The organism is Rathayibacter tanaceti, assembly GCF_001634385.1.
Classification (GTDB): Bacteria; Actinomycetota; Actinomycetes; order Actinomycetales; family Microbacteriaceae; genus Rathayibacter; species Rathayibacter tanaceti.
This window is the reverse complement of record NZ_LIIN01000008.1, coordinates 1-41,181: the sequence shown is the minus strand read 5'-3', so window position 1 is coordinate 41,181 and position 41,181 is coordinate 1. Positions and strand designations below refer to the sequence as shown.

Here is a 41,181-nt window from a genome sequence, read left to right as displayed (position 1 = left end):
TCGGCGGTCGCCGCGTTCGTCGCGTAGGCGCCTCCCGCGCCGACCAGGACGACCGCGAGCACCGCGCCCGCGATGGCCGTGCGGCGCCGTCGCCGACGGACCGGCACTGCAGTGCCCGACAGGTCGAGCGCATCGTCGGGCCTGCTCGGGGAAGTCACCCCGTCATCGTAGGGGCGGGACCCCCGCCCTCCGGCCGATCACGCCCGCCTCAGCCGCTCCTGAGGCTGATGACGCCGGGAGCGGGCGCGAACCGGCCTTCCGAGCGACGCGCGAGCGCGTTCCGCGACCGTTCGGGCGCGGAACCGGGTGGGTCAGTGGGTCAGCGCCCAGAGCGCAACGGCGCCGGCCGAGGCCACGTTCAGCGAGTCGACGCCGTGCAGCATCGGGATCGTCACCACCGTATCGGAGGCGTCCACCGCCGCCCTGCTCAGCCCGTCGCCCTCCGCGCCGAGCACGATCGCCACCCGCTCAGGGCGTCCCGCGGCGAACTCGTCGAGCGGTACCGCCTCGGGCGCCAGGGCGAGCGCCGCGACTGAGAAGCCCGCGGCGAGCAGCGACTCCCTGGCGGGCCCCCACTCCGGCGTCCGCGTCCACGGCACCTGGAGCACCGTTCCCATGCTGACCCGGACGCTGCGACGGTAGAGCGGATCCGCGCAGCGCGGCGTCACCAGCACCGCGTCGGCGCCCATCCCGGCAGCCGCGCGGAACACCGCGCCGACGTTCGTGTGGTCCACCAGGTTTTCGAGGATCACGACCAGCCGGGCGTCCTCCAGGAGCTCGGCCATCGGCCGCAGCGGCGGGCGGTGCATCGAGGCGAGGGCGCCGCGGTGCAGGTGGAACCCGGTGAGTTCCTCGATCAGCGGATCCGGCCCGACGAAGACCGGCGCCTCGGGGAAGCGCTCGAGCACCGCTGCCGCCTCGGGGAGCCTTTTCTCCTGCACCAGAACCGAGCGCGGGCGATGGCCGGCGTCGAGCGCTCGCCTGATCACTTTCGCCGACTCCGCGATGTAGAGCCCGCCCTCCGGCTCCAGCACCCGACGCAGCGCCACATCGGTGAGGCGGTGGTAGTCCGCGAGGAGGGGGTGGTCGAGGTCCGTGATGTGCACGATCGGCATCCCGGCAATCTAGGGCACGCCGCGGACTAAACTCGGCGGAGGACCGCTCGGACGGTCCTCGAAGGAGGCGCGGATGGAGTCGAGTCCGACACCGGTCGCCGAGGGCCACGAGGCCCTGGCGATCGAGCAGGCCGTCGAACTCCTCCGCGGGCGCCGCATCGCCGCCGTCACCGGCGCGGGCATGAGCACCGACTCGGGCATCCCCGACTACCGCGGAGCGGGTGCGCCGGTCCGCAGCCCGATGACCTACTCGCAGTTCGTCGCCGACCCCGACTACCGCCGCCGCTACTGGGCCGGCAGCCAGCTCGGCTGGCGCCGCTTCACCAGCACGGTCCCCAACGACGGCCATCGCGCGCTGGCCCGCCTCGAGGAGCGCGGACTGCTCACCGGGGTCGTCACGCAGAACGTCGACGGCCTGCACGTGCGGGCCGGATCCCGTCGCGTCGTCGACCTGCACGGCTCCGCCGACCGTGTGCGCTGCATGACGTGCGGCCAGTACTTCGCCCGCGACGCGGTCGCCGAGCGGATCGAGGAGCTGAACCCCTGGCTCGACGACCCGGGTGTCTCCTCCCTCAACCCGGACGGCGACGCCGAGGTGCACGACGTCTCGGCGATGACGGTGCCCGAGTGCACGGTCTGCGGCGGGATCCTCAAGCCCGACATCGTCTTCTTCGGCGAGTTCATCCCCACCGAGCGGTTCCAGGAGCTCGCGCCATCGTCGCCGGCGCCGACGCGCTGCTCGTCGCCGGCTCCTCGCTGGTCGTCAACTCCGGTATCCGCTTCCTCGAGATCGCTCGACGGGCGCGGATGCCGATCGTGATCGTCAACCGCGGCACCACCAAGGGCGACTCGCGCGCGACGATCAAGATCGACGGCGGTACGAGCGAAGTACTCCGCGACCTCACCGAGCGCCTGCCCGCCCTGCGGTCCGCGGCCCTCTGATCCGGCTCCCGACCTCCCGAGAGGCCCCTGTGACCCAGCTCACCCTCGTCCGACACGGCCAGACCGAATGGAACGCCGCGCGCCGCATCCAGGGGCGGAGCGACATCCCGCTCAACGCGGTCGGCCGCGCGCAGGCCCGCGCCGCCGCCCGCCTCCTGGGCGAACGGAGCTGGGACGCGTGGTGGCGAGCCCGCTGCAGCGCGCCTACGACACGGGCGCCATCATCGCCGACTCTCTGGGCCTGGAGGCGCCGCTGGCGGTGCCCGGTCTGGCCGAGCGCTCCTACGGCGAGGCCGAGGGGATGACCGGCCCGGAGCTGAGCGAGCGGTTCCCGAGCGGCATCGAGGGAGGCCCCATCCCCGGATGCGAGACCCGCGCCGAGGTCGTCGCGCGGGCGACGGCGGCACTGCTCGAGGTCGCGGAGCGGTTCCCGGGTGCCTCCCTGGTGGTCGCGACCCACGGCGCCGTGATCGGCAGCCTGATCCGCACGCTCAGCAGCGATGAGCTGCCGCCGCACGGCATGTCGGTCGGAAACGGCTCACGGCACGACTTCGCGATCGTCGACGGTGCGCTGCGCGTGGTCGGCATCGACGACTCCGGCGACGTGGTGGTCGCCGACGTCGACCTCGACGACGTCGTCAGCCCTGCGGCCGGAGCCCGATCCGTCGGTTCAGCGCCCGTCCGCTGAGCGCTCGCCCAGGTCGGTGAGCAGCTCGAAGAGCACCCGGGCGGAGTCGCGCCACGAGAACGCCGCTGCGCGCTCGCGGGCGCGGGCCGACTGCGCGCGCCACACGGCGCCGTCCTCGAGCGAGCGCACGCCGTCGGCGATCGCCTTCGCGCTCGACGGATCGACGTAGACCGCCGCCTCCTGCGCGATCTCGCGGAAGATCGGGATGTCGCTGACGACCACCGGCGTTCCGAGGGCCATCGCCTCGACCAGCGGGATCCCGAAGCCCTCGTCGCGACTCGCGGTGACGAGCGCGGTCGCGCGCGCCAGCACGGCCCGGTACTCGGCGTCCGGCGCGCCCTGGTGGAACACGAGCTCGGCGGTGGGGGCGAGAGCACGGAGCGTCTCGACCGTCTCGTCACCGGCCCGGCTCATCAGGTGCAGCTCGTAGTCGGGCAGGAGGCGCATCGCCCGCGCGAGCGACTCGACGTTCTTGTACGGCATGAACGAGCCCATGTAGACCAGCGAGCGGGCGTCGGAGCGGTCCGGCAGGGAGGCGGCGAGTGCGACGCTCGCCTCGTCCGGCTCGGTCGTCGCGTTCGGCACGACCACCACGCGCCGCGTGGTCAGGCGGTTCGCGCGGAGGAGCTCGCGGGTGGTCTCCGAGACCGTGACGACCGCATCAGCGCGCTGGAGGAGCCTCCGCTGCGGCCACCAGGCGAGGTGGTAGAGGCGCCAGAGCCCGCGTATGGGCGCCGGCAGGTCGCGCGGGGGCGTGCGGTGACGGTAGTAGATGAGGTCGTGGACCGTGAGCACCAGCCGGTAACGGCGTCCGAGCGAGCCCATGGTCTGCATCGGCGAGAACACCACGTCGGGTCGCAGCCGGTTCACGAGCAGCGCGACGAAGGGCTCGAACGGGCTCGTCGGCCCGGTCACACGCTCCCACGGCAGCGAGGGCAGCATCGCGAGCTGGCGGCGGTCGCTGATCAGCATCGTCACGTCGTGCAGCAGCGCGAGCTCGCGCACCAGCTCGGCGGTGTAGCGGCTGATGCCGTCGTGGCGCTCGAGCCGGGTGTACCGGCAGTCGACGACGATCCTCATCGGTCGATCCCCCCTTCGAGGACGCTGCGCAGCACCGAGGCGGCCTCGTCCGGTGTCTCGTAGTGGATCAGGTGGCCGACTCCGTCGATCACGTGCAGGCGGGCGTGTGGCAGCCGCTCGAGCAGGCGGTACTGCGCCGAGAGCGGAGTGATGTCGTCCTGCGCCGCCGCGATCAGCAGCGTCGGCACGCTAATGCGAGCCGCGTACTCGCCGACGTCGTGCGAGACCGACGCGCGGAACGCCTCCAGCACGGTGTCGCGCGAGGCGAAGGCGCTGAAGTAGCGGTCGTGCTGGTCGTGCACGAAGCGGCGCAGCGCCGGATCCTTCGTCTTCACCATCGCCAGGCTCATCACCCGGACGATCAGGGGGTCGCTCAGGAGGCGGTGGCCGAGGCGGCGGGGCAGCACCGCGCCGAGGCGGTAGTAGAGCACGGCGAGCCTCGTCAGAACGCCGCGAGGCCCCGCCAAAGCCGGAGCGCCGATGGGGTTCACCAGCACCAGGAGGGGCGTCGGCAGTCCGCCGGCGACCGCGCCCGCCGCGACGATGGAGCCGAAGGAGTGGCCGAGCACGACCGCCGTGCCGCGCAGCCCGAGCGCGTCCAGGAATTCGCCGAGCCAGGCCGCGTAGCCGTCGACGTCGTGCGCGTGGGCCGTCATCGGCGCAGAGGCCCCGAAGCCGGGAAGGTCCGGGGCGACGACCCGTGCGTCTGCTCCCCCGGCCAGCAGCCGGGCGATCACCGGCTCGAGCCCGTGGTGCTCGCCCCGGAACCCGTGCACGAGCACGAGCACCGTCGCAGCCTCCGGAGAGCCGTAGGTCCAGTAGGCGGTGGCCGATCCGGCGACGTCCACCGAGGCCTCCCGCACGGGGAGGCGGCCGAGATCGGCGGCGTAGGGGGAAGCTGAGGTCATCGCAGTTCCCATCGTAGGGAAAGCCTGTCGAACTTCTCGCCGCAACGCCTTGCGTGGCCGCGATCCGAGCCGGGAGCATGAGCAGGCGCTCGCTTCGGGGCGCACCGCCCGCCCGTCTCCCCCGACGGTCATCCGCTCAGCGTCTCCTCCGACGGTCATCCGCTCAGGGTCATCCGCTCAGGGGTCATCCGCTCAGGCAGCAGCAGAAGGAGCACCGTGAGCTTCACGTCGCCGATCCAACTCCCCGGTCTCGCCCTCGACCCCCAGTGGTACCGCCGCGCGGTGTTCTACGAGGTGATGATCCGGTCGTACTACGACTCCAACGGAGACGGCGCTGGCGACATCAACGGGCTCGCGTCCAAGCTCGACTACCTGCAGTGGCTCGGCATCGACGCGCTCTGGCTCCCTCCGTTCTACATGTCCCCGCTGCGCGACGGCGGCTACGACGTCTCGGACTTCACTGCGATCCTCCCCGAGTTCGGCACCATGGAGGACTTCCGCGACCTGGTGCGCAAGGCGCACGAGCGCAACATGCGCATCGTGATGGACTTCCCGCTCAACCACACCAGCGACCAGCACGAGTGGTTCCAGCAGTCGCGCTCGGACCCCGAGGGCCCTACGGCGACTTCTACGTCTGGAACGACACCGACGACAAGTGGCCGGACATCCGCATCATCTTCGTCGACACCGAGGACTCCAACTGGGCCTTCGACGCCGAGCGCCGCCAGTTCTACTTCCACCGTTTCTTCTCGCACCAGCCCGACCTGAACTTCGAGAACCCGGCGGTCCACGAGGCGATCCACGACGTCGTCAGGTTCTGGCTCGACCTGGGCGTCGACGGGATCAGGCTCGACGCGATCCCCTACCTGTACGAGTCCGACGAGGGCAATGGCGAGGGTGAGCCGCCGACCCACGACTTCATCAAGAACCTGAGGCAGATGGTCGATCGCGACTACCCCGGCCGCATCCTCATCGCGGAGGCGAACCAGTGGCCGCGCGAGGTCGCCGCGTTCTTCGGCACCGAGGAGGAGCCGGAGTGCCACATGGCCTTCGACTTCCCGGTCATGCCGCGGATCTTCTACTCCCTCCGCGCCCAGACAGCCAACGAGCTGAAGAAGGTGCTCTCCGAGACCTTCGACATCCCGAGCGGAGCCGCATGGGGGGTCTTCCTCCGCAACCACGACGAGTTGACGCTCGAGATGGTCTCGGAGGAGTACCGCCAGGCGATGTACGGCTGGTACGCCTACGACCCGCGGATGCGCTCCAACATCGGCATCCGGCGCCGTCTCGCGCCGCTGCTCGACAACTCCCGCGCCGAGCTCGAGCTCATCAATGCGCTCCTATTCTCCCTCGCCGGCAGCCCGTTCCTCTACTACGGCGACGAGATCGGCATGGGCGACAACATCTGGCTCAACGACCGCGACGCCTCCCGGACCCCGATGCAGTGGACCCCGGACCGCAACGCCGGCTTCTCCGCCGCCGACCCGGGCAAGCTCGTGCAGCCGATCGTGCAGTCGCTCGTCTACCACTACAACCAGGTCAACGTGGAGGCGCAGCTCGCGCAGTCGCGCTCCCTGCTGCACTGGATGCGGAACGTCCTGCACGTGCGGCGAGGGCACCCCGCGTTCGGTCTCGGCTCGATGCGCGTGCTCGAGACCGACCACGAGTCGGTTCTCGCCTTCGTGCGTGACTACGCCGGATCCGGCAGCGAAATGGGCGATCAGCCCGAGGAGGTGCTCTGCGTCTTCAGCTTCAACCACAATCCGGTCTCGGTGACGATCACCGATCCCGAGAATCCGGGCTCGAGGCTCACCGATCTCTTCGGCGGCGGACGCTTCCCCGGCTTCACCGACGAGGGTGCGCTGACGATGACGCTCGGCACCCAGGGCTTCTATTGGCTGCACGTCGCCAAGGCCCCCGTGGCCCGCTGAGCCCTCCGCCTCAGAGGATGTCGGAGGCCCCGCCTATGCTGTCGGCGTGAGCAGCACCGCAGCGACCGAGCCCACCCTGTTCGACGACGCCGATCTCGAGGTCCCGAGCGAGCGCGCCCCCGAAGCGGGCGCACGCTGGTTCGATCACCTCGCCGTCTTCGATCTCGAGACGACCGGGATCGACGTCCGCACCAGCCGCATCGTGACAGCGCACGTCGGCGTGCTCGACACCGCCGGTCAGCCGGTCGAGGGAACGACCTGGCTGGCCGATCCGGGCGTCGAGATCCCCGAGGGCGCCAGCGCCGTCCACGGGATCAGCACCGAGCACGCCCGGGAGCACGGCCGGCCGGCCGGCGAGGTCGTCGCCGAGGTCTCGGAGGCGCTGCGCTCCCTCCTGGCCCGCGGCGTCCCCGTCGTCGTCTACAACGCCCCGTACGATCTCTCGCTCCTGGCCCACGAAGCCCGCCGCTGGGGCGTGCCGGTCCTGCTCGATCCGAGCCCGGTGATCGATCCCCTCGTGATCGACAAGGCGGTCGACCGCTATCGCAAGGGCAAGCGCACGCTGACGCTCGCCGCCGAGCACTACGGAGTCGCCCTCACCGAGGCGCACGACGCCGGCGCCGACGCCGTCGCGGCCGGCCGCGTCGCCCAGGCACTCGGCCGCGCCTTCGCCGACGAGCTCGGTGTCGATGCTGAGGCGCTGCATGCGCTGCAGATCGACTGGTGCCGCACCCAGGCCGAGTCGTTCCAGGAGTACATGCGCCGGGTGCGAGACAACTCCTTCGTCGCCGATGGATCCTGGCCCGTCCGGCACTGAGCCGACGCGCCGGCGAGAGTGCCTAGGTGAGCGTCCGCCCCTCCCGCAGCAGCACCAGGTACTCCTCGATCCGCCGCGCACGAGTCTCCGCCCGCTTGAGCTGAGAGAGCCGGAAGAGGAACGCGAACCGCTTCTGACCGCCGACCGTCGCGAAAAACGCCTGGGCTGCCGGATCCGCGTCGAGCGCTGCCTGGAAGTCGTCGGGCACCTCGGCGTCCCGCTGCCGGTACGCCGCGTCCCAGCGACCATCGGCCCGCGCCCGCTCGACCTCTGCGAGCCCGGCGGGCAGCATCCGCCCCTCCGCGATCAATCGGGCGACGTGGTCGCGGTTGACCTTCGACCACGGGCTCGCTCGGCGCCGCGGCGTGAAGGCCTGGAGCTTGAACTGCTCATCGAAGGCTCCCGCCTGCCCGTCGATCCAACCGTGGCAGAGCGCGACGTCCAGCGCCTCGACGTAGGTGATGCCGGGGTCCACGGCCGCCTTCTTGCGCAGCTTCAGCCGGACGCCTCCCGTGTCCGGCTCGCCGCGCAGGTAGGCGTCCCACTCCTGCGGAGTGGTGAACGGCAGGATCAGCTTGTCAGCGAAGGACACCATGCCGGGACGCTACCGCGCCCACTCGCGAAACGGCGACGGTCGGAGATCCGCCGCAGACCCCTCCACCCACGGACCGCTCCGCAACCGGAACGCGAGGGCCGCGCGTTCCCCCGCAGGACGAGACGCCGCTTCCCTCGAGGAACGACGGAGGCCCCCGACCGCGAGGTCGAGGGCCCTCCGAGAGGAGCTGCTACTTGCCGAAGTTCTTGTAGCGGCTGTTGAACTTCTCGACGCGACCGGCCGAGTCCATGATGCGCTGCTTGCCCGTGTAGAACGGGTGCGAAGCGGAGGAGATCTCGACGTCGATGACGGGGTACGTGACGCCGTCGAGCTCGATGGTCTTGCTGCTCGTCGCGGTCGAGCGGGTGAGGAAGGTCTCACCCGACGCGAGGTCGCGGAAGACGATCGGCGCGTACTCGGGGTGGATGTCGGTCTTCATGGTCGTGTCCTGTCGCTTGATGGTCCTGAACCGCACCTGTCGTCGACGGGAACGGGTGGAGGGGGCGGGCGCACCGCGAACGGGCCCGAACCGGCTACCGAGAATACCAGACCGGCTCCGCCACGAGAAGGCGCGCCGCGCCCGAGAGGAGTAGTACCCCGCCCCGGTCAGCCTCGGGCGCGAGCCGAGAAGCGGCCGCTGTCTCGGTTCAGAGCGATGTCGAGCCCGAAGGTCTCGGCCAGCGTCGCCTCGGTGAGAGACTCCTCGAGCGGCCCCGCCGCGACGACGGCGCCCTCGCGGAGGAGCAGCGCGTGCGTGAACCCGTCGGGGATCTCCTCGACGTGGTGGGTCACCATCACGATCGCCGGCGAACCCTGGTCCTTCGCGAATCCGCCGAGCAGCTGCACGAGCTCCTCGCGGGCACCGAGGTCGAGGCTGGCGGCCGGCTCATCGAGCAGGAGCAGCTCGGGATCGGTCATGATCGCGCGCGCGATCTGGACGCGCTTCTGCTCGCCGTCGGAGAGCGTCCCGAAGGTGCGGTCGGCGAGATGCTCGAGCCTCCACTCCGCGAGCACGCGGCGGGCACGGCGGTCGTCGATCGCGTCATAGCCCTCGTTCCACCGGCCGGTGACGGCATAGGCGGCGGTCATCACGACATCGAGCACACTCTCGCCGGGCGGGAGCCGACGAGCCATGGCGGTCGAGGCGTAGCCGATCCGCGGACGCAGCTCGAACACGTCGACGCGGCCGAGGGTCTCCTCGAGGAGGTGGACGGCTCCGGTCGACGGATAGTTCTGCGCGGCGGCGAGCTGGAGGATCGACGTCTTGCCCGCCCCGTTGGGGCCCAGGACCACCCAGCGCTCGTCCTCGGCCACGTCCCACGACACGTGGTCGAGGATCCGCTTGCCGTTCCGGACGAAGGACACATCGACGAACGAGACAACGCTGGGCATGAGAGCCATCCTAAAGGGGGCGACCGGAGGCTCAGACGAGCGATTCGTAGATCGCGCGGGTGTCGTCGGCGATCCGGGTCCAGCTGAAGTGGCTCTGCGCTCGCTCCCGACCCGCAGCGCCCATCCGCTTGGCGGCCTCCGGGTCCGCCACCACCTCGGCGAGGGCGGCGGCCAGGTCGGCGACGTAGCGGTCGGGATCCACGGGCGTGCCGGTCCCGTCCGTGACCTGCTCGATGGGCACCAATCGTCCGGTGACGCCGTCGACGACGACCTCGGGGATGCCTCCGGTCGCGGTGCCGACGACCGCAGCGCCGCAGGCCATGGCCTCGAGGTTCACGATGCCGAGCGGCTCGTAGATCGACGGGCAGACGAAGGTGGTCGCAGCCGTGAGGACCGCCGAGAGCTGGTGCCGCGGCAGGTGGCGGTCGATCCAGACCACTCCCGTGCGCTCCTCCTGGAGACGGCGCACGAGCGAGGTCACCTCGGCCATGATCTCGGGAGTGTCGGGAGCGCCCGCGCAGAGGACGAGCTGTACCTCGGGGGGCAGTGTCGCGGCCGCCCGGAGCAGGTACGGCAGCCCCTTCTGACGGGTGATGCGGCCGACGAAGACCACGGAGGGCCGAGACGGATCGAGGCCGAGCCCGGCCAGGACCTCGTGGTCCTCGACAGGGTGCCAAGCGTCGAGATCGATGCCGTTGTAGACGACGTGCACCTTGGCCGGGTCCAGGGCGGGGTACGAGCGGAGGATGTCCTCGCGCATGCCGCCGGAGACGGCGATCACGGCGTCGGCGTTCTCGTAGGCCTCGCGCTCGATCCAGCTCGAGACGCGGTAGCCGCCGCCGAGCTGCTCGGCCTTCCACGGGCGCAGCGGCTCGAGGCTGTGCGCCGAGACGACGTGCGGGATGCCGTGGAGGAGCTGCGCGAGCCGTCCCGCCGCGTTCGCGTACCAGGTGTGGGAATGGACCAGATCGGCGCCGGCGGCGTCCTGCGCGATCTGCAGGTCGACTCCGAGGGTCTGCAGCGCACCGTTCGCGCCAGACAGCTCGGCGGGGACGGGGTAGGCGAAGGTGCCCGCCTCCTCACGCGGAGCACCGAAGCAGCGGACCACGACCTCGAGGTCGCTGCGCAGCGCCTTCGTGAGCTCGGCCACGTGGACTCCGGCTCCCCCGTACACCTCGGGCGGGTATTCCTTGGTCAGCAGATCGACTCGCACCCCCGAACCGTAGTACAGCGTCCTCTCACGGCGACAGCCCGGTCCACCGGCAGGCCCGAGCCTCTACTGTTGTGGCATGCAGTCAAAGAAGATCTTCGGCATCGTCCTCGCCGGCGGCGAGGGAAAGCGGCTCATGCCCCTCACGGCCGACCGGGCCAAGCCCGCGGTGCCGTTCGGCGGCCAGTACCGGCTGATCGACTTCGCACTGTCCAACCTGATCAATTCGGGCCTGACCCAGATCGTCGTGCTGACGCAGTACAAGTCGCACTCGCTGGACCGCCACGTCTCGCAGACCTGGCGCCTCTCGGGGCTGCTGAACTCCTATGTCGCCTCGGTTCCCGCGCAGCAGCGGCTCGGCAAGCGCTGGTTCAGCGGCTCGGCCGACGCCATCCTGCAGAGCCTCAACCTGATCCGCGACGAGAAGCCCGACATCGTCGTCGTGGTCGGCGCCGACCACGTCTACCGCATGGACTTCTCGCAGATGATCGACGCCCACATCGCATCGGGCGCCAAGGCGACCGTCGCCGCGATCCGACAGCCGATCGAGCTCGCCGATCAGTTCGGCGTGATCCAGCTCGCGGGCGACGAGGCCGGAGACGGCATCGTCCCGACGAAGATCGCCGAATTCCTCGAGAAGCCCAAGGACGCGGTCGGTCTGGCCGACGCTCCGCACGAGGTCCTCGCCTCGATGGGCAACTATGTCTTCGACGCCGACGCCTGATCGACGCGGTCATCCGCGACGGCGAGCTCTCCACCTCCGACCACGACATGGGCGGCGATATCATCCCGGACTTCGTCGCACGAGGCGAGGCGGGCGTCTACGACCTCAAGCTCAACGAGGTCCCGGGCTCCACCGACCGCGACCGCTACTACTGGCGCGACGTGGGCACGATCGACTCGTTCTTCGAGGCGCACCAGGACCTCATCTCCGCCCTCCCCGTCTTCAACCTCTACAACCAGCAGTGGCCGATCTTCTCGTCGCAGCTGAACTCGCCGCCGGCCAAGATCGTCCGCGACGGCAAGGGCAACATGGGCTCGACCGTCGACTCGGTCGTCTCCCTCGGCACGGTCATCTCGGGAGCGCACATCGAGCGCAGCGTGGTCGGCCCGTGGACCGTCATCGAGTCGAACGCGACCGTGACCGACTCGGTCGTCTTCGACAAGGTGCGGATCGGTCCGGACGCCCTGGTGGTGCGCGCTATCCTCGACAAGGATGTCGTCGTCGAGCCCGGCGCCCGTGTCGGCGTGGACCACGACCACGATCGCGAGCGAGGGTTCACCGTCACCGAGTCGGGCATCACCGTCGTCGGCAAGGGCGTCGTCGTCCACCCTTAGCACCCCCGCGGGTCGAGTCCCGCGCGACCACCCGACCGATTGGCCCGGCCCCATGAGTGAGCGTCCGACGACGCCTGCCCGCTTCCTCGTCGTCCTCGATGCCGACTCGACCCTCCTCCGCGACGAGGTCATCGAGCTGCTCGCCGAGCACGCAGGATCGGAGGAGCGCGTCGCTGCCATCACCGAGCGGGCGATGCGCGGCGAGCTCGACTTCAGCGAGAGCCTGCGTGAGCGCGTGGGCACTCTGGCCGGGGTGCCCGCCTCTGTCTTCTCCGGCGTCAGTGCCGGTGTCCGGGTCACGCCTGGCGCGCTCGAGCTCGTGGACGGCGTCCATGCCGCAGGCGGGCGCGTCGGAGTCGTCTCCGGCGGCTTCCACGAGGTGCTCGACCCCGTCGCGGGCGGGCTCGGCCTCGACTTCGTCCGCGCGAACCGTCTGGGCTGCCTCGACGGCGCCCTCACCGGGGCCGTCGCCGGACCCGTGATCGACGCGGGGGCCAAGGCGGAGGCGTTGCGCGAGTGGGCGACGGCGTCCGGCGTCCCCGGCAGCGCACGGTCGCGGTGGGCGACGGCGCCAATGACCTCGAGATGATGGCGGTCGCCGCCCTCGCGGTCGCCTTCAACGCGAAGCCCGTGGTGCGCGAGCGCGCAGATCTCGTGGTCGGCGGCCTCGATCTGGCGCAGCTGCTCCCGGTGCTCGGCCTTCGCGGCTGACGCCTCTCGCGTGGGATCCGCGGCTGATGCTCGCGGGCCCGCGAGCGCGATCAGCCCCGCACAGCCGAGGGTCGGCGGCTACCTCCCGGCGAGATCGACCCCTGCTCCTTCTGCGACGCGCCGGGCAGCCTGCCGAGAGCCCCGGTCAGCGGTCACGAGCGCTGGGGGCGCCGACCGGGGCGTCGGGCGCCTGCCCGATCGGCCAGAGAGCCGGAGGTGACCGGGTCCAGGAGGACCGCGACGACGTCGGACGAGCTCATGGCCTAAGGCCACGCGCCTTGCGTCGGCGAAGGGACGTGTATCGGCCGACGATCAGCGTGTTCACCGACGATGAGGTCGCCGCTCATCGATCAGTGGCCCATCCCGAGGCCGCCGTCGACGGGGATCACGGCGCCGGAGATGTACGCCGCCTCATCGCTGGTCAGCCAGCGGGTCACCTGCGCGACCTCGGAGGCGGTCCCGTAGCGCCCCAGCGGGATGCTCGTGCGGTACTCGGCCTGCTGGTCGGCAGGCAGCCCGGCGGTCATGTCGGTCTCGATGAAGCCGGGAGCGACGACGTTCGCAGTGATGTTGCGTGCGCCGAGCTCCCGGGTGAGCGAGCGGGCGAAGCCGACGAGAGCGGCCTTCGACGACGAGTAGTTGGTCTGGCCGGGCGAGCCATAGAGGCCGACGACGCTCGAGATCAGCACGACGCGGCCGAACTTCTGCTTGAGCATGCCCTTCGAGGCGCGCTTCACGACGCGGAAGGCCCCGGTGAGGTTGGTGTCGACGACCGAGGTGAAATCCTCCTCCGACATGCGGAGAAGGAGGGTGTCGCGGGTGATGCCTGCGTTCGCCACGAGGATCTCGACGGGGCCGAGCTCGGCCTCGACCTGGGTGAAGGCGGCGTCGATGGACGCGGTATCCGTCACGTCGGCGACCACGGTGAGCGATCCCTCCGGCCCCGAGCCCGAGCGCGCCGTCACGGCGACCCGGTGACCGGCGGCCACGAACTCCTCGGCGATCGCGTAGCCGATCCCCCGGTTGCCTCCGGTGACGAGGACGGTGCGCGGCGTGGTCATGGTGTCCCTCCTGCCGGCGCTCGTGCGGCGCCCGGCGACGCGTACATCTTAGAGGCGCCCCGCGCAACTGATTCCGGGATGCAGCCCGCTCGGCTTGCGCACCTCCGTCGGGACGTAGGCTTGCAGGGCTGTGAAACCACGCGAGACACTCACCTCCCTACCGCCGTCGCCGAGCGCCGAGCGGCGCTCCCGTGCGATCAAGTATTCGATCGCGATGGGCATACGTATGCTCTGCGTGATCTGCCTTCTCTTCGCCCACGGCTGGTGGCTGCTGTTCTTCGCGATCGGAGCCGTGGTCCTCCCGTATTTCGCAGTCGTGCTCGCCAACGTCGGCAGCGTCGGCGAGCGGGGCAACGTCGAGCGGCCGGGGGCGATCGTCCTCTCCCGTCCGGTTCCGCCCGCGCCGAGCGCTCCCGACTCTCCGCAGGAGCAGGGCACCGAGGGCGGCGATCCGCGGGGAGAGCGGTGATCCCCCTGGGCCGCGTGCCCGACGCGCACGCCTGCTCGCGTGCCGGCTGCCCGAACACGGCCACGTGGGCTCTGGAGTGGCGGAACCCGAGGATCCACGCCGAGGACCGCCGGAAGACGTGGCTGGCCTGCGGCGAGCACCTCGAGTTCCTCCGCGAGTTCCTCCTGGCCCGGGATTTCCCGCTCGAGGTGAAGCCGCTCTACACGGTCGACCGCGGAGCAGTGCGGTGAGCGACGACACGGCCCGCCCCTCCTGGCGCTTCGTCTTCTCGCGCCGATGGTTCGGCTACCTCGCACTCGCGGTCGTCTTCGCCGTCGCCTGCGTCCTGCTCTCGCGCTGGCAGGTGGCGCGCCTCGATCAGGCCGCCTCGACCAACCGACTGGTCACTGCCAACTGGACCGCCGATCCCGTCGCGCTCGACGGACTCCTGCCGGCCGACTCCGCCTGGGACGACGCACTCGAGTACCGCCCCGTCGAGGTCAGCGGCGTCTACGAGACCGAAGGCCAGACCCTCGTCCGTAACCGGCCCTACAACGGCAATCCCGGCTTCGAGATCCTGACGCCCCTCCGGCTCAACGACGGCAGCGTTTTCGTCGTGGACCGCGGCTGGGTCCCGGTCGGTTCGACTCAGGATGCACCCGATGCGATCCCCGCGCCGCCCGAGGGCGAGGTGACGGTCGTCGCTCGTCTGAAGCCAGCCGAGGGGCGGATCGACGGACGCTCCGCCCCGGCGGGCCAGATTGCGACGATCCAGCTCGACGACCTGTCGGCCCAGCTCGACGAGCCGCTGCGCACCTCCGCCTACGGCCTGTTGGTCGCTGAGTCGCCCGCACCGATCGACGCTCGCCCTCTGGCCGCGATCAAGCCCGTCGCCGACGAGGGCCTGCACATCAGCTATGCGATCCAGTGGGTGCTCTTCGCCGTCATGGGGTTCGGCGGGCTCGGCTGGGCGGTCAGGCACGAGTACCGGCTCCGCAACGCGGACGATCCCGAGGTCGTCGCGGCAGAAGAACGGCGCGAGGAGCGCCGCCGACGCCGCGGACGCAGCGACGCCGAGGTCGAGGACGAGCTGCTCGACGCCCGTTAGGCCAGCGTGATCAGATCGAGGTAGTCGGCCGCCCAGTGGTCCTCGGTGCCTTCGGGCATGATGAGCACCCGCTCGGGGTTCAGTGCCTCGACCGCGCCCTCGTCGTGGCTGACCAGGACGACCGCGCCCTCGTAGTGCGCCAGGGCGTCGAGGATCTCCTCGCGACTCGCCGGGTCGAGATTGTTGGTGGGCTCATCGAGCAGCAGGACGTTCGCCCCGGAGACGACGATCATCGCGAGAGCGAGTCGCGTCTTCTCGCCCCCCGAAAGCACTCCGGCAGGCTTGTGCGAGTCGTCCCCGGTGAACAGGAACGAGCCGAGTACACGGCGCGCCTCGGTCTCGGTGAGGTTCGGGCTGGCCGACACCATGTTCTCGAGCACGGAGCGCTTGACGTCGATCGTCTCGTGCTCCTGGGCGTAGTAGCCGATTCGCAGGCCGTGACCCGCTTCGATCACCCCGGTGTCCGGCTTGTCGACACCGCCGAGGATGCGCAGCAGGGTCGTCTTGCCCGCTCCGTTGAGCCCGAGGATGACGACCTTCGAGCCCCGGTCGATTGCCAGGTCGACGGCGGTGAAGATCTCGAGCGAGCCGTAGCTCTTCGAGAGGTTCTCGGCGTGCAGTGGAGTGCGGCCGCACGCCATCGGAGTCGGGAACCGGAGCTTCGCGACGCGGTCGACCGCGCGCACCTCCTCGAGGCCGCTGAGCATCTTCTCGGCGCGAGCCACCATCTGGTGCGCAGCTGCCGCCTTCGACGCCTTGGCTCCGAAGCGGGCGGCCTGGAGCTGGAGGGCCCCCGCCTTCTTCTCGACGTTGGCGCGCTCCTTCTTGCGGCGCTCTTCGTCGGCGGCGCGCTGACGCTGGTAGTTCTTCCAGTTCATGTTGTAGACGTCGATGACCTGGCGGTTCGCATCGAGGTAGAAGACGCGGTTCACCGTCTCACCGACCAGCTCGATGTCGTGGCTGATCACGATGAAGCCGCCGCGATACGTCTTGAGGAACTCGCGCAGCCAGACCACGGAGTCCGCGTCGAGGTGGTTGGTCGGCTCGTCGAGGATGAGAGTGCTCGCGTCCGAGAACAGGATGCGTGCGAGCTCGATGCGTCGGCGCTGGCCACCGGAGAGCGTTCTGAGCGGCTGGTCGAGGATCCGGTCGGGCAGGTTGAGATTGCTCGCGATCGACGCGGCCTCGGCCTCCGCCGAGTATCCGCCCAGGGCGAGGAAGCGGTCGGTGAGGTTGCCGTACTTCTTCATACCGGCCTCGCTGACGGCCGTGTCGCTGCTCGACATGGCGACCGTCGCCTCCTGCATGCCGAGGACGAGCTGCCCCAGCCCGCGGGCGCGAGGATGCGCGTGCGCGCCAACTCGTCCGGGTCGCCCGAGCGCGGGTCCTGCGGCAGATAGCCGATCTCGCCGCCGCGGTCGACCGTCCCCTTCGCCGCGATGAGGTCGCCGGCGAGGACCTTGGTCAGCGTCGTCTTCCCCGCGCCGTTGCGGCCGACGAGGCCGACCTTGTCGCCGTCGCCCACCCGGAAGGAGACGTTCTCCATCAGGAGTCGGGCGCCGACTCGGAGTTCGAGGTCGTGCACGCTGAGCACAGTGCTGTCCGTTCCCGCCAAGAAATGGCGTTCGGTTCGGGAGGAGTGGGGCAAGGGGCCGCGACGCGGCAGCCCCCTAGTATATTTCCTGAGCCGCGGGGCGGATCCACGTCCGCTCACCGCGGACGCGCTCGCTCCTCGCTCTCGGGCGACCAGGACTCCGGAGATCAGTCATGTCCTCTTCCTCTTCCGCCCTCTCGCGCCCGGTCCTCGCCGACCGCCTCGTGACGCGCTCCGTCGCGTCCGATGCGCTGCTCGTCCTCGCGGGCGCCGGTCTCACGGCGGCGATGGCCCAGCTGTTCGTCCCGATGTGGCCGGTCCCCTTCACCGGCCAGACCTTCGCCGTCCTCCTCGTCGGCACGACCCTCGGCGCTCTGCGCGGGGCGCTCTCCATGGTCGTCTACGCGCTCATCGGCGCACTGGGCGCCCCGGTCTTCACGGAGGGTTCGCACGGCTGGGCGGTTCTCGCCGGCCCCACCGGCGGCTACATCGTCGGCTTCGTCCTCGCCTCGCTCGTCACCGGCTGGCTGGCCCAGCGCCGGTGGGACCGCCGCGTCGTCGGCACCCTGGTGAGCTTCCTCGCCGGCACCGCGACCATCTACCTCGTCGGACTCCCCTGGCTCGCTGCAGCCCTCGGCACGCTGGGCCTGCCCGCCGACCCCGGATCGGTGCTCTCCGCGGGCCTCGTTCCGTTCCTCGTCGGCGACGTCCTCAAGGCTGTGCTGGCCGCCGTGCTCCTGCCCAGCACCTGGGCTCTGCTCTCTCGCCGCTCTCGCTGAGGGAGCGCCGACGCCGAAGGGCCGGGAGGACGATTCCTCCCGGCCCTTCGGCGTTCAGGAGAGGTCGAGCTGTCCGGTCGTCCGGCTCGACCTCAGCGCCCATGTCCACGCCACGCCTCCGACGACGGCCCAGATCGCTCCTGTGAGCGCTGACAAGCACAGCAGGCCGAGACTGCGGTCAGCATGTCCCACCAGGAACTCGTCGACGGCCTGCACCGACGATGTCAGCGGGAACATATAGGCAGGAATCCGAGCGACGGCGTCATAGGAGGAGATCGGCGCTACGACTCCTCCGAGCAGGATCATAAGGCTCACCACAATGCTCGCACGAAGAAGTGCGTCGCGCAGGCGGAGGCTCAGGGCGGCGACCGCGAAGCCAAATCCGGCGCTGGCCAGTGATACGACAATGACAGCCAGAAGTGAGAGGACGAGCGGGAAGTCGGCCGTCGGGCCGAAGAGGATGGAGGCGAGAACGAGCCCGGCACACCCTGAGACGATGCCGACGCCGGTGGCGGCTAGGACATGGCCCAGCCAGACCAGCGCCGCGGGAAGTGTTGAGAGTACGACGGCGGACAGTACTCCGTCGCGGCGGCTCGTCGCCAAAGTGACGGCAGTGCTTTCCACCGCCACGACCGCGCCGGCGAGCAAAAGCGCGGCGATCGCAACTCGCACGCTCGCCCCGCCGGTCGCTCCACTCATCCCGACCAAGTAAACGATCTGGAGGCAGGGACCGACGGCGAGGGAGACAATGATGGCGCGCAGCGATCGGGTCACATCGAATGTTCTCAGGCCGATCCTCGCGGCAGCCGAAACGACATCTGCCGCTAAGGCGAGAGACGCACGAGTCATGACAGCTGAAGAGTCCCCTCGACCCGGGCCCGCTTCCGGGCGATGTGCAGTATGACTCGGGCCGCTACCAGGAGGAGAACGCTGGACACCGAGAATTGGAACAGCCAGAAGCTATCGAGGGTTCCCTGAGGGCTCGACGCGGCGTGGAGGACTGCGACCGCACCGGTCAACGGATGGAGTGCAGCCACAGTGCACCACGGCTGCACGATCGACGCGAGAGCAACCACGGCACTGCAGAGCAGAAGAACCGGCGCGACCAAGACGGGCTCGTAGACGATCGCATGGCGTGTGACGACAAAGAGGCCCGACAGACAGAGTGCAGAGAGCGAACAGGCGACAGCAACCATAATCGTCCCCACCGCGAACAGAAGCGCCCCCTCGACAGCCAGACCTCCCCTCGCGGTGGCGACCACGAGCGCGGTGACCGGGACTGCCAGAAATCCGAGGACCCGTCCGGGCCAACTCGGGCGGCAAGTGCGTCGTAATGAGAGCTGTGACCTTGCCGACCCCTCCAATCTCAGCGATCCGCGGAACAGAGCCACGAGCGACGATGCGGCCATCAATGATCACGGCCACATCATCTGCGAGCGACTCTGCTTCAAAGAGGTAATGCGTCGTCAGTAGCACCGTACAACCCCGGGCCTTGAGCTCCCGGATCAATCCGCGCAGCGCTAGCGCAGCTTCAGGATCAAGCCCGATCGTCGGCTCGTCGAGAAGTAGAAGGGCAGGATTCGACAGCAGGCCGCGTGCGATGTGCAGCCTCTGCTTCAAACCCCTGGAAAGCGTCTCGACAGGATCGCGGCGCCTGTCCTGCAGATGAACGGCATCGAGCACCTCTGTGATAGTGTCCGCTCGGCGGCCTCGATCCACTCGGGACAGCGAAGCGAAATACCGGAGGTTCTCCTCGACCGTCGCCCGCAGATAGAAGCCGCGGTCGCCACCAAGAACGAGACCCGTGCGTGCGCGCACCTCGCGCTCGTTCCGTCGGGAGTCGAAACCATCGACTCTGATCGATCCGGATGACGGATCGAGGAGAGTGGCGATCATGCGGATGAGAGTGATCTTCCCTGCGCCGTTCGGCCCGAGGAGCGCGAGTACTTCTCCGCTCGCGATCGAAAGATCGACACCGTCCACCGCGACGACTCTCCTCCCGCCTCTGGAGAATTCTCGAGAGACACCGGAGACGTTTAGAACAGTGCGGTTCACGATCTGTCGCCTCCAAGAGCTGCGTCGAAATCGAGCGGATCCCGCATCAGCCTCTCTGCGAGGTTATCGGCCTCATCGTGGCGACCTTGCGCCCGAAGAATTCCGACACCGATTTTACGGACCGTCGCGAGCCTCCGTGGCGCGCGCTCATCCGAGACCAACGCGTACGCCTCGGACACGAGCGACCAGGCGCGATCCAATTGGCCGTCGAGATAATAGTAAAAGCCGGCTATAGAAAGCGTCTCGCTCCGTGACGCACGATGCTTCACGCTGGCCAATTCGAGGTTTTCCTCAATATTCGCAAGCGCTCTCGACCGGTCTCCAATCTTCCATCGAATCTGGGCGAGGTTCGTCTGAATCTGAGTTCGGTAATGATACGCCGCATCGAAATTCACAGCAACCCACAATTCCCCAGCCGACAAGCGCCGCGCCTCGACCATCGCAGCGAGCGCGCGAGTCTGATCTCCACGAAGACCGTCGCGACGCTTGCCTCCATGTTGTCACCATAAGTGTGGTGTATATACGCGGATTCCTCAACCTCTGCGTCGTGATTGCGCCAGGACGCTCATCATTCGGCGCTAGACCACAACGTGAGACCGACCAGCTGGTCCGCGGTAGGCGACCACCGCCCTTGACACTGGAGCCCCGACCACCGCTGAGATGCCGCGACCGGCCGGAGTGAGCACCGACGCCGAAGGGCCGGGAGGACGATTCCTCCCGGCCCTTCGGCGTTCGTCTGCAGCGTCTAGATCGAGAAGCCCAGGGCGCGCATCATGTCACGGCCGTCCTCGGTGATCCGCTCCGGACCCCACGGCGGCATCCAGACCCAGTTGATCCTGAAGGCTTCGACGATGCCGTCGAGGGACTCCGCGGTCTGCTCCTCGAGCACATCGGTGAGCGGGCAGCCCGCCGAGGTGAGAGTCATGTGGATGACCAGCGCGTCGTTCTCGTCGTCCCAACCCAGGTCGTAGATCAGGCCGAGATCGACGACGTTGACCCCCAGCTCGGGATCCATAACGTCCTTGAGAGCCTCCTCGACCTGGTCGAAGAGCTTCGGCTCGAGCGTGGTGACTGCCATGCTCAGACCGTCGCCGAGGTCAGGAAGCGGTCGTAGCCCTCGTCCTCGAGTCGCGTCGCCAGCTCCTTGCCGCCCTGCTCGGCGACGCGACCGGCGACGAAGACGTGCACGAAATCGGGCTGGATGTAACGGAGGATCCGCGTGTAGTGCGTGATCAGCAGGACCCCGAGCCCCGTGCTCTGATGGGCGCGGTTCACGCCGTCTGACACGATCTTGAGCGCATCCACGTCGAGCCCGGAGTCCGTCTCGTCGAGGACCGCGAACTGCGGGGCGAGCAGCTCGAGCTGGAGGATCTCGTTGCGCTTCTTCTCGCCGCCCGAGAAACCCTCGTTGACATTGCGTGCCGCGAAGGATGAATCCATGCGGAGGTTCGCCATCGCGGACTTGACGTCCTTGGTCCACGTGCGGATCGCAGGCGCCTCACCGGCGATCGCGGTCTTGGCGGTGCGGAGGAAGTTGGTGTTGGTCACTCCGGGGATCTCGACCGGGTACTGCATGGCGAGGAAGAGGCCTGCGCGGGCGCGCTCGTCGACCGACATGTCGAGGACCTCGACGCCGTCGAGCGTGATGGAGCCGCCGTCGACGTGGTACTTGGGGTGCCCAGCGATCGTGTAGGCCAGGGTCGACTTGCCGGACCCGTTGGGACCCATGATCGCGTGGATCTCGCCCTGGTTGATGGTGAGGTCGACACCGCGGAGGATCTGCTTGGTCCCCTGCTCGGTCTCGACACTGACGTGGAGATCGCTGATCTGGAGAACGGACATTCAGACTTCCTTCGTGACGGTCGGGTCGATGTAGACGTCGCCGTCGATGATCTCGACGACGAAGACGGGGACCGGCTCGTAGGCCGGGAGATTCAGCGGCGTGCCGGTGCGGAGCGAGAACTGGGAGCCGTGCGCCCAGCATTCGAGGCTCTCGCCCTCGACGAAGCCTCGGAGAGGGAGATCTCGCCGTGCGTACAGGTGTCTCCGATGGCGTGGATCTCGCCGGCCGAATCCTGAACGACGGCGATCGCGACCCCGTCGACCTCAACCCGCATGGCCTGGTTGGGGATCAGCTCGGAAACCGAGCAGATCATCGCAGCATTGCTCATGCGCTGACCGCCGCTCCCTGCGCGGAACCGGTCTGGCCGGCGCTGCCAGCCAGCTCGGCCTCGATCGCGAGCTGCAGACGGTCCTCCAGCTCCGCGACCTTGATCTGCTGCACGATCTCGCCGAGGAAGCCGCGCACGACCAGGCGACGCGCCTCGTCCTCGCGGATGCCCCGCGACTGCAGGTAGAAGAGCTGCTCGTCGTCGAAGCGCCCGGTCGCCGAGGCGTGGCCTGCTCCGGCGATGTCGCCCGTCTCGATCTCGAGGTTCGGAATGGAGTCGGCACGTGTGCCGTCGGAAAGGACCAGATTGCGGTTCTGCTCGTAGCTGTCGGTGCCGGTAGCGCTGTTGCGGATGAGGACGTCGCCGATCCAGACGGTACGCGCCCCCTCACCCTGCAGCGCACCCTTGTAGGTCACGCGGCTGCGGGTGTCGGGAGCGTCGTGGTCGACGTACACCTGCTGCTCGAGGTGCTGGCCGCCGTCGGCGAAGTAGAGGCCGAAGAGCTCGCCGTCGGCCCCCCGCTCGACGAGGTGGGCCGAGGGGTTCACTCGGACGATGGAGCCGCCGAGGGTGACGACGATGTGCTTCACCCTCGCGTCGCGCCCCACGCGGAGGAAGTGATTGGCCAGGTGACGGGCGTCGTCCGCCCACTCCTGCACGGTGACCACCGTGAGCTGGGCTCCCTCGCCGACGAGGATCTCGACGTTCTCGGCGAGCGTCGCCTGACCCTCGTTCTGGAGCACCACGACTGCTCGCGCGTAGGGCGCCGCGTCGATGATCGTGTGCGCGGCGCGGGGACTGGAACCGAGACCGGAGCGGAGCAGGGTCGCGACCTTCTCGTCCTCGCCCGAGACGCGCACGGCGAGCGCCTGCTCGAAGCTCGACCACGCGTTCGCGGCAGCGCGGTCCTCCGGCAGGCCGGCGGTGCCGATCCGCTCGTCGTCGCGACCGACCCACGAGACGTCGACGCCGTCGACCGCGGTGTGGTCGACCGCAGTCGGCGAGCCGTCGAGGGTGCCGTCGATGAGGTCGGCGAGGCGCGCGACGGGCGTCAGCTTCCAGGCGATCTCGCGACCGGTGACGGCCTCGAAGGCCTCGACATCGGTCGACGCGAAGCGCTCGGATCGGGTCTGCACGGGAGTGAACGCCCCGTCGGAGTGGGCGCTGATGCCCAGACGCTCGGCAGCGGTCGCGCCGTCAATCTCGGGGGTCGTCGCGGCGCTCGTGGGGACCGTCATCAGGCGGTGGTTCCTTTCGATGGGTGCGGGGTGCCCCGTTCGGGCATCCCTTCGAGGGGGGAGACGAGCGTCAACCGACGCTGCCCTCCATCCCCATCTCGATGAGCTTGTTGAGCTCGAGGGCGTATTCCATGGGCAGCTCGCGCGCGATCGGCTCGATGAATCCGCGGACGATCATGGCCATGGCCTCATCCTCGGGGAGTCCGCGCGACATCAGGTAGAAGAGCTGCTCCTCGCTGACCTTCGAGACGGTCGCCTCGTGACCGAGCTGGACGTCGTCGACGCGGATGTCGATGGCCGGGTAGGTGTCCGAGCGCGAGATCGTGTCGACCAGCAGAGCGTCGCAGCGCACCGTGTTCGCCGAGTGGTGAGCGTTCGCATCGACCCTGACCTCGCCGCGATAGCCGGCCCGGCCGCCTCCGCGCGCGATCGACTTCGAGACGATGGACGACTGCGTGTACGGCGCCATGTGGATCATCTTCGCGCCGGCGTCCTGGTGCTGACCGGGACCGGCGAAGGCGACCGAAAGGGTCTCGCCCTTGGCGTGCTCGCCGACCAGGAAGATCGACGGGTACTTCATGGTGACCTTCGAGCCGATGTTGCCGTCGATCCACTCCATCGTTGCGCTCTCGTGCGCGATCGCGCGCTTCGTGACGAGGTTGTAGACGTTGTTGGACCAGTTCTGGATCGTGGTGTAACGCACGCGGGCGTTCTTCTTCACGATGATCTCGACGACGGCCGAGTGCAGCGAATCCGACTTGTAGATCGGTGCGGTGCAGCCTTCGATGTAATGGACGTAGCTGTCCTCGTCGGCGATGATCAGGGTCCGCTCGAACTGGCCCATGTTCTCGGTGTTGATGCGGAAGTACGCCTGCAGCGGGATGTCGACGTGCACGCCCTTCGGGACGTAGACGAAGGAGCCTCCCGACCAGACGGCTGTGTTGAGCGCAGCGAACTTGTTGTCGCCCGCCGGGATGACCGTCCCGAAGTGCTCCTCGAAGATCTCGGGGTGCTCGCGGAGCGCGGTGTCCGTGTCCATGAAGATGACGCCCTGCTCCTCCAGATCCTCTCGGATCTGGTGGTAGACGACCTCGGACTCGTACTGGGCCGCGACGCCGCCGACGAGGCGCTGGCGCTCCGCCTCGGGGATGCCGAGCTTCTCGTACGTGTTCTTGATGTCGTCGGGGAGGTCGTCCCAGGTCTGAGCCTGCTTCTCCGTGGAGCGGACGAAGTACTTGATGTTGTCGAAGTCGATGTCCGACAGGTCGGCACCCCAGGTCGGCATCGGCTTGCGCTCGAAGAGCTTCAGCGCCTTCATGCGGCGGTCGCGCATCCAGGCCGGCTCGTTCTTGAGCGCGGAGATGTCGGAGACGACCTCCGGCGAGATCCCCCGGCGAGCGGAGGCTCCGGCGGAGTCCGAGTCGGACCAGCCGAACTCGTAGACGCCCAGGCTCTCGAGCTCGGGGCGGTCGATCAGAATGTCTGACATGTGTACCTCGTTTCCTACCCACTGCTAACCGGTCGGGTCCCGGACTCATTCCCCCGGGGGTGACCCGCGGGTGCTCTCCGGCCGGTCGCGCGATCCCTGTGATGCGCGGAGCGGGTGATGTGCGTCCCTGGGATTCCTGAGGTGTGCTGCGGCGCTCCGTCGGGCCGACGGCGCCGGCCCCCGCGCCCATCGCGCGCACTGGCGCGTCACGCGCTGGACCAGAACCAACTCCTTATCGTACGGGCGTCACGCGGTGAGCGGAACCTCCGCACCTGGGTGTCGGCCGGGTGCGGTCGGATTGCTCATCAGACAAGCGTGACCATACGAGTGTCGGTGGTCCGTGATGGAGTCAGCAGATGATGAACGACTCTCCACTCCCCCTCTCCGCCCGTCTCCTGATCATCCTGCTCGCCCATGGGCTGAGCGGCGACTCCGACCGCTCTTTCCGCGAACTCGCCGAAGCTCTCGGAAGAGAACTCGCACCGCGGGCGCTCCCCCGCCTGCTGCTCGGGCTCCGGCGCCACCTGCTCGCGACGGAGCGCAGAGCGGGCCGGGCGTCACGCCGCCGGCTGCAGCTCCGGCGCCGCCTCGCGACGCTGCGCTCGGACGGTGAAGAGCCTCGGATTCACATCGAGGAGCACCCGGATCGCACCGACCCACACGAGCGCCGAGCCCAGCAGGTGGACGGCCACCAGCGTTTCCGGGAGCGCCGTGACCGACTGGACGACACCCACCAGGGCCTGGACGACGACGACGACGAGGAAGGTCACGATCCGTCGTCTCGCGAGCTCGGAGTGCGCGATCGTCGAGAGTCGGACGAGCAGCGCGCCACCGAGGACCAGCACCGCTGTTCCGAGCACGCCGTGCACGACGGCCACACTCTCCCAGTGGAACCTCATCCGTGGCACCTCGGCGGAGTCGCCCGCATGCGGACCCGTCCCCGTCACGAGGGTCCCCACAAGGATCACCAGCAGGGTGAGAGCGACCAGGGCGATGCTCACCGTCCGCGTCACGCGGTCCGGCTCGAACACCACGGACTGCGAGTGGTGCGCCCGGTGCCAGGTGAGCGACGTCGTGGTGAGCAGCGCGATGGCGAGGACGAAGTGACCCGCGACAATGTACGGATTGAGCCCGGAGTGCACGGTCGCCCCTCCGGCGAGGGCGTTCGCGACAACGAGCCAGAACTGCGACCACGCGAGCCGCGTCATCGTCCGGTCACGCGGCTTCTGCAGGCGGGCCGCCGTGATCGCCCACCCCACCGCCACGATCAGGACGCCGGTGAAGGCCCTATTGGTGAACTCGATGAAACCGTGGATCCCGAGCTCGGGCGTCGAGGTGAGCGAGCCGGCATCGCAGGCCGGCCACGTCGGACAGCCGAGCCCGGAGCCGGTGAGGCGCACGACTCCGCCGAAGAAGATGATCAGGATGCTCGCCACCAGCGCCGCAGTGGTACCCCAGCGGAGAGCGCGCGGACTCAGGCTGACCCGCTCGGCCAGGAACGAGAAAGGAGTGACCATCAGAAGGGCAGCAGCGGGTCGATCCCGACCGCGAGGAAGAGGAGGGTGAGGTACCCGACGGACCCGTGGAACACCCGCATGGGCGAGACGTGCTCGTGACGGATCGCCAAGCTGTAGAGGCGGTGCGTCTCGGCGATGAACCAGACACCGCTGCCGAGCGCTACGACCGTGTAGACGACACCCATCCTGCGACGGGGATGAGCAGCAACGAGCACGCGACGGTCGCCCACGCGTACAGGATCACCTGGAGCCCCACGATCGTGCGTCCGCGCACGACGGAGAGCATCGGTACACCGGCCGCCTGATAGTCGTCGCGGTACTTCATCGAGAGCGGCCAGTAGTGCGGCGGGGTCCACAGGAAGATCACCGAGAACAGGATCACAGGGGCCCAGTCGAGCGAGCCGGTGACCGCCGCCCAGCCGATCAGCACCGGCATGCAGCCCGCGATGCCCCCCCAGACGATGTTCTGGGGCGTGCGGCGCTTGAGGAACAGCGTGTAGAAGACGACGTAGATGAGGATCGCGAGGAGCGAGAGTCCGGCGGCGAGCCAGTTCGCGGTCAACCCGAGCCAGACGATGGAGAGCACGCCGATCGTGGTCGCGAAGACGAGAGCGGAGCGGTCAGAGATTTCGCCGGTCACCAGCGGCCGGTTCTTCGTCCGGTTCATGATCCGGTCGATGTCCCGATCGAAGTAGCAGTTGAAGGCTCCGGCCGACCCGGCGCTCAGCGCGCCTCCAATGAGGACGTTGAGCACGAGGAGCAGATCGGGGATCCCCCCCTGAGCCAGGATCATCGTGGGAGCCGTCACGACCAGGAGGAGCTCGATGACGCGGGGCTTCGTCAGGGCTATGAACGCCTTCACCGTGCCCGAGAGCGTCGTCCGCGACGGCCCGCTCCGCTCGACAGCGGTGGTCTCTACGACTACGTCCATTGCTCCTCTAACGTTCGACGATCCCGAACGAGTGTAATGCGCGCGTCAGGGAGCCGGGCCCGGTGTGCACGCTTGCCCAAACGAACGCAGACATATGCGACCGCGCAACCCCAGGTGAGCGGCAGGGGCCCCTCCGTATACTCGACACTGCTCGCAAGAGCACCCGGCACGCATCCCGAGCCCGCCCGACGATCGTCGCACGAGGCCGAGAGGATCGTCGCCGGAGCATCGTGCCGAAGTCGTCATGCGGTGTGCTCCACCATGCGAGAGGACGGACGGTCTGCGTCTGCCCCACGTCTCGAGAAGGGTCAGTACCAAGTGACAGAACTGCAATGGGAATCCATTGACGAGAAGGCAGTCGACACGGCGAGGGTTCTCGCCGCGGACGCCGTGGAGAAGGTCGGCAACGGCCACCCCGGAACCGCCATGAGCCTCGCTCCTGCCGCCTACCTCCTGTTCCAGAAGGTCATGCGCCGCGACCCGTCCGACGCGACCTGGATCGGCCGCGACCGCTTCATCCTGTCGGTCGGCCACTCCTCGCTGACCCAGTACGTCCAGTTCTACCTGGGCGGGTACGGCCTCGAGCTCGACGATCTGAAGGCGCTGCGCACCTGGGGATCGAAGACGCCGGGCCACCCGGAGTACGGCCACACCGACGGCGTCGAGATCACGACCGGGCCGCTCGGTCAGGGGCTCGCCTCCGCCGTCGGCTTCGCCTACGCCTCGCGCTTCGAGCGCGACCTGTTCGACCCGGAGGCGGCCGCGGGCAGCTCCCCGTTCGACCACTTCGTGTACGTGATCGCCGGCGACGGCGACCTGCAGGAGGGCATCACCAGCGAGGCGTCCTCGCTGGCCGGCCACCAGAAGCTGGGCAACCTGGTCGTCATCTACGACTCCAACCAGATCTCGATCGAGGACGACACCAACATCGCCTTCACCGAGGACGTCAAGGCCCGCTACGAGGCCTATGACTGGCAGGTGCAGGTCGTCGACTGGAAGAAGACCGGCGAGTACCACGAGGACGTCGCCGAGCTCCACGCCGCCATCGAGGCCGCCCAGGGCGAGACCGACAAGCCGTCGCTCATCATCCTGCGCACGATCATCGGCTGGCCCTCGCCGAAGAAGCAGAACACCGGCAAGATCCACGGCTCGGCCCTGGGCGCCGACGAGCTCCGAGGCTCAAGGAGGTGCTCGGCTTCGACCCCGAGAAGACCTTCGACGTCGCCGACGAGGTCATCGAGCACACCCGCGGGGCCGTCGAGCGCGGCCAGGCACAGCACGCCGAGTGGGACGAGCAGTTCGCCGCCTGGGCGTCGGCCAACCCGGAGAAGAAGGAACTGCTCGACCGGGTGCTGAGCGGCGAGCTCCCCGAGGGTGTGCAGGAGGCGCTCCCCGTCTTCGAGTCGGGTAAGGAGGTGTCGACCCGCGCCGCCTCCGGCAAGGTCATCAACGCTCTCGCCGGCATCGTCCCCGAGCTCTGGGGCGGATCGGCCGACCTGGCCGAGTCGAACAACACGACGATCGAGGGAGCCGGCTCCTTCGTCCCGCCGGAGTTCTCGACCCACGAGTGGACCGGCACGAAGGGCGGCCGCGTGCTGCACTTCGGCATCCGCGAGCACGCCATGGGCGCGATTCTGAACGGCATCGTCCTGCACGGAAACACCCGCCCCTTCGGCGGCACCTTCCTGATCTTCTCCGACTACATGCGCCCCGCCGTCCGTCTCGCGGCGCTCATGAAGGCGCCCGCCATCTACGTCTGGACCCACGACTCCGTGGCCCTCGGCGAGGACGGCCCGACGCACCAGCCGATCGAGCAGCTGGCCGCCCTCCGCGCGATCCCGGGTCTAGACATCGTCCGCCCCGGCGACGCGAACGAGGTCGCCTACGCCTGGAAGACGATCCTCGAACGCCGCGAGGGACCCGCGGGCCTGGCTCTCACACGTCAGAACATCCCCGTGTTCGAGCGCGGCGACGGCGAAGCGGAGGGCGAAACCTTCGCCTCGGCCGCGAACGTCGCCCGCGGCGCTTACGTCCTGGCCGAGGCGCCGAACGGCACCCCCGACGTGATCCTCATCGCGACCGGCTCCGAGGTCCAGATCGCCGTCGAGGCGCGCGAGGCCCTGAGGGCAGAGGGCATCAACGCCCGCGTCGTGTCAGCTCCGTCGCTCGAATGGTTCGAGGAGCAGGACGCCGAGTACCGCGAGAAGGTGCTGCCCTCCGCAGTGAAGGCCCGCGTGTCGATCGAGGCAGGCCTGAGCCTCGGCTGGCAGAAGTACGTCGGTGACGCCGGCCGCTCGGTCTCGATCGAGCACTTCGGAGCGTCCGCCGACTACAAGACCCTGTTCCGTGAGTTCGGGATCACCACCGAGGCGGCCCTGGCCGCCGCCAAGGAGTCGCTCGCAGCCTCCTGACCCGAAGGCCGCGTCCAGCACGGACGCGGCCTTCGCCGTCGGAGCCCGGCTCCCCCACGCCACGCACCACCTACGCAGAAGAAGAAGAGACATGACCGAGAACACCCCTACCGCAGAGCTCTCCGCCGCCGGCGTCAGCATCTGGCTCGACGACCTCTCCCGCTCCCGCATCTCCTCCGGGGGACTGCAGACGCTCATCGAGGAGAAGAACGTCGTCGGAGTCACCACCAACCCCACGATCTTCGCCGCGGCGCTGACCAACGGCGAGTCCTACGACGCCCAGGTCCGCGACCTCGCCGCGGCCGGCACGTCGGTGACCGACGCCGTCTTCGAGATCACGACCGACGACGTCGCCGCCGCGTCCGACATCTTCCGCCCGATCTACGACGCCACCCACGGCTACGACGGACGCGTCTCGATCGAGGTCGAGCCCGGCCTCGCTCACGATGCGCAGGGCACGATCGCGCAGGCGAAGGCACTCTGGGCCAAGGTCGACCGCCCCAACGCGATGATCAAGATCCCCGCGACCGTCGAGGGCCTCGAGGCCATCACCGAGGTCATCGGCTCCGGCATCTCGGTGAACGTCACCCTGATCTTCTCTCTCGCCCGCTACCGCGCCGTCATCAACGCGTATCTGGCGGGCCTCGAGAAGGCGAAGGAGGCCGGCATCGACCTGTCGACCATCCACTCCGTCGCCTCGTTCTTCGTCTCGCGCGTCGACACCGAGATCGACAAGCGACTCGAGGCCGTCGGCACCGACGAGGCCCGCGCCCTCACGAGCAAGGCGGGCGTCGCGAACGCGCAGCTCGCCTACGAGGTGTTCGTGGAGGCGTTCGCGACCGAGCGCGCGCTCCTGCTCCAGGAGTCCGGCGCCAACCGTCAGCGTCCCCTCTGGGCCTCGACCGGCGTCAAGTCGACCGACCTCCCCGACACCCTCTACGTAACCGAGCTCGTCGCAGCCGGCGTCGTGAACACCATGCCCGAGAAGACCCTCGAGGCGACCTTCGACCACGGCGAGATCACCGGCGACACCGTCACCGGCTCCTACGCCGACGCGAACGCCGTCCTCGACGCCGTCGCGGCGCAGGGCGTGTCCTACGCCGACGTCACCGAACTGCTCGAGAAGGAAGGCGTCGAGAAGTTCGTCGTCTCGTGGAACGAGCTGCTCGACACCGTCACCGCGGCGCTCGAGGGCGCGAAGGCGCAGGCCTGATCATGGCGATCCAGATCCACGTCAGCGGAGACGCCGAGAAGGCGGTCGACCGCATCGTCCCCGAGCTGGTCGCCGACGAGGTCGCGTCCGGCATCACCGCCCAGGTCCCCACCCTGTGGGGCGCGACGGCGGAGGAGGAGGCGGCCAAGCGGCTCGGCTGGACCGAGTCGACCACGGTCTCCCGCCCCCTGATCGCCGAGATCCTCGCCCTGCGTGAGGAGTTCCAGACCAAGGGCATCGACCACATCGTGCTGGGCGGCATGGGCGGCTCGTCGCTCGCGCCGGAGGTCATCACGCGCACCGCCGGAGTCGCGCTGACCGTGCTCGATTCCACGGCCCCCGGGCAGGTGATCGCGGCCCTGAACGACCGCCTCGCCTCGACCGCGGTCGTCATCTCCTCCAAGTCGGGATCGACCGTCGAGACCGCGAGCCAGAAGAAGGCCTACGAGAAGGCGTTTACCGAGGCGGGCATCGACCCGCTGGAACGCATCGTCATCGTGACCGACCCCGGCTCGCCGCTCGACTCGTCCTCCCGCCAGGCGGCTACCGGGTGTTCAACGCCGACCCGAACATCGGCGGGCGCTTCTCGGCGCTGTCCGCGTTCGGCCTCGTCCCCTCCGGCCTGGCCGGCGCCGACATCGAGGCGCTGCTCGACGAGGCTGCCGAAGCCTCGCTCGGACTCGCCGTCGACTCCCCCGAGAACCCGGGCCTGATCCTGGGCGCGGCGATCGCCGCGACGAGCCCGCGGCGCGACAAGCTCGCGATCGTGGCCGACGGCACAGAGATCGTCGGCTTCGCGGACTGGGCCGAGCAGCTCATCGCGGAATCCACCGGAAAGGACGGCGCGGGCATCCTTCCCGTCGTGCTAGGCACGCTCGCCCCCGAGCTCTCGGAGGACCTACCCGATGTGCAGGTCGTCCGCCTCGTCGAGGACGCCAGCGCCCTGCACCTGTTCCCGCGCGACCGCCATGAGGGCGAGATCCTCCTCTCGGGCTCGCTCGGTGCGCAGATGTTGACCTGGGAGTACGCGGTCGCCGTCGCCGGCCGCCTCCTGGGCATCAACCCGTTCGACCAGCCCGACGTCGAGTCGGCGAAGATCGCCACCCGGGCCCTGCTTGAGAAGCGCCCCGAGCCGGAGGCGCCCGCGTTCAGCGACGCGGGCATCGAGGTCACCGGCAGCAGCAGCGTCACCGAAGGCGTCTCGACCGTCGCCGCGGCCGTCGACCGCCTCCTCGCCCAGGTGGGCGACGGCGGCTACGTCTCGATCCAGGCCTATGTCGACCGCCTCGCGCTTCCGCAGCTCGAGGGCGTGCGCGACCTGCTCGCGGCGCAGGCGCAGCGCCCCGTCACCTTCGGCTGGGGACCCCGCTTCCTGCACTCGACCGGGCAGTACCACAAGGGTGGCGCGCCGACCGGTGTCTTCCTCCAGATCACCGAACGCTCCACCGTGGACCTCGAAATCCCGGACAGCCCGTTCACCTTCGGTCAGCTGATCCTCGCGCAGGCAGCGGGCGACGCGAGCGTGCTCGCCGAACACGGCCGACCGGTGCTGACCCTCAGGCTGACCGATCCCGAGGCCGATCTCGAAGCGCTCTTCGAGGCGCTCAACACCTGATCCGACGGGCACGCTGCTCCCGCCTCCACGCCGGCGAGCAGCGTGCCCGCGGCAGTCCTCTCGGACGCCTCCACGTCGGAGCGCGCCGCCCCGCGACTCCGCCGCCCTCCCCCCCTCCTCACCGATAGCAGTGCGCCGGACCCACCGGCACACAGAAGGACACTGCACATGTCTGTGGACATCACCCCCGAGTTCAACCCCCTGCGGTTGAGCTTCGACCGCCGGTTGAACCGGATCGCCGGCCCCAGCGGTCTCGTCATCTTCGGCGTGACCGGAGACCTCTCGCGCAAGAAGCTCATGCCCGCGGTCTACGACCTCGCCAACCGCGGCCTGCTGCCCCCCGGATTCGCGCTCGTTGGCTTCGCCCGGCGCGACTGGGACGACCAAGACTTCGAGAAGGTCGTCCACGACTCCGTCAAGAAGTACGCGCGCACCGAGTTCCACGAGGAGGTCTGGACTCAGCTCGCGCAGGGCATCCGCTTCGTCCAGGGCGAGTTCGACGATCCCGAGGCCTTCACCCGTCTGAAGACGACCGTCGATGAGCTCGATCGCGAGCGGGGGACGAACGGCAACTTCGCCTTCTACCTGTCCATCCCGCCGAAGTCTTTCCCTCAGGTCACCGAGCAGCTCCGCAACTCCGGCCTGGCCGAGCAGAAGGAGGGCCAGTGGCGCCGCGTCGTCATCGAGAAGCCCTTCGGCAGCGACCTCACGACCGCGCGCGAACTCAACGACGTCGTCGAGTCGGTCTTCCCGCCCGACTCCGTCTTCCGGATCGACCACTACCTGGGCAAGGAGACGGTCCAGAACATCCTGGCGCTGCGCTTCGCGAACATGATGTATGAGCCGCTGTGGAACTCGAACTACGTCGACCACGTGCAGATCACGATGGCCGAGGACATCGGTGTGGGCGGTCGTGCGGGCTACTACGACGGCATCGGAGCGGCGCGCGACGTCATCCAGAACCACCTGCTGCAGCTTCTCGCGCTGACCGCGATGGAGGAGCCGATCTCGTTCGACGCCGCCGACCTGCGCGCCGAGAAGGAGAAGGTGCTCGCCGCGGTCCGCCTCCCCGCCGATCTGTCGACCGCGACCGCTCGCGGTCAGTACTCGGGAGGCTGGCAGGGCGGCGAGAAGGTCCTCGGCTTCCTCGAGGAGGACGGCATGAGCCCCACCTCGACGACCGAGACGTACGCCGCCATGCGACTCGACATCGGCACGCGCCGCTGGGCCGGGGTCCCGTTCTACCTGCGAGCCGGCAAGCGCCTCGGCCGCCGCGTCACCGAGATCGCGGTCGTGTTCAAGCGCGCTCCGCAGCAGCTTTTCGCCGAGAGCCAGACCACCTCGCTGGGGCAGAACGCGCTCGTGATCCGAGTGCAGCCCGACGAGGGCGTCACCATCCGATTCGGCTCGAAGGTGCCCGGCGCCGGCATGCAGGTGCGCGACGTGACCATGGACTTCGGCTACGGGCACGCGTTCACCGAGGCGAGTCCCGAGGCCTACGAGCGCCTGATCCTCGATGTCCTCCTGGGTGAGCCGCCGCTGTTCCCGCGGCACGAGGAGGTCGAGCTCTCGTGGAAGATCCTCGACCCGATCGAGGAGTTCTGGACCACACAGGGCCAGCCCGAGCAATACCGCCCCGGAACCTGGGGCCCCGAATCCGCCGACGAGCTCCTCGCCCGTGACGGCCGTACCTGGAGGCGTCCATGATCGTCGATCTGCCCGACACCACGACGAGCGAGGTCTCGAAGACCCTCGTGAAGATCCGTGAGGAGGGTGGCGCCGTCGCCCTCGGCCGCGTGCTCACCCTCATCATCGCGACCTCGCGGGGTCACGAAGAGGAGGCGATCGAGGCCGCCAACGACGCCTCCCGCGAGCACCCGATGCGCGTCATCGTGGTCTCGAAGGACGACGGGACGACGACCGTGCCCGTCGACGCGTCCGCCCGGGTCGACGCCCAGATCCGCGTCGGAGGCGATGCCGGCGCGAGCGAGGTCGTCGTGCTCCGCCCCTATGGTGACGCCGCCGAGGACGAGGAGAGCCTGGTCACCGGACTGCTGCTCCCCGATGCGCCCGTGGTGGCCTGGTGGCCGAACAGCGCGCCGGAGGACGCCTCGGCGTCGCCCATCGGCCGCATCGCCACTCGGCGCATCACCGACGCTTCCGCTCAGTCGAACCCGGCGGAGGCGCTGCATCACCTCGCCTCCACTTACGCCCCCGGCGACACCGACTTCGCCTGGACCCGACTGACCCTCTGGCGCGCACAGCTCGCCGCGGTACTCGACCAGCCGCCCTACGAGGCGATCACCGCCGTCGAGGTGTCGGGGGCTCCCGATTCGCCCTCGACGATCCTGCTCGCCGCGTGGCTGCAGCTCGAGCTCGACATCCCCGTCGACCACGAGCTGACCATCAGCGCGACGGGCTCGAGCGGGATCCACGGAGTGCGGCTGATCCGCGAGTCAGGTGTCATCGAGCTGGAGCGGTCAGTACCCAACGTGGCGACGCTCACCCAGCCCGACCAGCCGGTGCACGACATCTCCCTCCCCCGCCGCAACCTCCGGGACTGCCTGGCGGAGGAGCTGCGTCGCCTGGACCCGGATGCCTGTACGGTGAAGTGATCTCGCGTGGTGTCGACATGCTCGCCGAGAAGGCCGACGCCCCCAGCGCCTCCTGAGGCGGGGCGCCCGGAAACGGGCGCCCGCCCCCTGCTCCCCCGACACGGAGCCGAACCGCCGCCGATCGGCAGCCGAACCCGAAGGAGACCCCCAGATGACCACAGAACGCCGCGTTCTGGTCCATCGCGACAAGCAGACACTCGCCGGCTCGGTGGCCGCCAGGTTCTTGACCAAGACGATCGACGTCCTGGACGACCTGGGGTCGGCCAACGTGGTGCTCACCGGCGGGACGATGGGAGCAGCGACCCTCAGGGAGATCGCGGGCTCCTCGGCCGCGGGGAACGTCGACTGGACCAGGGTGCACTTCTGGTGGGGGGACGAGCGCTGGGTACCGAGCGGTCACGAGGACCGCAACGACGTCCAGGCCGGCGACCTGTTCGAGGTCCTCGAGGTGCCGTCCGGGAACGTGCACGCCTATCCCGCCTCCGACCAGGGTCTCGACCTCGATGCAGCGGCCGCCGCCTACGACGCGGAGCTGCGCGCGCATGCGACCGAGGGCTGCGACTACCCGCGCTTCGATATCACCTTCCTGGGGGTGGGCCCCGACGGCCACATCGCCTCGCTCTTCCCCGAGCGCTCGGCGATCCGCTCGACGCAGCCCGGCGTGCTCGCCGTCCGCAACTCCCCCAAGCCGCCTCCCGAGCGTCTCACGCTCACGCTGCCGCTCATCAACCAGTCCGACCGGATCTGGATGGTGCTCGCAGGGGCCGATAAGGCGTCGGCCCTCGGGCTGGCCCTCGCCGGTGCCAGCACGAACGAGGTTCCCGCCTCGGGCGCCTTCGGGCGCAAGCGCACGGTCTTCTTCGTCGACCAGGAGGCGGCCGCAGAGGTCCCCGAATCGCTTATCGCACCGAGCTACTGAGCTCGGAACGCCGCAAGGCCCGTCCTCTCTCGGGGGCGGGCCTTGCGGCGTTGCGATGCTTTCTGCCTGTCAGGAGCGGCGCGGTTCAGGAGGGAGTCGCGGTGCCGCGACGGGCACGCAACTGCTGGAGCGCCTCCTCGAGGAGCTGCGCAGCCTCGGCCTCGGTACGACGCTCCTTCACGTACGCGAGGTGCGTCTTGTAGGGTTCGGCCTTCGCGACCTGGGGCGGATTGGCCCGGTCACGGCCCGCGGGGAGACCGGACTGCGGCGAGTCGATCACCTCGGGGATCTCGTCCTCCGGGAGGGCCGCCGAGAAGTGGCGCACGGTCTCATTGCCGAGAGCGTCCCAGTACGAGATCGCGATCCGCTCCGCGTGGAAGCCCCGGTCCTGTTCGCCCATCGGTCCTGCGCCGACGCGCGAACCGCGGATTGCACTGCCGCCTGATGCCATTGCGTGTACCCCTATGCTCCGGTAGTGAACTTGGTGATGAGGCCCAGAACCACGATGCAGGCGAGCCAGACGAGGCCGAGGATCACCGTGATGCGGTTCAGGTTGCGCTCCGCGACGCCCGAGGCTCCGAGGTTGGAGGTGACTCCGCCCCCGAACATGTCGGAGAGACCGCCGCCACGCCCCTTGTGGAGCAGGATCAGCATGGTGAGCAGGAGGCTCGTGATGCCCAGGATGACCTGGAGCACGACCTGGAGGATGTCCACGCGGTACCTTTCGAAGTTCCGGCGCGTTGCGCGCCCCGACGAGTATAACGGCGCCTGCGAATCCCCGAGGAATCCGTCCGCCCGTGTCCATGCCGCTGTATATAGCCGAGCCGGCGACCGTGACCTACTTGGTCCGCCGCTGCCGGCGGCTGAACGCTGAAGGGGTGAGCCCTTCCGGGCCCACCCCTTCAGCGGCGAGGATCAGACGCCGATGTGGTTGCGGTAGCGCGCAATCGCCGCGAACTCGTCGACTTGGAGGCTCGCACCTCCGACGAGGGCACCGTCGACGTCGGGCTCGCGCATGAAGCCGGCGATGTTGCCGGACTTCACGGAACCGCCGTAGAGGATCCGGGTCGCCGCAGCAGTGTCGGCGCCGAGGACTTCGGTCACCACTGCGCGCAGCGCCTTGCAGACCTGCTGAGCCTGCTCGGGCGTCGCCGCCTGACCGGAGCCGATGGCCCAGACCGGCTCGTACGCCACGACCAGGTCGGCGTCGGTCGGGAGACCTGTGAGAGCTTCCTTCAGCTGCGCGACCGGGACGGCCGAGGGACCGTGCTTCTCGAGGTCCTCCGCCGTCTCGCCGACGCAGATGATCGGAGCGACGCCGTGCTTCAGCGCCGCCGCCGACTTGGCCGCGATGTCCGCGTCCGTCTCGCCGTGCAGCGTCCGACGCTCCGAGTGACCCACGATCACGTAGTCGCAATCGAGCTGCTTCAGGAACTGCCCCGAGATCTCGCCGGTGTAGGCACCGCTGTCGAACTTCGAAAGGTCCTGCGCTCCGTACTTCAGCGGCAGCCTGTCCGAATCGACGAGGATCTGCACCGGCCGGAGGTCGGTGAAGGGAGGGAACACAGCGACCTCGACGGAGTCGAAGTCGTGGTCGGCGTCCTTCAGGCTCCACGCGAGCTTCTGCACGAAGGCGATGGCCTGGAGGTGGTCCAGGTTCATCTTCCAGTTGCCGGCGATGAGCGGGGTGCGGGCCGATGCGGTGTCTACCATCCGAGGACCTCCAGTCCGGGGAGGCGCTTACCCTCGAGGAATTCGAGGCTCGCTCCGCCTCCCGTCGAGATGTGGCCGAACTGGTCGTCCTCGAAGCCGAGGGCGCGAACGGCGGCGGCGGAGTCGCCTCCGCCGACGACGCTGAGCCCGTCGACCTCGGTGAGGGCCTGCGCGACGGTCTTCGTTCCGGACGCGAACGGCTCGAACTCGAAAACGCCCATGGGGCCGTTCCAGAACACCGTCTTCGACGCGAGATGATCTCGGCGAAGCGCTTCGCGGTGTCCGGTCCGATGTCGAGGCCGAGGCCCTTCTCGCCGAAGGGCGTGCCCTCGATCGCGTCCGCCGCGGCGACCTCGTGCTCGGCGTCGGCGCCGAACGTCGAGGCCACGACCACATCGGTCGGCAGCACGATCTCGACCCCGAGCTCCTTCGCCTTCGCCAGGTAACCCAGCACCGTGCCGACCTGGTCGGCCTCGAGGAGGCTGGCGCCGACCTCGTGCCCCTGAGCCTTGAGGAAGGTGAAGAGCATCCCGCCACCGATGAGGATCGAGTCGACCTTCGGCAGTAGGTGCTCGATCACGCCGAGCTTGTCCGAGACCTTGGAGCCGCCGAGCACGACCGTGTATGGGCGCTCGGGCTTCTCCGTGAGACGCTCCAGCACCTCGAGCTCGGCCGCGATCAGCGTGCCGGCAGCGCTGGGAAGCAGCTGCGCGAGCTCGTAGACGCTGGCCTGCTTGCGATGCACGACACCGAAGCCGTCCGAGACGAACGCGTCGCCATGGGCGGCGAGCTTCTCCGCGAAGCCGCGGCGCTCGGCCTCGTCCTTGCTCGTCTCGCCGGCGTTGAAGCGCAGGTTCTCGAGCACGACGACCTGTCCGTCCTCGAGCGCGTCGACAGCGGCCGAGGCGGAGTCGCCGACGGTGTCCTCGGCGAAGGACACCGGAGAGTCGAGCAGCTCGCCGAGGCGAGTGGCGACGGGAGCGAGGCTGTACTTCGCGTCGGGCGTCCCATCGGGGCGACGAGGTGGCTCACGACCACGACGCGCGCGCCCTCGGAAACGAGACGCTGGAGCGTGGGCACCGACGCACGCACGCGGCCGTCGTCCGTGATCGTTCCGTCCTTCAGCGGGACGTTCAGATCACAGCGGACGACGACCCGCTTGCCTGCGAGGGAGCCCAGCGAGTCCAGAGTGCGGAACGTCACTGCGCGCAGCCCTTAGAGCTTGCCGGCGACGAGCTCGGCGACGTCGACGAGGCGATTGGAGTAGCCCCACTCGTTGTCGTACCAGGAGGCGACCTTGACCTGGTTGCCGATGACCTTGGTGAGGCCGGAGTCGAAGATCGACGAGTGCGGGTCGGTTACGATGTCGCTCGAGACGATCGGGTCCTCGGTGTACTTGAGGATGCCCTTGAGATCGCCCTCGGCCGCGGCCTTGTACGCCGCGTTGATCTCCTCGACGGTGGCCGGGGTGGTCAGCTCGACGGTGAGGTCGGTGATCGAGCCGGTCGGGACCGGGACGCGCAGCGCGTAGCCGTCGAGCTTGCCGACGAGCTCCGGAATGACGAGGCCGAGCGCCTTGGCGGCACCGGTCGAGGTCGGGATGATGTTGACCGCGGCGGCGCGCGCGCGACGGAGGTCGCTGTGCGGGCCGTCCTGCAGGTTCTGGTCGGCCGTGTAGGCGTGGACCGTGGTCATGAGGCCGCGCTCGATGCCGAAGTTGTCGAGCAGCACCTTGGCGAGCGGCGCAAGACAGTTCGTGGTGCAGGACGCGTTCGAGACGATGTCGTGAACCTGGGGGTCGTAGGTGCCCTCATTGACGCCGAGGACGATGGTCGCGACGTCGCTGCCCGAGGCGGGTGCCGAGACGATGACCTTCTTGGCGCCGGCGGTGATGTGCTTGCGCGCATCCTCCGACTTGGTGAAGCGGCCGGTCGACTCGATGACGACGTCGACGCCCAGCTCACCCCACGGGAGGTTCGCCGGGTCGCGCTCCTCGAGGACGATGATCGGCTTGCCGTTGACGACGATCTTGTCGCCGTCGAGCTCCACCGTCGCGTCGAGGCGTCCGGTGATGGAGTCGTACTTCAGGAGGTGCGCGAGCGCCTTGTTGTCGGTGAGGTCGTTGACCGCGACGATCTCGAGGTCGCTGCCCTTGGCGAGGGCCGCACGGAGGAAGTTACGGCCGATACGACCGAAGCCGTTGATGCCGATCTTGACGGACACAGATATCTCCTGATGAGGAAGGGCACCTCGACGGTGCAGTGGAGGGTGTTGATCGCAGTGGGCCGGCGTCAACCGGCCCGGGCGTCCCGGGCGCAGAGGCCCGGGACTCCGAGATCGCTATGACAGTAGCAGCAGGCCCGACGTCTTCTCGCGGGCCTTCTCGAAGCGCGCGGAGACGTCGGCCCAGTTCACGATGTTCCAGAACGCCTTGACGTAGTCGGCCTTCACGTTGACGTAGTCGAGGTAGAAGGCGTGCTCCCACATGTCGAGCAGCAGCACCGGCACTGTGGCCGCGGCGAGGTTGCCTGGTGGTCGTAAAGCTGCTCGATGATGAGCTTCTCTCCGAGTGAGTCCCAGGCGAGGATCGACCAGCCGGAGCCCTGGATGCCCAGGGCCGAGGCGGTGAAGTGGGCGCGGAACTTGTCGAACGAGCCGAAGCCGTCGTCGATGGCCGCGGCGAGCTCGCCGACAGGCTTGTCGCCGCCGTCCGGCGAGAGGTTGTTCCAGAACACGGTGTGGTTCACGTGTCCGGCGAGGTTGAAGGCCAGATCCTTCTGGAGCTTGTTCACGTTCGCGAGGTTCTCGCTGTCGCGAGCCTCCTGCAGCGCGGCGAGGGCGGTGTTCGCCCCGGTCACGTACGTCGCGTGGTGCTTGTCGTGGTGGAGCTCCATGATCCGCCCACTGATGTTCGGCTCAAGGGCCGAGTAGTCGTAGGGCAGTTCGGCGAGCGTGTAGTCAGCCATGTGCGATCTCCTGTTCGTGGTCGTCGCTCCCGTGCGACCCGCCGGCGTCTCGGCGTCCTCCGCGAGGCGGAGAAAGAGGGCCGGGAGTGTCCTGAGCGACCCTTCCAGTCTAGCGAGAGGCACCCCGCGCATTCGGAGCGCTCGCGCGTTCGACCAGGGGACACTCAGCATTCGCCGACAGGACGGGCCGGCGACTCAGACTAGAGGTCGTGCAACTCGGCCGGTAAGTTCGCGTCGGTGCCCGGAATGTCGAGGTCGGAGGCACGCTTGTCGGCCATGGCGAGGAGGCGGCGGATGCGACCGGCGACGGCGCCTTCGTCATCGGCGGGTCGGCGTGGTGGCCGAGTTCGTCGAGGCTCGCGTCGCGGTGGGCGAGGCGGAGGCGCCCGGCGTAGCGGAGGTGCTCGGGGATATCCTCGCCAAGGATCTCCATCGCCCGCTCCACGCGAGCGCACGCCGCGACGGCGGCCTGAGCCGACCGGCGGAGGTTGGCGCGTCGAAGTTGACGAGACGGTTCGCGGTCGCGCGAACCTCCCGGCGCGTCGCAGCTCCTCCCAGCTGGCGACGGTCGCGGTCGTCCCATCAGCGTCAGCATCGCGCTGATGCTCTCG

29 protein-coding genes and 14 pseudogenes are annotated in these 41,181 nt (G+C 68.9%); 17 read left to right on the top strand and 26 right to left on the bottom strand.

All coding sequences use genetic code 11. The features are described 5' to 3' along the window. Positions 1–311: 311 nt before the first annotated feature. A complete protein-coding gene (locus ACH61_RS02225) occupies positions 312–1,115 on the bottom strand; it encodes a TrmH family RNA methyltransferase (RefSeq protein ID WP_068208034.1) in 804 nt (267 codons plus the stop codon). A gap of 73 nt (positions 1,116–1,188) precedes the next feature. Between ACH61_RS02225 and ACH61_RS02220 the strand changes: the two are divergent. Together ACH61_RS02220 and ACH61_RS02215 are read left to right on the top strand one after the other, a co-directional pair. Next, positions 1,189–2,057: pseudogene (locus ACH61_RS02220) on the top strand (Sir2 family NAD-dependent protein deacetylase). Positions 2,058–2,086: 29 nt separating this feature from the next. Beyond that, a pseudogene (locus tag ACH61_RS02215) lies at positions 2,087–2,745 on the top strand (histidine phosphatase family protein). On the opposite strand, the gene ACH61_RS02210 reads toward ACH61_RS02215, so the two are convergent. After that, the gene (locus tag ACH61_RS02210) at positions 2,728–3,825 is read right to left on the bottom strand and encodes a glycosyltransferase family 4 protein (RefSeq protein ID WP_068208028.1); all 1,098 of its coding nucleotides are present in this window, start codon (positions 3,823–3,825) and stop codon (positions 2,728–2,730) included. The pseudogene ACH61_RS02215 and the gene ACH61_RS02210 overlap by 18 nt on opposite strands. Beyond that, a complete protein-coding gene (locus ACH61_RS02205) occupies positions 3,822–4,733 on the bottom strand; it encodes an alpha/beta fold hydrolase (protein ID WP_068208025.1) in 912 nt (303 codons plus the stop codon). The genes ACH61_RS02210 and ACH61_RS02205 overlap by 4 nt, the downstream gene beginning before the upstream one ends. 216 nt (positions 4,734–4,949) lie before the next feature. Between ACH61_RS02205 and treS the strand changes: the two are divergent. After that, positions 4,950–6,664 (top strand): annotated as a pseudogene (gene treS, locus ACH61_RS02200) (maltose alpha-D-glucosyltransferase). Between the two features lie 46 nt (positions 6,665–6,710). Continuing rightward, positions 6,711–7,481 (top strand): 3'-5' exonuclease, encoded by a 771-nt coding sequence (locus ACH61_RS02195; protein ID WP_082844943.1) that lies wholly within the window; start codon positions 6,711–6,713, stop codon positions 7,479–7,481. Positions 7,482–7,503: 22 nt separating this feature from the next. Here the strand turns inward: ACH61_RS02195 and ACH61_RS02190 are convergent, their stop codons facing one another. The 4 genes from ACH61_RS02190 to glgA form a co-directional block, all read right to left on the bottom strand. Next, positions 7,504–8,076: a YdeI/OmpD-associated family protein gene (locus tag ACH61_RS02190; protein ID WP_068208022.1), complete on the bottom strand. Its 573-nt coding sequence runs from the start codon at positions 8,074–8,076 to the stop codon at positions 7,504–7,506. Positions 8,077–8,266: 190 nt separating this feature from the next. Further along, positions 8,267–8,515: a type B 50S ribosomal protein L31 gene (locus tag ACH61_RS02185; RefSeq protein WP_068208037.1), complete on the bottom strand. Its 249-nt coding sequence runs from the start codon at positions 8,513–8,515 to the stop codon at positions 8,267–8,269. A 167-nt stretch (positions 8,516–8,682) separates the two neighbouring features. Next, positions 8,683–9,468, bottom strand: a complete 786-nt coding sequence (locus ACH61_RS02180) for an ABC transporter ATP-binding protein (RefSeq protein WP_068208019.1) — start codon at positions 9,466–9,468, stop codon at positions 8,683–8,685. 31 nt (positions 9,469–9,499) lie between these two features. Next, the gene (gene glgA / locus ACH61_RS02175) at positions 9,500–10,681 is read right to left on the bottom strand and encodes a glycogen synthase (protein WP_068208016.1); all 1,182 of its coding nucleotides are present in this window, start codon (positions 10,679–10,681) and stop codon (positions 9,500–9,502) included. Positions 10,682–10,757: 76 nt separating this feature from the next. Here glgA and ACH61_RS02170 point away from each other — a divergent pair. After that, positions 10,758–12,016 (top strand): annotated as a pseudogene (locus ACH61_RS02170) (glucose-1-phosphate adenylyltransferase). Between the two features lie 52 nt (positions 12,017–12,068). Continuing rightward, positions 12,069–12,727, top strand: a pseudogene (gene serB, locus ACH61_RS02165) (phosphoserine phosphatase SerB). A gap of 350 nt (positions 12,728–13,077) precedes the next feature. Here the strand turns inward: serB and ACH61_RS02160 are convergent. Continuing rightward, complete coding sequence (locus tag ACH61_RS02160; RefSeq protein ID WP_068208014.1) at positions 13,078–13,788, bottom strand: beta-ketoacyl-ACP reductase; 711 nt, start codon at positions 13,786–13,788, stop codon at positions 13,078–13,080. Positions 13,789–13,918: 130 nt separating this feature from the next. On the opposite strand from ACH61_RS02160, the gene ACH61_RS02155 reads away from it, so the two are divergent. Genes ACH61_RS02155 through ACH61_RS02145 form a run of 3 tightly spaced genes read left to right on the top strand, consistent with a single transcriptional unit; the run spans position 13,919 to position 15,344 of the window. Continuing rightward, a complete protein-coding gene (locus ACH61_RS02155) occupies positions 13,919–14,257 on the top strand; it encodes a DUF3099 domain-containing protein (protein ID WP_082844942.1) in 339 nt (112 codons plus the stop codon). 14 nt (positions 14,258–14,271) lie between these two features. Continuing rightward, a complete protein-coding gene (locus ACH61_RS02150) occupies positions 14,272–14,487 on the top strand; it encodes a hypothetical protein (protein ID WP_413784018.1) in 216 nt (71 codons plus the stop codon). Further along, the gene (locus ACH61_RS02145) at positions 14,484–15,344 is read left to right on the top strand and encodes an SURF1 family cytochrome oxidase biogenesis protein (RefSeq protein ID WP_068208005.1); all 861 of its coding nucleotides are present in this window, start codon (positions 14,484–14,486) and stop codon (positions 15,342–15,344) included. Before ACH61_RS02150 ends, ACH61_RS02145 begins: the two co-directional genes overlap by 4 nt. On the opposite strand, the pseudogene ACH61_RS02140 reads toward ACH61_RS02145, so the two are convergent. Then, positions 15,341–16,938: pseudogene (locus ACH61_RS02140) on the bottom strand (ABC-F family ATP-binding cassette domain-containing protein). The gene ACH61_RS02145 and the pseudogene ACH61_RS02140 overlap by 4 nt on opposite strands. Positions 16,939–17,111: 173 nt before the next feature. On the opposite strand from ACH61_RS02140, the gene ACH61_RS02135 reads away from it, so the two are divergent. Further along, on the top strand, positions 17,112–17,717 hold the full coding sequence (locus ACH61_RS02135) for a biotin transporter BioY (protein ID WP_068208002.1): 606 nt from the start codon (positions 17,112–17,114) through the stop codon (positions 17,715–17,717). A gap of 54 nt (positions 17,718–17,771) precedes the next feature. Here ACH61_RS02135 and ACH61_RS02130 read toward each other — a convergent pair whose 3' ends face one another. From ACH61_RS02130 to ACH61_RS02085, 10 genes and pseudogenes are all read right to left on the bottom strand, one after another. Beyond that, the gene (locus ACH61_RS02130) at positions 17,772–18,491 is read right to left on the bottom strand and encodes an ABC transporter permease (RefSeq protein WP_068207999.1); all 720 of its coding nucleotides are present in this window, start codon (positions 18,489–18,491) and stop codon (positions 17,772–17,774) included. A 186-nt stretch (positions 18,492–18,677) separates the two neighbouring features. Beyond that, complete coding sequence (locus tag ACH61_RS19215) at positions 18,678–19,700, bottom strand: ABC transporter ATP-binding protein (RefSeq protein WP_158286067.1); 1,023 nt, start codon at positions 19,698–19,700, stop codon at positions 18,678–18,680. 68 nt (positions 19,701–19,768) lie between these two features. Next, positions 19,769–20,167, bottom strand: a complete 399-nt coding sequence (locus ACH61_RS16675; protein ID WP_132504331.1) for a hypothetical protein — start codon at positions 20,165–20,167, stop codon at positions 19,769–19,771. Between the two features lie 350 nt (positions 20,168–20,517). Then, the gene (locus tag ACH61_RS02120; RefSeq protein ID WP_068207993.1) at positions 20,518–20,850 is read right to left on the bottom strand and encodes a metal-sulfur cluster assembly factor; all 333 of its coding nucleotides are present in this window, start codon (positions 20,848–20,850) and stop codon (positions 20,518–20,520) included. Positions 20,851–20,852: 2 nt separating this feature from the next. Further along, a complete protein-coding gene (gene sufC, locus ACH61_RS02115; RefSeq protein ID WP_068207990.1) occupies positions 20,853–21,614 on the bottom strand; it encodes a Fe-S cluster assembly ATPase SufC in 762 nt (253 codons plus the stop codon). Then, positions 21,615–21,928: pseudogene (locus tag ACH61_RS02110) on the bottom strand (non-heme iron oxygenase ferredoxin subunit). Between the two features lie 11 nt (positions 21,929–21,939). Then, complete coding sequence (gene sufD / locus ACH61_RS02105) at positions 21,940–23,181, bottom strand: Fe-S cluster assembly protein SufD (RefSeq protein ID WP_068207987.1); 1,242 nt, start codon at positions 23,179–23,181, stop codon at positions 21,940–21,942. A 70-nt stretch (positions 23,182–23,251) separates the two neighbouring features. Beyond that, positions 23,252–24,670, bottom strand: a complete 1,419-nt coding sequence (sufB, locus tag ACH61_RS02100) for a Fe-S cluster assembly protein SufB (protein WP_068207984.1) — start codon at positions 24,668–24,670, stop codon at positions 23,252–23,254. 557 nt (positions 24,671–25,227) lie between these two features. Continuing rightward, a complete protein-coding gene (locus ACH61_RS02090) occupies positions 25,228–26,187 on the bottom strand; it encodes a COX15/CtaA family protein (protein WP_068207976.1) in 960 nt (319 codons plus the stop codon). Beyond that, positions 26,187–27,118, bottom strand: a pseudogene (locus ACH61_RS02085) (heme o synthase). The gene ACH61_RS02090 and the pseudogene ACH61_RS02085 overlap by 1 nt, the downstream one beginning before the upstream one ends. Before the next feature lie 36 nt (positions 27,119–27,154). Between ACH61_RS02085 and ACH61_RS19210 the strand changes: the two are divergent. The 7 genes and pseudogenes from ACH61_RS19210 to pgl form a co-directional block, all read left to right on the top strand. Then, a pseudogene (locus ACH61_RS19210) lies at positions 27,155–28,428 on the top strand (transketolase family protein); the annotation flags it as partial. A 39-nt stretch (positions 28,429–28,467) separates the two neighbouring features. Beyond that, positions 28,468–29,529 carry a transketolase-like TK C-terminal-containing protein gene (locus ACH61_RS19205; protein ID WP_413784019.1) on the top strand — a complete coding sequence of 354 codons (1,062 nt, stop codon included), beginning with the start codon at positions 28,468–28,470 and terminating at the stop codon, positions 29,527–29,529. Positions 29,530–29,620: 91 nt separating this feature from the next. Beyond that, positions 29,621–30,742 carry a transaldolase gene (gene tal, locus ACH61_RS02075; protein ID WP_068207975.1) on the top strand — a complete coding sequence of 374 codons (1,122 nt, stop codon included), beginning with the start codon at positions 29,621–29,623 and terminating at the stop codon, positions 30,740–30,742. 2 nt (positions 30,743–30,744) lie between these two features. Then, positions 30,745–32,357: pseudogene (locus ACH61_RS02070) on the top strand (glucose-6-phosphate isomerase). 168 nt (positions 32,358–32,525) lie between these two features. Next, entirely contained in the window at positions 32,526–34,064 is a 1,539-nt protein-coding gene (gene zwf / locus ACH61_RS02065) for a glucose-6-phosphate dehydrogenase (RefSeq protein ID WP_068207973.1), read from the top strand. Further along, a pseudogene (locus ACH61_RS02060) lies at positions 34,061–35,028 on the top strand (glucose-6-phosphate dehydrogenase assembly protein OpcA). The gene zwf and the pseudogene ACH61_RS02060 overlap by 4 nt, the downstream one beginning before the upstream one ends. A gap of 95 nt (positions 35,029–35,123) precedes the next feature. After that, a complete protein-coding gene (pgl, locus tag ACH61_RS02055) occupies positions 35,124–35,891 on the top strand; it encodes a 6-phosphogluconolactonase (RefSeq protein WP_068207970.1) in 768 nt (255 codons plus the stop codon). An 85-nt stretch (positions 35,892–35,976) separates the two neighbouring features. Here pgl and ACH61_RS02050 read toward each other — a convergent pair whose 3' ends face one another. The 7 genes and pseudogenes from ACH61_RS02050 to whiA all read right to left on the bottom strand — a co-directional run. Further along, the gene (locus ACH61_RS02050; RefSeq protein WP_068207968.1) at positions 35,977–36,342 is read right to left on the bottom strand and encodes an RNA polymerase-binding protein RbpA; all 366 of its coding nucleotides are present in this window, start codon (positions 36,340–36,342) and stop codon (positions 35,977–35,979) included. Between the two features lie 11 nt (positions 36,343–36,353). Continuing rightward, positions 36,354–36,605, bottom strand: a complete 252-nt coding sequence (secG, locus tag ACH61_RS02045; protein WP_068207965.1) for a preprotein translocase subunit SecG — start codon at positions 36,603–36,605, stop codon at positions 36,354–36,356. Positions 36,606–36,806: 201 nt separating this feature from the next. Further along, a complete protein-coding gene (gene tpiA, locus ACH61_RS02040) occupies positions 36,807–37,604 on the bottom strand; it encodes a triose-phosphate isomerase (RefSeq protein ID WP_068207962.1) in 798 nt (265 codons plus the stop codon). Next, positions 37,598–38,807: pseudogene (locus tag ACH61_RS02035) on the bottom strand (phosphoglycerate kinase). Before ACH61_RS02035 ends, tpiA begins: the two are co-directional and overlap by 7 nt. A 12-nt stretch (positions 38,808–38,819) precedes the next feature. Beyond that, on the bottom strand, positions 38,820–39,827 hold the full coding sequence (gene gap / locus ACH61_RS02030; protein WP_068207959.1) for a type I glyceraldehyde-3-phosphate dehydrogenase: 1,008 nt from the start codon (positions 39,825–39,827) through the stop codon (positions 38,820–38,822). Positions 39,828–39,944: 117 nt separating this feature from the next. Beyond that, positions 39,945–40,570 (bottom strand): annotated as a pseudogene (locus ACH61_RS02025) (superoxide dismutase). Between the two features lie 200 nt (positions 40,571–40,770). Then, positions 40,771–41,181 (bottom strand): annotated as a pseudogene (gene whiA, locus ACH61_RS15980) (DNA-binding protein WhiA); the annotation flags it as partial.

What these genes read in the sequence shown, in the direction of transcription:
- ACH61_RS02225 (WP_068208034.1), bottom strand. Translation starts at nt 1,115, where the DNA reads ATGCCGATCGTGCACATCACGGACCTCGACCACCCCCTCCTCGCGGAC.
- ACH61_RS02210 (WP_068208028.1), bottom strand. Translation starts at nt 3,825, where the DNA reads ATGAGGATCGTCGTCGACTGCCGGTACACCCGGCTCGAGCGCCACGAC.
- ACH61_RS02205 (WP_068208025.1), bottom strand. Translation starts at nt 4,733, where the DNA reads ATGACCTCAGCTTCCCCCTACGCCGCCGATCTCGGCCGCCTCCCCGTG.
- ACH61_RS02190 (WP_068208022.1), bottom strand. Translation starts at nt 8,076, where the DNA reads ATGGTGTCCTTCGCTGACAAGCTGATCCTGCCGTTCACCACTCCGCAG.
- ACH61_RS02185 (WP_068208037.1), bottom strand. Translation starts at nt 8,515, where the DNA reads ATGAAGACCGACATCCACCCCGAGTACGCGCCGATCGTCTTCCGCGAC.
- ACH61_RS02180 (WP_068208019.1), bottom strand. Translation starts at nt 9,468, where the DNA reads ATGCCCAGCGTTGTCTCGTTCGTCGATGTGTCCTTCGTCCGGAACGGC.
- ACH61_RS02160 (WP_068208014.1), bottom strand. Translation starts at nt 13,788, where the DNA reads ATGACCACGCCGCGCACCGTCCTCGTCACCGGAGGCAACCGGGGGATC.
- ACH61_RS02135 (WP_068208002.1), top strand. Translation starts at nt 17,112, where the DNA reads ATGTCCTCTTCCTCTTCCGCCCTCTCGCGCCCGGTCCTCGCCGACCGC.
- ACH61_RS02120 (WP_068207993.1), bottom strand. Translation starts at nt 20,850, where the DNA reads ATGGCAGTCACCACGCTCGAGCCGAAGCTCTTCGACCAGGTCGAGGAG.
- sufC (WP_068207990.1), bottom strand. Translation starts at nt 21,614, where the DNA reads ATGTCCGTTCTCCAGATCAGCGATCTCCACGTCAGTGTCGAGACCGAG.
- sufD (WP_068207987.1), bottom strand. Translation starts at nt 23,181, where the DNA reads ATGACGGTCCCCACGAGCGCCGCGACGACCCCCGAGATTGACGGCGCG.
- sufB (WP_068207984.1), bottom strand. Translation starts at nt 24,670, where the DNA reads ATGTCAGACATTCTGATCGACCGCCCCGAGCTCGAGAGCCTGGGCGTC.
- ACH61_RS02090 (WP_068207976.1), bottom strand. Translation starts at nt 26,187, where the DNA reads ATGGTCACTCCTTTCTCGTTCCTGGCCGAGCGGGTCAGCCTGAGTCCG.
- tal (WP_068207975.1), top strand. Translation starts at nt 29,621, where the DNA reads ATGACCGAGAACACCCCTACCGCAGAGCTCTCCGCCGCCGGCGTCAGC.
- zwf (WP_068207973.1), top strand. Translation starts at nt 32,526, where the DNA reads ATGTCTGTGGACATCACCCCCGAGTTCAACCCCCTGCGGTTGAGCTTC.
- pgl (WP_068207970.1), top strand. Translation starts at nt 35,124, where the DNA reads ATGACCACAGAACGCCGCGTTCTGGTCCATCGCGACAAGCAGACACTC.
- ACH61_RS02050 (WP_068207968.1), bottom strand. Translation starts at nt 36,342, where the DNA reads ATGGCATCAGGCGGCAGTGCAATCCGCGGTTCGCGCGTCGGCGCAGGA.
- tpiA (WP_068207962.1), bottom strand. Translation starts at nt 37,604, where the DNA reads ATGGTAGACACCGCATCGGCCCGCACCCCGCTCATCGCCGGCAACTGG.